This is a genomic window from Spirosoma harenae (assembly GCF_054776975.1).
On sequence record NZ_BAAHBD010000039.1, the window covers coordinates 112,307 to 169,977 of the forward strand.

Below are 57,671 nucleotides of genomic sequence, written 5' to 3' on the forward strand. Positions count from 1 at the left end.
CTGTTCGCTCACTGCTACGGCTACCGCTGGAATTTGTGCCTCGGCGACCAATACCTATGATGCAAATGTGGTGATCAGCTTAACAAATGCCAGCTCAGGGACGCTTTCAGTAAGCATTCCGGGAGCAGCGCCCGTTAGCCAAACCTTAACGACTGGCACTACTTCGCTGACAGTCTTAATCCCAGGGCTGGTTTCTGATGGCGCCAGTCATACGGCGACGGTGAGCCTGCCCGGTTGTGGTACAACTACAGAGACCTATACCGCTCCGGTTTCCTGTTCGATCGAGGCTAGACTGAGTCTTAGCGACCCACCACAATGTGTACCGGGTACTAATACGTATAATACTACGGGTATTGTAAGTTTCACGAATGCAATCGCAGGATCACTGACCATTACCGATGGTGCTAGCACAACTACGGTTACGGTCAACACCAGCACAACGTCCGTTTCCTATGCCTTCGCAGGATTACCAACCGGAACAGGCACACATACGGTGGTGGTCACGTACATGGGTCAAACGATAAGTACAACCTACGAGGCTCCAGCGGCTTGTCCTGCCGACCCTTGCTCAATGACCGTTACGGCTACCGCTGGAATCTGTTCTACCGCGACCAATGCCCACTCAGTAACGGCAATCGTAACCTTAAGCAACTCTACAACGGGTATACTAACGGTTATAAATGGACCTAGCAGTGCTACGTTCGCGATAACATCCGTCGGTAGTACTACGATTGCGGCTGTCTTCGACGATATGCCTTCTGATGGACTTACACATACCATTATTGCCTCATTACCTGGTTGTTCTACGATAACGACCGGCTATGATGCACCAGCTTCCTGCTCGGTCGTATGCAGTCTATCGGCGACAGTCAGCGCGGTACCGGTTACCTGCTCTGGTACGACAGCACAGGCTAATGGTAAACTAATTGTAAGCAGCTTTACAAATGGCGATACATATCAGTACTCGCTTGGAAGTACATTCAATCCAGCGGCCTCTTTATCAGGAGCAGTGCAGCCAATTCCTCTGGGTGGAACAATTGTTAGTAACCTAACCAATCCTGCCACAGATCAGGCTTATACGGTACGTATTTACAAAGCTGGTGCACCAGCCTGTTACAAGGATATTACCGTGTTGCTGATGCCGACAATATGTGGTTGCCCAGCGGATGTTTGTGTGCCCTTCGTGATTACACAGACTAAGCGAGCCAAGCGCATTGGCGATCCACGATAGGGATACATAGCTTAAATAATAAACCCGGCAAATTCGAATCCTGGATTTGCCGGGTTTATTATTTGAATACTGTGAAAAACTATTTAGCCAGGGGGTCAATTGGTTTCGTTGGCTGAGGATTTCTCCTTTATAACTCTTCCATGAACCTCATTGGCTACTCTTTATTTACATAAAATGATGATAAGAACGGGACAGGTCAACTTTTAAACGCCCTATTTTGTTATCCTTTCAGACCAGATACTGTTTCATCCGTTATCTTTGCGGCTTCATCAGGCCGTCTCGCGCTGTTTTTATTATGTTATCCATCAGTAATTTACAAGCCACAATTGGCAATAAGCAAATATTAAAAGGCCTTGATCTGGAAGTTAATGCCGGTGAAGTTCATGCCATTATGGGTCCGAATGGAGCTGGCAAAAGCACACTGGCCTCCGTATTGGCAGGTCGTGAAGATTATGAAGTAATCGGCGGTAGTGTTGAATTCGACGGGAAAGATTTACTGGATATGGCTCCGGAAGAACGAGCCGCCGAAGGAATCTTCCTCGCGTTTCAGTATCCGGTTGAAATTCCGGGGGTTAGCACAACTAACTTCTTAAAAACAGCCCTCAACGAAATTCGCAAGTATCGTGGGCAAGACCCACTCGATGCGGTGCAGTTTTTGAAGTTGATGAAAGAAAAAATGAAACTCGTCAACATCGACCAATCCTTGTTGAGTCGGTCGCTAAATGAGGGGTTTTCAGGAGGAGAGAAAAAACGGAACGAGATTTTTCAGATGGCTATGCTCGAACCGAAACTGGCGATTCTGGACGAAACCGATTCTGGCCTGGACATCGACGCCTTACGAATTGTAGCGGATGGCGTTAACAAACTTCGTTCGCCAGAACGGGCTACGATCGTGGTAACGCACTATCAACGACTACTGGATTATATCGTTCCTGACTACGTACACGTTCTGTATCAAGGTCGTATCGTAAAATCTGGCCCTAAAGAATTAGCCCTCGAACTCGAAGAAAAAGGCTACGACTGGATTAAGGCTGAAGCAGTATAAATTAGTGATAAGTGATGAACGATGAGAGATGAGTGGGCTGACGCCTAAGTTGTTGCTTTCGCGTTAGCGGACCGTTCATCTCTCATCGTTCATAACTTATCACTCATCACTGAAAAAAAATGACTCCCTCCTACTCGTCCTACAAGGACTTTAAAGAGCAACTGTTGGCGGCTTTTCGCGATAACGAAGAGCGCATGAACGGAGCTAGTAAAACGGCTCTGCATCAGCTTCGTCGGTCGGCTCTAAAGCAATTCGACCAACTGGGTTTTCCGACCATTCGTAATGAAGAATGGAAATATTCCAGCGTTAATGGTTTATTGAAAGAATCGTTTGAGCTTGACGATAACACAACCTTAACGGCCAGCGATCTGACTCCGCTTGAAATTCCGAACCTCGACGGTAATATTCTGTATTTCGTTAATGGTCGGTATCACGCTGAGCTTTCGCGGATTATTAGTCCGGCCGAGCAGGTTCAGATAACCAGTTTTGCAGAAGCGCTAAAAACTGACCCTGAATTTATTGGCTCGCACTTCGCTCGGTACGCAGACTATCAGGATCATGCGTTTACAGCATTGAATACGGCGCTGGCTAGTGATGGCGTTGTCGTTCGCGTACCGGCCAATACAACCGTCGAGCAGCCGATCATTCTCCGTTTTATTACCGATGCCCGCGAAAAAAATAGCGCGTCGCAGCCACGTAACCTCATTGTTGTTGGTAAAAATGCCGAAGTGATGATGGCTGAATCGTACCGAACGCTGGGTGGTGGGGCTAGTTTCGTCAATGTCGTGACCGAAATCGTGCTTGGTCGTGATGCACGGATGCAGTACTACAAAGTGCAGGACGAAACCGCGAAAGCGTATCATATTGGTACGACACAAGTCAATCAGGCAGATAATAGCCATTTCTATTCGGCAACCGTTACCCTGAATGGCAATTTCGTCCGGAACAATCTGAATATCGTGTTGAACGGCCAGAACGCCGAAGCCTTCATGTATGGTTTATACATGCCAAATGGCCGACAACACGTTGATAACCATACGCTTGTTGATCACGCAATGCCCAATTCATACAGTAATGAATTGTATAAAGGCATTCTGGACGACAACAGTACTGGTGTTTTCAACGGCAAAATTTTTGTTCGTCCAGATGCGCAGAAAACGAATGCGTATCAATCGTGTAAGAATGTAGTGCTGTCGCCGGGCGCGTCGATGAATACCAAGCCGCAATTGGAAATTTTCGCCGACGATGTAAAATGTTCACACGGTACTACGACGGGGCAATTGAACGACGAAGCGTTGTTTTATATGCGTTCGCGAGGTATTCCTAAAGATGAAGCCCGGACATTGTTGCTTTATGCGTTCTCGCAAGATGTACTGAGCCAAATCAAAATTCAGTCAATCCGGGAGTATCTGGAACGTGTCGTGACGGAGAAACTGACGAAGTAAAGAGCTAAACCTCAAAGGTTTTAGAAACCTTTGAGGTTTAAAAACAAATAATACGTAATGCAAAATGGATAATGACTACTCAGTTGTTATCCATTTTGCATTATAGATGAGTCATTTTTTAAAAACCCTATGCACTTTCTACTTGTACTTGCCTGTTTTCTACTTGTTGGAACATTATCGGGACAAAGCTTAAAATTTACCTTTGAAGGCGACTCCGCCACGATTCCGGCTATTCGAGACAGTTTACGAGGGCTTTCCGGGCTTGAAACCATATCTTCTTCAGGTGAGTGGCATTTTGTGAGTGATCGTGGCTGGCATTTCGTCTTTACCAACATTCGATCGATTCGTGATTTAGCTGATGACTCGCATCTTAAACAGGCAGAAAAAACGCCATTCTGGTTTGAGAGCGTTCGTTATCATCCTCAAACTAATACCTATTTCTGGACGGACGAACATGAATTTGTCACATCACTATGGGCTGGTAAAATGCCTGGAGATACAATGGGAAAAATCCTATTGAAAATACCGCTTCCTAGCCCTAATAAAGGATTGGAAGGTATCGCCATTACCCCGTCGGGCGCACTTTGGGTAGCTACTGAAGCGGGTTGGGAAAGTCAGGTTCGCATGGATAAGGATACCATCACGTTTTTTCGCTACCTATCCCCTCTTTCATCTGATCCTATCGTTCAGCGGTTTAGCTACCCAATCAATCGTTGTTCTTTTGCGCAGGGCGAAGAACAGCCGGGCGGCATTTCTGAAATTCTGGCCGTCGATGATCAGCGCTTACTCATTCTGGAACGGTGTTACGATGCGAGTCAAAAACGGGTAACTGCCAATATTTATCTGGCGACACTGAACGAAGCGACCAACACGCTAAAAAAAGAACTTGCCTTCGACTTCAATCGACAATTTCCGGGCAATGTCTGTAATCTGGAAGCCATGGCCTGGGCGGATGCGCAGCACCAAACACTTGTGGTTGTGGCCGATGACAACTTCCGTCGAAATCAGACATTACGCAATCAGATCATTTTCCTGAAAAGACAATAGACTCATTTACGGGCGTAAATCGTATTCCATTCATCTTGAAAAACGCGCTGGTAATTTCCGATTGTAGTAGGGGCATTAATAGGTATATCGTAACTCCCATCTAAGCGGTGATCGCTGATAACATAGGTTACATTATCCTGTTCAGCGAGTCGAAAAAAATCGTTTAGCGACAAGCCTTTCTTTTTCTCCTGCAGAAACAAAAAATAGGTCAGTCCCAGAATGGTAAAGTTTTCTACCTGTCCGAAAAAGAAATTCAGTGGGGCAATCACTTTCGTATGCTTACGAGGCATATGACTGGCTAATAGGGCATTATGCTTATCCACATCGAGCGAATCTCTATTCTCGATTAGCACAAACCGAACCTGAAAAGCAAACACAGCAGCATAGCCAAGCAGGATTACCTGCATCAGTTTTCGTTGCCAATTGGGCTGATCAGGCAAATAAGTTGCTAACCACTGAGCAGCCAGAATGCATAGCCAAGGCAGAAATAGCAAAAAATAAATATCTGTACTGCTTTTCGTCAGAATCCAGAATGAGACAATCAGAATGATGGTGTACAAAAGAACAGGGTCAGACAGCTTAACTTGTTTTCGAAAAAGAATAGCACAAAGTAGAACTAGTATGCTCAAAGCCGCTTCGTTCTCGCTATGAAAAAAGACTTTATCGTAATCAGCCATAACAGCCAGCTTCGCCATTAATCCAAAATTTTGCTGGGTGGCCGGATCGTTCCGAAACTGGTCGACAAGTTTTGTCAGATCACCAGCTAGTAATGCATCCAATCCATAGAGGCTTAACGTCAATCCGCCGACGATCATAAATAAAAGCGTAGATCGCCAATCCGTTTTTCGGAATAGCCAGACCGTTCCAGCCATCAAGTAGATGATTCCGTTCAAGTGCGTCAGAGCCGACAATCCGGCTAAAAAACCTGCTAAAGCCGGTTTAGGTCGGGCAGTACCAGAACGATCGAGTGCTGTATAGGAGGCAAATCCTAAAGCCATACACATCGTTTCGGGCCGATTTACGCACACATAGCGAAGTAATGTACCGCTCCCGAAGAAGAGTAACAGAGACAGCCAGCGCTGTTCACGGGGAACTGAGCGACCGTACACCCAAATCAGATACCCGCCAAGCAGACCAAAAAATAGGCTAACCAGTTTATTCGTTGCAACCGTAACGCCCGTGATCGACATCACAAGTGCTCCCGCATAAATAAATAATTTATGGAAAACGTAAAGTCCATTTTCCCACCCATTGTAGCCCCGAAACAATTCGGATTTCACCTGTCCGGTTTTGATCAACCAAAACGACTGTTCGGCAAACCAGGCTTCGTCAAAATACTCAGCACGATGGATGCAGGTTATAGCTATAGTTGCCAGTAGCAGAAAAAAAAGGGCAGGATAGATCCGTGACGGCAAAATCACAAATGGCATAAGATGAGGCAGTTTCCGATAAACAGGTCAATCTACATCTTTTCTGGTGTCTGTAAAAGTACCCGTTCTTTACACCTTTCTACCGAACCTAATCCCGACTATTTTGCGTTTCCTTTAACAGAAGTAAAGTTATTTTTTGCGTTCCTATGCAGCCAGCCATCGATCATACCCTCGATATACAACAAATTCGCCGGGACTTTCCCATATTGGATCAGGAGGTCAACGGGCGGCCACTGGTTTATTTCGACAATGCAGCGACAAATCAGAAACCCATACCGGTTATTCATGCATTGACCCGCTATTATGAGGGCTATAATGCTAATATTCACCGGGGTATTCACCATCTGGCCGAGCAGGCTACAGCCGCTTTTGAAGCGTCGCGTCGGGCCATTCAGGAGTTTTTGAATGCCAGACATTGGCAGGAAATCATCTTTACCTACGGCACGACGGACGGTATCAATCTGGTCGCGCAAACGTACGGTCGGAAATTTTTGAAAGAGGGTGACGAGATCATTATCTCGACCATGGAGCACCATTCCAACATTGTTCCCTGGCAAATGCTCTGTGAAGAAAAAGGATGCGTTTTGAAAGTTATTCCGATAAATGACCAGGGCGAACTACTGCTGGATGAGTACGAAAAACTGCTTTCTGAAAAGACAAAATTTGTTTCCTGCGTACACGTTTCGAACGCGCTAGGTACGATCAATCCAGTTAAAACCATCATCGAAAAAGCGCATCAGGTAGGCGCCGTTGTCCTGATCGACGGTGCCCAAGCCAGCTCGCACCTTGACCTTGATGTTCAGGCGCTTGATGCTGATTTCTACGCCCTTTCTGCCCACAAACTGTACGGCCCGACTGGTATGGGCGTACTCTATGGTAAGAAAGAAATTCTGGATTCCATGCCGCCGTATCGGGGTGGTGGTGAGATGATTAAGGAAGTCACCTTCGCCAAAACCACGTACAACGATATACCTTATAAATTCGAAGCAGGTACCCCAAATATTGCCGATGTAGTGGCGGTAAAAACGGCCCTCGAATACATGGCAGGTTTGGGTAAAGAAGCCATTGCTGCCCACGAACATGACTTGCTCATCTATGCAACGGAGCAATTAAATACCCTAGATGGCTTGCGGATTATTGGTCAGGCGAAAGAGAAAATTGGCGTAATCTCCTTTGTGATGGACGGTATTCACCATCAGGACATTGGCGTTATTCTGGACCAGCAGGGAATTGCTGTGCGTACGGGCCACCACTGCACCATGCCGCTGATGCAACGCTTCGGAATCGCCGGAACTACGCGAGCCTCCTTTGCGGTTTATAACACCAAAGAAGAAGTTGACCGACTAATTACAGGTTTGCGCCGGGTTCAGAAAATGATGTTGTGATTCGTAATCATTAAGCAAATATGCTAACCAAATCAAGGGTTATCGAAAGCCTCCAAAGTATGCCCGAACAGCTTACGATGGAAGAGATTATTGACCGACTGCAATCATTGGATGACCTCGAAACAGGCTTGGATGATATTCGCAAAGGAAATGTCCATAAGCATGACGATGTAATGACTGAGGCACGCCAATGGCTTAAAGACAAACAATGGCAACAACCTTAATCTGGACAGACCGTGCTAAAGAGCATCTAAACAAAACCCTTAATGAGCTTTACGAAATTTCGCCAGCTTTATCGGAAAATTGGACTGATGAGTTAGATAAAAGTTGGCGTTGTTAGCAGACTTTCCCGAAATGGGTAGGCTTGTGCCAAAACATGAACTTTATTTCTATCGTGAAATTCTGGTGGGTCGTTATCGAGTAAAGTATGTTTATTTGATTGACACAATTTATCTGGTATCAATACGACACCAAGCAAGTAATTCGAAAGAATGACCATTAACGAAAAGCAGGACGAAATTATAGATGAGTTTGATCTGTTTGACGATCAGCTTGATAAAACTCAGTATATCATTGACTTAGGCAAAAAATTACCACCAATGCCTGAGTCAAAGAAAACCGACGAGAACCGGATTATGGGTTGCCAGTCGAAAGTGTGGGTCGATGCTGAACTGAAAGACGACAAATTGTATTTCTATGGTGATAGCGAACCCACTGCCCAGATTTCAAAAGGGTTAGTCGGTTTACTGATCCGAGTATTATCGGGCGAGAAGCCCGAAGACATTGCCAACGCGGATTTGTATTTTATTCCACGCGTGGGAATGGGTAATCTGATTACATCGCTGCGGGCTGGTGGGCTGGCTTCGATGATTGAACGAATGAAAGCCTATGGCCGGGCGTATTCAGGTCAAACTGCTTAATCTAAGAAGTAGAGCAATGACAGACGAAGAATTAAAAGAACAGGTTGTTCTGGCGCTCAAAGGCGTATACGATCCTGAAATCCCTGTTGATGTATATGAACTCGGACTTATCTACGAGATCAAAATATTTCCGATCAACAATGTCTATATCCTGATGACGTTGACCTCCCCTTCGTGTCCGTCGGCGGGTTCTATTCCGGCTGAAATCGAAGAGAAGGTACGAGCAATTGAAGGGGTGAACGATGTTAGTGTCGAACTCACCTTCGATCCGCCTTACTCAACCGAACTTATGTCGGAAGTTGCTAAATTAGAACTGGGATTTATGTAAAAAATTAAGTCGTCAGCCATTAGTCGATAGTCAGAAGTGGCAGACGACTACTGACTGACGACTATCGACTAATAAACTAATCACTAAAAGTATGTATCCTCCTCATTTGCTTGTCCCGATGCGGGAAGACCTGACCAGCGTTGGGTTTGAAGAATTGACCACTGCCGAAGACGTGGTAAACACGATGGAAAACACCGAAGGCACTATGCTGGTCGTTGTGAATTCGGTTTGTGGATGCGCAGCTGGTGCAGCTCGTCCGGGCGTAAAAGCAGCGTTGGCCGCTAGTGCTGTAAAACCCGATAAAATGGTGACTGTATTTGCGGGTGGTGATCTGGAAGCAACCGCGCAAATGCGTGAATACCTGTTGCCTTATCCTCCATCATCACCAGCTATCGGTATTTTCAAAGATGGCGAACTGGTTCATTTTATTGAGCGGCACCACATCGAAGGTCGTTCGGCGCAGATGATCGCTCAGCACCTCGAAATGGCGCTGGAAGAATTCTGCACTCCTGCGAATGCGTAAAAACTAAGTCGAGAAGTAAAAAGTCGATAGTCGTCAGTAAGACTGTATTATACAATACAACTACTGACGACTATCGACTTTTTACTTCTCGTCTATTTTTATGTTACCGCAAATGCTTTTGCTAGAAATTGTGATAAAGGCAAAAGTAGAAAGACTAGTAACGCTAGCGGAAACGAAGCAAAAGCAGCAACCCAGGCTGCATTCATTACAATAAGCGATAAGACGCCTGCTTTCACCGCCATTCCAATATTCCGGCCTATCGGCTCTTTAACAGCTCGCCAGAGAGGAGGAAAAATGAAGTAGCCGAAAAGTACCAGAAACGGAAAAGCTGTTCCTAGATTTTGTTGCCGCTGGGCTAAGGCAGCTACGGAGCCAATCACGAGCGCATACAACAGTCCAGCCACCCGAAGCGTAACCGGGCTCCCACCGTGAACTTCTCCCCGACTAATCATGGTAATGGCGGCAATGTAAACGATCGGCACCAGACCGACCCAGGCCCAGGGTATTACCTGGTCGGGTAAAATGCTTATGCCCAACAGCAAATTGAGTCCCCGGCATAAGCCCATATTCACTGGGCCTAACCAATTGTGGTGCTTCCCAAAACGGTCATAGATAAGTGCCGCAGCGGATATACCAATCGCCAGAAAACCAGCGGTTTGATTAATCAAAAATGAAGCACCAATACCTATCGCCAGTAAAAACAGTCCTAACGAAATAGCGGCCTGTTTACTCACAATCCCACTAGGAATAGGTCGTTCCGGTCGTTCAATAGCGTCTAATTCAGCATCAAATACATCGTTGAAAACCACCCCTCCACCATACAGTCCAACCGTAGCTAAACAAAGCCAGCCAATTGGAGGCAACGCAAAATTCTCAATCGAAAAATAACCCGCAATAGCCATACCCGCCAGCACATCAGCCACCGACGTAACCAGATTCGCCGGGCGAGTAAGGGAAAGAAGCGCCTTTATCATAGTGATGAATGATGAGAGATAAACGTTTATCTCTCATCACTATTTAATTATCGTTGATTCCTTATCTACTCTCGGCGCCTGGCCACCGCGTAAGATTGAGCTGCCGTTATAACGTTGGCTTTGGTCGATTCCTAGCGGTTGCGTCAGTTCTTCCAGGCTCAGTTGACCACTTTGTGCGAACGCTGTAACGGCATTTGTGAATGTTACCAGTCGAATCGCTTCGTCCGAAATACCGTGCTGCTTCATTAACGCAGCCGTTTTGGGGACGGCTAATGGATCGCTGATTCCCCAGTCGGCCGCCGAGTTAATCATGATGTGATCCGGGCCGTATTGCTTGACAACTTCCACCATCCGCTCATTGCCCATTTTGGTAAACGGATAAATGGTGAAGCCAGCCCAGAATCCTCGGTCGAGCACTTCGCGTACCGTCTCCTCATTATTGTGATCAACAATCACCATGCCGGGATCTATGCCATGCTCAATCGCAATGTCCATACTACGGCTGGTGCCCTGTTTTTTATCACGGTGAGGGGTATGAATCTGTACAGGCAGGTTAGCTTCTTTCGCTAGTTCCAGTTGTGCCCGGTAGTATTTTTCTTCGGCCGCCGTCTGATCATCGAAACCAATTTCTCCTACTCCGACGACACCTTCTTTATAGATGAATAATGGCAGGATTTCCATAACCTGCTCGGCTAGAGCTTCCTGATTGGCTTCTTTCGAATTCAGGCCAATCGTGCAATAATGCCGAATGCCGAATTGAGAAGCCCGAAAGCGTTCCCAGCCAACCAGACTAGCGAAATAATCCCGAAAGGAATCGACTCCGGTACGTGGCTGACCCAGCCAGAAAGCGGGTTCTATTAAAGCTACTACCCCCGCATCGGCCATTGCCTGATAATCATCCGTCGTTCGGGACGTCATGTGGACGTGCATATCGAAGAACGACATGCCCCGAATAGAATCCATAAAATCCATAATACTGTCAGTGTTACCCGCCTAAGTCAACGCGGTCATTGTCGGACAAAGTTCTCTAAAATGTAGGCCATTCCCGCATCATTTTACCCACAATTTAATTCGATTATACAACCTTCAAGATTGTCTATTCGTTTTATAGATAAACAACAAATGCAACCACAGATATGCATCAACAACGCAAGTCAGAAAAAGTACGCCTTTGGGCGATACTACTGCTAGTATCAGTGAGCGGAGTGCTAACAGCCTGCCGGGAGAACGCGATAGACGATTTAAGGCCAGCCGATGCGCCGGTTTACATTACAAATTACGACCAGTCTGTCAATTTTGGTCAGTATAAAACATTTAGTCTGCCCGACTCGGTCATCCTCGAATCCAATACTGGCTATGTTACCGCACAAAACAGTGTTGGGAGTCAGTTCGTAACCAATGTAGCCAATGCGCTAACTTCCCGTGGATTCAAACGAGTAGCTAAAGGTGATACAGCCGATTTAGGTGTCGCCATAATCCGTGTTAATAACCAATATACGGGCCTCGCATCCGACCCCTATGCGTATTATTCGAATTATTGGGGATACGGTGGTTTGGGCGGCTACGGCTACATGCCTTACTATCCTAGCTATTACACCTATCAGGTTACGGATCAATATTGGGAAATTCAGATTGTTGACTTAAAAAACAGGACAACCAATGCAGCTGGCCAGCAGCAACTGAATGTTATTTATGATGCCACTATTCGTGGAACTGATATTACAGACGTACAGTCCGTCGATCTGGCAACCACGGCTATTTTTAATCAATCACCTTATTTACAGGTAACCCGCTAATACACTATGAAACGTATTATGGCATTAATCGCCCTGCTTGGCGTGACGTCAGGGGCCTGGGCGCAATATAAGAATGAGTATATGGGTGAGTCATCGATTTATGATCGGTACGTCACGTTCAATATTTCTGCCCGTTATGGAGTCGCTTTTCCGATGGGCGGTCAACAGGGGTACATTGATAAAATTTCACCAACGAATTTTGCTTTGGATGGCGAATGGTTATTCCCGCAACATTTCTCCATCGGCTTGAAAACGGGGTACCAATACAATAAACTCCGACTTCCCCGGCAGGTTTATCAGTATGATAATCAGTCGATTTCGGCTGTACAGACCCGTACGTTATCAGTCATTCCGGCGATGGTTTCGCTGTCGTATTACTTTGCGGGTAATGCAGCTGCTATTCGGCCTTATATACAAATGGCAGGTGGTGGTGCCTACATTGATTATACCAATTATTTTGGCCCATTGGTTGATCAAAAAAATGGTTTCAAAGGAGCAATTTCACCAGCCATTGGTATAAAATATTATGGACGACGTGAGCAGGGTTTAGGTGCTGAAATTCAGGCGCAGTACCAGAACGTATTTTTCAATTACGATCTCCTGAAAAACAGCAGCCCATCGCTGATGATCTCAGCCGGTATTTCATATCGCTGGTATTGATTGACTTTGAAATCCATTTGTCATGCTGACGGATGCTTTAAGATGCTTTCCTCGCCAGCACGACAAAAAGAGTCTAAATTAACTCATCAACTCTTCCAAATGAGCGGGTAAACTGCGCCCGGCAGCGCGACGTTCGGCGGCATAGTCGGCCAACGTTGCAGCGAGTCGGGCGTTTTTGCGCTCGTTCAGTCCAGTGATTTGAGTAACATCTTTGTCGGTAAAAAACGCTTTTAAAATCAACTGATTCCAGGCCGCTTCGTCGAAATAGTCGGTTGGATACGGATTGTGAAGCATGATTGCCGATTGTACATCCGCGATGTTATTTCGAATACCTTCGGTTGCCTGAAATCGCCAGGATTCGGGATAAGCCAAAACTGGCAATGCCGAATAGAGAGCCACCAATTCGTTCATTTCTGCGGCTTTGAAAAGCTCGCTGATCGTGTTCACATATGCAGTTTGATCGTCTTTGGGTAGTTGAAGGAGCCACCAGACTCGTGCCAGCCGGTCGAGCGTCCACCCTTGCACTGTAAAACCGGGTCGTATACGTTCCAATGTAAATGCCATATCCTCTGGCAACTCAATAGGCTGTTTTCCTACAAAACGCGGCAACGCCGTAAAAACACGATAGAACGACGATACCTGCGGATTGCCGTGAAACGTATCGGCCTGTTGACGAAGATACGTAACGGCTTTTTCAGAATTGGGCTGCTGTTCAATTAGATAAAACAGCGTCTGACTCATTTGAAGAATATTCATTGGACAAAAATACTTTCGTAATTCGTGCGCTTAGCTATCAAAAACACATTAGTAGAACGCTATACTCGTCTTTATTGATTCGAATAGCCAATGCATATCTACTGTCCTATTCTTTCAACAATGCATAAATCGCTACTGAGTTCCCTAGCCTTCCTTTTTTTATGTACGCTAACGGTTTTCGCCCAGCAACCAGCAGAGTATGTGTGGTGGAATCCAACGCAAGCTGATTTTTCGGTTATTGAAGGTCAGGGCTGGTCGGGAAAGGATATTCAGAATCCGTATGATCGACTGCCCGCTCGTGCTGAAAAAGCAGTTAGATCTCCCGTTTGGAATCTGTCGCACAACGCAGCTGGCTTAATGATCCGATTCCGAGCGAGTACCGATCAGGTTGTTGTTCGATATGCGGTTGGTGGGAAGCAAACGGCGCTCCCACATATGCCTGCAACGGGCGTTAGTGGTGTTGATTTGTACGCTGGGAACAGTGATGGCGACTGGCTTTGGTGTGCCGGAAAATATAGCTTCGGCGATACGATTCAATACCAGTTCATGAATCTTGAACCTAACGATCCCTATCACAAAAAAGGAAGGGAATATCGGTTGTATCTGCCCTTGTATAACTCTGTTAAATGGCTCGAAATCGGCGTTCCTAAAACAGTTACACTAACACCGTTGCCCATTAGGGCCGATAAGCCAATTGTTGTATACGGAACGTCTATCGCCCAGGGAGCCTGTGCCTCACGACCGGGAATGGCCTGGCCCGCTATTCTAGGCCGGAAATTAGATCGGCCTGTTATCAATCTGGGATTTTCAGGCAACGGACGGATGGAGAAAGAAGTCGTTGATTTACTGCCAGAAATCGACGCAAAACTATTCGTACTGGATTGTCTGCCCAATTTGGTTGCCACGGTAGGTATTAAACCCGATACCATTAAAGCGCGGATTATTCAATCGGTAAAAACGCTCCGACAACGACGCCCTTCTACGCCCATTCTGTTGGTCGAGCATGCGGGTTATACTGAAGGAGCGATTAACCCAACCCGGCGACAGCTCTATACCGACGTCAATGAACTGATGCAACAGGCTTTTACCCAATTAAAAAGTGAAGGCATTCAACAACTCGATCTGTTGACAAAATCAGCTATCAATCTGGATATTGATGCGATGGTCGATGGAACGCACCCGACTGATCTGGGCATGCAACAATATGCAGACGCTTACGAACGCATTATTCGGCCCATTCTTAACGAACCCATTGGTCAATTATCGATTACGAGACCGCGTACACAATTCCGCGATGCGTCCAAATACGATTGGGAAATCCGTCATCGTGCCATACTGGATCGCTTGAAAAATAATCCACCCAAAATTGTATTCTTCGGCAATTCTATCACGCATTTCTGGGGTGGCGAACCCAGCGATGTCAATCAGGGTGGTGCTGACAGTTGGACTAGCATCATGGCTCCATCAGGTGTTCAGAATATGGGGTATGGCTGGGATCGCATCGAAAACGTGCTCTGGCGGGTCTACCACGGCGAACTCGATGGATATTCACCGAACCAGATTGTACTGATGATTGGCACGAACAATCTGCAATTCAATACCGATGCGGAAATTGCAGAGGGAATGAGTTTTCTGATTCGTGCAATGCAAACGCGACAGCCTAATGCAGCCATTTTGATGATTGGAATTTTGCCCCGCCGACAAATGGAAGAGCGGATCGCGTCACTAAATCAACGACTAGCTCAAGTGGCCGGCAAATTAAACGCCACGTTTATACAGCCCGGAACCGTGTTTCTCAAGCCGGAAGGGAAAATTGACGAATCGTTCTTTAGCGACGGGCTCCACCCCAACGCAGACGGATATCGTCGGTTCGTAGCTAAACTTCAGCCCTACTTAAAAGGAAAGAAATAATTTTGTCATGCTTGTTGCTGCACCGGCGGACGAGTCTGCATGACAAAACGTGCCTTTCAGGGGTTCTTGAAAGATCCATCCGGTTTCTATAAATCACTTCTTCGCCTTTGGATGGGCCTGATCGTAAGTCTTTTTGAGTTGTTCTAAGCTAGTGTGTGTATAAATCTGTGTTGCCGCCAGACTGCTATGCCCCAGCAAATCTTTAATAGCATTTAAATCGGCTCCACGATTGAGCAGATGCGTAGCAAACGAGTGGCGCAAAACGTGTGGACTTTTCTTTTCAAGCGTCGTTACAAGAGCCAAGTGTCGTTTCACAATTCGCTGAATAAGAACCGGATAAGCAGCTACTCCTTTATCACTAACGATCAACACCGTTGAATCAGCCTGGCCAGAAAATTCCTGTTCTTTCAGTTGGTTATACTGCTGTATAAGATCAAACAACGGTTGTGTGAGAGGCACAAGTCGGTGTTTGTTTCGCTTGCCCAATACCGTAATAGTTTTGTTAAACAGGTTAATGTCAACCGTTTTCAGGCTTATTAATTCGCTCAATCGAACGCCGGTTCCGTACAATAATTCGAGCACTAATTTATCACGTATGCCATCAAACGTATCCGGAAAATCGACGTCGTTGAGTAGCGTTTCCATTGGCTTTTCCTCGACATATTGCGGTAATTTTTTACTCGCTTTCAGCGCCTGAATTTTTACCATCGGGTCCAGATCGATCATTTTTCGGCGCAATAGAAATCCGTAGAAACTCCGTAGCGTAGCTATCTTCCGATTCACTGACGATTTATCCAATCCACTTTCCACCAAACTCACAATCCAGGACCGGATGTGTCGGAAATCAGCGCGTTCGGGTTGATCTACATGACATTCTGTGGCCAAAAACTCCGTGAATTGCTCCAAGTCTTTTTCATAAGCAGTAAGCGTGTGGTGACTTAATCGCTTCTCGTATCGAATATGCTGAAGGAAGTCAGAGCTTACCGATTTCTCTGTCGTATTCCTGGAATCCATATAATTTCTCTGACTTTAGTTAAATATACTCAACTTCTTATCGTGTCACAAAATCAATACAATAAATTGATTATAAACAGCTTACCTCCTTTCATATCTGCAATTTGGTAACCTGCCAATCTCTAAAAAATACGATAAGAAAACTCTAAATCATAGCATTAAACGCTGTCCTCGATATAGTTAATTGCCTTCTTATGTTACCTAAATCTAACCAATCATTTCTGCTTTTTTCAGCTTCTTAACTTTGCAGAGCCATTCAACGGTTACTTATACGTGCAATTTCATGAAAAAGAGTGCTTTAAAAGACGAACAACTTATCCACCGCTTTCAGCTTACCAATGAACTTGATTGTTTTGACCAATTGTACCGACGTTACGAAAATAAAGTCTACAGTCAGTGCCTGAAAGTTACCTGCAACAGTGATGATGCTCAGGATTTTACCCAGGATATATTCATAAAAGTGTTTATGAAGCTCAAAGGCTTCGAGAACCGATCGGCCTTTTCGACCTGGCTTTACGCGATTTCTCATAATTACTGCATTGAAAAGCTCAAGGCAGCAGCAAGAATGCGAAAAGAATCCCTGGATGTCGAGACCTTATCTCTGGCAAATGACAAAGATATGGAAGCGCAGGATTCGCACTTTAACCAACTCTTGTATTTAGTGAATACATTACCTAAGGAAGAAGTTACCTTGCTGAGACTTAAATATGAACAAGGGCTTTCCATTAAAGAAATAGGTATGCGCTATAATGTTTCGGATTCTACTATAAAAATGAGACTGAAACGTTCAAGAGACCGACTACAAATTCTACGTGGACGGTTGACAGGTCGTCACTAACTACGTTCTTTTTTCGTCTACCAACCAATCATAAGGTCACTTTCTGGCAAAGGAAAGGTGACCTTATTTATTTTTCCCGTCATTACTGACCAGATTAGATAAATAGTTGACCTGATTGGCCAATCCATAAATGGTTGATGAACAACTAATCGGACAGTTTTATACTCCCAAAACCATAGTTGAAAACAAATACAATGACTAACTCCCCTATAAAAGAAAAGAGATATCTGATCGTTGATGATTCCCAAAGCGATGCAGAGCACCTCAAACAAACCTTGGCTCATTTATCCTTTCTGGAACTGGCAGGAATTTGCTCAACGATTGAGGAAACAATTCATTTACTATCATTCGAGAAAATTGATCTGATATTTCTGGATATTAATCTAACCAATCAATCGGGGCTGAATTTATTGAGGCTGAACAAAAATCTTCCTCCTGTTATTATCACCAGTTCGCATTCAAATTATGCCCTTGAAAGTTATGAAATCGGCAAAACGGTCGATTATTTGCTTAAACCTTTCACGTATGAGCGTCTGCTGGTAGCCCTTAATCGAGCCCTATCTACTCGGTTGACCGCTGATAGTGCGGCTAAAGATTCCTTCATTTTTCTGAAAATAGGCCGTAAAATTCAACGCTTCAACTTTTCCGCAATTGAGTACATTGAAGCCTATGGTATTTACTCAAAAGTAATTAGTCAGGTCCAGTTTCACGTTGTCAATGAGCGGCTGTCTACGCTGACCGATTTATTATTACCTCGTCAATTCGTTCGGGTACACAAATCTTATTTGGTCAATATCTCAAAAATTACCAGCTACGACCGCAATCATCTTTGGCTGGGACAAGCCAAAATTCCTATTGGCATTTCGTTTCGGCATAAACTAGAGGGATTATTAAGAATATTTGATCGGGCAGAATTCAGCGACTAATAAGAAGCCAAATAAATACCTAATGAACTATGGTGTAGGTATGGATACAGTCGGCCAATTGCTTTATGTCCTCCGACGTATGAAAGGCGCTGATCACAATACGCGTGTTGGCTCGGTCGGCGGCAGTTGGGTAAGCAAACGAGTAAATCAGAATACCATGGTCGAGCAATTTCTGATATAAATCATCACGTTCGGTAAAAAAAACGGGATATCCGTCGGCGTGTTGAAACAACCCGGTGGGGAGAAGCAATTTTTCGGCTAAGGCTATATTTTGCATTAGTCGGGAATATCCTTCAACGTATAAGTAACTCGCTCGCAGATAGGTTTCCAGATACACCGGTGGCATGGGGGAACAGGCCCCGAAGAAAGCCGTACGACGCAAGGCGTTTATCTGTGTAGCTTCGCCAAACACTATGCCACCGGGTAATCCCATAGCCTTGGCCAGCGAAGCGGTTACGACCAGTTGGATATTCTCCGTATCACGATCCAAGAGTTGATTGATTTGCGTCCAGATACCTCGCCCCCCGTTTAGTACGCCCAGCCCATGTGAATCATCAACAACGAGGGTAATTGGGCGATTATCTGGGAGTGCGCGAACCCAATTAAAATCATAATAGACGGAAGCGACTGCGTCAATCGAATTGACCAGAATCGCAACGGGTCCGGGTTTGGTATTTCGCAGTTGATCGGGCAATTGAGTTGGCCAATCAGTAAACGATGACGAAGGTATCGGAACAGAGGGCTCGTGCCAAAGCGCTGGATGGGCTTTGGGGGCATAGATAAATGAAAACCCCTCCCCTTTCAGCCAATTCATAACAGCCTGTCCAGCCATCATGCCCGACGATAAGGTAAGCGCCATCGCATCTGGAATATCACCCATAACCCAATCGGCTAGCTTTGCTTCAGCTGCTTCGTAGATACCTAACCGTAGATTACCATTGCGCGAGCTACCAAATACTGTTCCATACTGCGTCATCGCGTCGGACATGAGCTTCTGGAAATCAGCATTTTGCGACAATCCCAAATAAGCTGTCCCACTAAAAAATAGATAATCCTGCCCTTCGTGAGTTACTGTCCGGTTCGGCAGGTGATTTATCTCGAAAAAATCACTCATACGTTAGTCTTACACCTGTGCCGTTTTCCCGTGGATACACAACTTTACCATTATCAAATGTAACACCAGTGGCTGGATCGTTGGCAATTAACATAGCGCCATCCAGATCGGCATAGTCGAGCAATGGAAGCAACTGAGCAATGGCTGAAATCCCTACGCTCGATTCGGTCATACAGCCAACCATGACGCGCAAACCCAATTCACGAGCGCGGGCAATCATCCGCCGGGCGGGGGTAATTCCCCCACATTTGGTTAGTTTGATATTGACACCATGAAAATAACCCGCACACCGGTCAACGTCGCTCTCTACGATGCAGCTTTCATCGGCAATGATGGGTAATTCACTTTGTTCATATACTTTTTTTGCCCCTTGCCAATCATCAGCAGGAAGCGGTTGTTCAATAAACTCAACGGCCAGCGTTTTCAGAATTCTGGCTTTTTCGATGGCTTCGTCGGCCGTCCAGCCGCAATTGGCATCTACCCGAAACAGAGCGTCGGTGTGTTGACGTAACGTTTGAACCAGGGTAATATCTTCGTCAGGACGGCCTAGTTTTATTTTATACAATGGCCAGGGTCGTTCCTGCATTTTTTCAATCATCTTCGCCGGCGTATCCAACCCAATGGTATAATCCGTTATGGGAGCATTCGTTGGATCAAGTTTCCAGCGTTTATAAAGCGGCTCGCCCAGTCGCTTCGCCCATACATCCCAGGCGGCCTGATCGAGTGCACAGAGCGCGAATGGATTTTGTGTCAGGTGCGGATGCATATCGGCCCAAAACTGCTCAGGATCAGAAAAATTATATGACTCAATATGCTCTCGAATAGCTTCCAAAGCAGCTATCATCCCATCAATTGTAATACCGTAATAACGCGTTGCAGTAGCTTCGCCAAAGCCACGATATTCCCCATCCCGAAGTTCAACGATTAGCGTTGGCTGCACATCTCGGCTATCGTGGGCAATAGTAAATGTGTGATTCAGTCGTAAATCGACCGGGTGAAAAAGTAACTGCATTCGGCTTACTTATGTCTACAATTCGATTATTCCGTGGCGAATAGCTTCGATCGCCATACTCACACGGCTTCCAACTCTCATTTTTTGAAAAACACTCTCCCGATACCCATCCACTGTGCGTGGAGCAACGGACATTTCCCTAGCTACTTCGTTGTAAGTCAGATCACTACAAGCCAGTTGAACAAACGTATATTCCCGATCATTCAGGTTAAACGGCAATCCGGTTGTTTTGCCCGCTGAACTCGCAAGATTCTCCATAAGTTTCGAGGTGAGAAAATCCGAATAATAATACCCCTTCATCATGATGTCATCTAAAGCCTTCCTGAGCTCAGAGGGGCGGCAATCTTTCAATAAATATCCTCGTGCGCCATTCCTTACCATTCGAACAATCTGATCTTCGCGATCTTCCATCGATAAGGCTAAGACACGAATCGTCGGATAAAGCTGTCGAAGCTGTTTTGTCGTTTCAAACCCATTCATTTCAGGCATGTTCACATCAACCAGTGCAATGTCGGGGAGTTGCTCACTGGCTGCGAGTTGATTAAGCAAGTCTCGGCCATTTTCAGCAACTAGTAACACGTCATACTCGTCAAATTTCCGAACTAGGTCGGATAAAGCGGCAGCCATCAAACGATGGTCGTCGACAATGGCGATTGAAGCAGGCATGGGTTAGTAGAGGGATGATTATTCACCGAAAAGTAGATAGCTAAACGTATGAATACAAACGCAACAGCGTGTTTTTTGATAAACGGTGCCCGACTGGTTACTCGGTTTTGCTATGAGGCAACTGAATTTCAATACTTGTACCGGCACCAGGTTGACTCTCAATGGTACAGGAGCCACCAAGTAATTTTGCCCTATGGTAAAGATTAGTTAACCCCGCCCCCGATTGGTCGATTGTTCGGCTAGTCGCTTCGCTTACGTTAAAGCCTGCCCCATCGTCTACAATGGCTAACCGAAATGTGTCGGACGTATAGTCGGCAATTACCTGAAGCTTGCTAGCCTTCGCATGTTTAAGCGCATTGTTGAGCGATTCCTGCGTCATACGCAACAGCACCATTTCGGTTTTCTCATCCAGCGAATAGTCATCGCCTACCACCGACAATTCCGTCTCTAGTTTACCCGCCCGCTGAATACGCTCTAATTCAAGCCTTAAGCTAGGCAGCAGCCCAAACCGGCCAACGGTATCATGATCGAGGGTTTTAGAAAGCATACGCACTTCCGCAATGGTCTTTCTGACAAGATCGCGCGTTTCCTGGATCGATTCCTGACTAGAAGGAGCCTCGGTTTCATCTTCAAGTGTGTTCAAGCGCATCACAACCACTGACAGTAGTTGCCCAATATTGTCATGAAGTTCGCGGGCAATCTGCTGAAGGGTTTGATTCTGCACCTCAAGTTGCGACTGAAGGAGTTCGCGCTGAGCCGTTTCCTGAAGTGTAATTAATTCCTGTTGGTGAGCTTTGTAACGCTGTTTGTACACAAACAATAACAACGTAATAAAACCACCTAATGAAAGGAACAGTACTGTACCGAGTAAAATAATTAGAACAACATCAGTTGGGAGGGACAACATACTGCTCAACGCCTGGGGCTACTTGGCAAATATCGCAGATAGACGATTAAAGCATAGAAAAAAGTACTGAACAGAAAAAATTCCATTCCTTCATGAATTCGGTAAACGGCCAGGTCTGAGGAATCGGATTTTCGAATAAGGTAGTTCATAAGTCCATCGGCGAAAAAGTTACCCAGAGATCTAAAGAATAACCCTATAGATACCCAGAACAGTGCTTCCCGCTCCAGAGCGACAACTTTCCCGTCAACAAAAGTTTTCCACAGATAATAACCCGACAATAGGATAATTAATAGATTGAATACTGTGCCCGCATAGGAATTATATTGATTCCAGGGCTGAATAGTGAAGGATATAGCCAATGAGATAAGAGCAAATAGACCTATTGAAAGCTTAATTACCCGTTTAACAAGCGGCTGGTCATTCGCCTGAACGAATAACCAGCCGTATAAAGCATATTGTACTATGATAAGAATATGGTAGACATGTATATTGACCCCTCTTAATATTGCCCAGAGATAGATTGCGTATAATGTTGCTGCTAACGTTATGGATATGTTGATCGCTAAGATTTGAAGAGGGGGCGTAAGTATCCTATAATTCACTAAATACAACAAAGTATTTACAGCCAGTATGGCAATAGTAAGATAGGTATCCCACATACTCCTAAGAATTATTCAGCAAAGCGGTCAGTCTCAGGAGGAGGACATGGTGGACTTTGGCAACAACACAATGCCGCTGTTGTATCATTATCGTCTCGGGCCCGGCCATCTTCCCGCGTTGGCGCAATAAACAAAAAATGTTTGTCTTGTTCATCCACGCCATAATATACTTTGACGTGTTTCGACTGCGTCAGGTTGATAACTTCCTGAAGCTTATCAATATCAAAAAAGCCGGTTTTAATAAAATCTCCTGATTTGGCTGATGCCAGATTTTTCTGATGACGTTCGCAAGCTTCTTTGAGCTTTTTGGGATCTGTCGGGAAATCTTCTTTCTCTTTCGCTTCCATAATTTCTTATAGGTTTGATGGTTGTATCAAACGTAAAAGCTAACTATTTGAGAAGCAACACCGTATTTTTCCCGCTACATTGCACATAAGAACATAAATCTCTATAAATCAGCAATTTATATTCTAAATATAGAATAATACATGAAAAATACGTGAAATTTCCCGTATACGACACCGTATTTTTCCCGCTCTTAAATTGGGGGAATCTCACCTATCTATTTTCACGTTCATCCGTGATCTTTGTAGAGCTTTCCCTCTACCACGTCAGGTCTTCTGCTAAATGATTGTTGCCGGATAATATCCGGCTTTTTTTTGCTCTATACATTCCCAACAGCTTCTTACACATCAATAGACACGAGCATAACTCATTGGAAATAAGACACATATAAAATAATTCAAAAATAGTTCAATCCAAACTCACCCGTTCCTGCGTAAGTCTTCCCGTTGATCGACACACAAAATAATTCCTTCAGTACACATTTCACGTATTTCAAAAAAGACAACAATGAAGACGCTCAAATTCACATTCGCAATACTTAGTTTGCTGGCTATTAGTCAGGTTTCATTTGCTCAGGAAAAAACGGTAACGGTAGGTGGTGCACCGATGTATCCGTCTAAAAATATCATCGAGAACGCTGTAAACTCGAAAGACCATACCACGCTGGTAGCAGCCGTTAAGGCCGCTGGTCTGGTTGAAACCTTATCGGGACCTGGACCATTCACGGTGTTTGCGCCTACCAACAAAGCGTTCGATAAACTGCCTAAAGGCACCGTTGAAACGCTGGTAAAACCAGAAAACAAACAAACGCTGACAGGTATCCTGACCTACCACGTTGTACCTGGCCGTATGAGTGCCGAAGATTTGATGAAAGCAATCAAAGATGGCGGTGGAAAAGCTACGCTTAAAACCGCATCGGGTGGTACGTTGACGGCTATGCAGAAAGGCAAAAAAATCGAATTGACAGATGCTAAAGGTGGTGTATCAACCGTTACGATTCCTGACGTCTTCCAATCAAATGGCGTAATTCACGTAATCGACACGGTATTAATGCCGTAATCCATTCCTAGACATAAAAAATCCCCAGAGCCAACGCTTTGGGGATTTTTTATGTCAGTCAATCAGGCAATTACGCATCATAACTCAAGACCGGAGATAGCCATTTTTCAATGTCTTCAACGGACATATTTTTCCGTAAAGCGTAATCGTGAACCTGATCTTTGTTGATTTTACCAACGGCAAAATACTTCGATTCGGGATGCGAAAAATAGAAACCACTCACTGACGAAGCGGGATACATGGCGTAACTTTCCGTCAGTTCTATGCCGATTTTGTTAGCGTGTAATAAATCAAACAGCGTTCCTTTTTCCGTATGATCAGGGCAGGCTGGATAGCCCGGTGCCGGACGAATTCCCTGATATTCCTCTTTAATTAGCTGTTCGTTCGTGAACGTTTCGCTTGTAGCATACGGCCAGAACTCGGTTCGTACGCGCTCGTGCATGCGTTCGGCGAAGGCTTCGGCCAACCGATCGGCAATAGCTTTCACCATGATGCTGTTGTAATCGTCGTGATCACGTTCGTATTTTTCCAGCAACGCTTCAATACCAATGCCTGCCGTTACGGCAAATCCACCGATGTAATCTTCCCGACCACTTTCAAGCGGAGCAATAAAATCGGATAGGCAATAGTTAGGCAGACCGGGCGCTTTCTGATTCTGCTGACGCAGAAAATGCAGCACCGTTTTGGTATCGTACACCAACTCGCCAACGGGACTTACGGCCGTCTGCGATTGAGCGCGACTGATTTTGTATTCGATGTGTCGGTGTGAACCATGGCGCTCACAAGGAATATCCCGCACTTGTTCTTCAAAATCGTGCAGCAGTACATCATCATCGGCTGAATTGGCGGGGAAGAATCCGACTACAGCTTTTGCTTTAAGCAGTTTACCATCAATGATTTCCTGCAAAAGTTTATTGGCATCGTCGAACAGTTGACGTGCTTCTTTGCCAACTACAGCATCATCAAAAATCGCAGGATATTTGCCGTGTAATTGCCAGGTCTGAAAGAAAGGCGTCCAATCGATGTACTTAGCTAATTCGGCAATATCATAATCCTCGAAATAGCGATTTCCCAGGAAAGTTGGCTTCGTTGGCTCAAATTCCTGCCAGTTTATTTGCGTACGATTAGCACGAGCTTTATCAATCGTCAAGCTCGCTTTCTCCTTTTGCCGACGTGAATGATCATCGCGAAGTTTACTGTACTCCGCTTTAATATCAGTAAAAATTTCTTTACGGGTATTCTGCTGCTCACTCGTTAAGCGACCAGCAACGGGTACGCTTCGGCTAGCATCCAATACGTGAATAACCGGCCCCTGATAGTGAGGATCAATTTTTACAGCGGTATGCATTCGGGATGTAGTCGCACCACCAATCAATAAAGGCAGAGAAAAACCTTGGCGTTGCATCTCTTTGGCTACACCAACCATTTCGTCCAGCGATGGCGTAATAAGGCCACTCAATCCGATGATATCGACATTGTGTTCACGAGCCGCATCCAGAATTTTCTGGGTCGGCACCATCACACCAAGGTCGATAATCTCATAGTTGTTACAACCCAGCACAACGCCAACAATATTTTTACCGATGTCGTGAACGTCGCCTTTAACGGTTGCCAATAGAATTTTTCCGGCCGATGAAGAACCTTCACCTGATTTCTCTGCTTCGATAAATGGAGTCAGGTACGCTACGGCTTTTTTCATGACCCGCGCCGATTTCACAACCTGTGGCAGGAACATTTTGCCCGCGCCAAACAAATCGCCGACTACGTTCATACCGTCCATCAACGGCCCTTCGATTACGTGTAGCGGACGCTCAACCTGCTGACGAATTTCTTCAACATCCTGATCGATGTAGTCGGTAATTCCTTTGACAAGCGCATATTTCAGCCGTTCGTGAACAGGCTCATTCCGCCAACTTTCGTCTTGTACAACTGCCTTTCCTTTTGCTTTAACCGTTTCAGCAAATTCGACTAAGCGTTCGGTGGCATCATCCCGACGGTTGAGGAGTACGTCTTCGCAGTGTTCAAGCAGATCTTTCGGAATGTTGTCATATACTTCCAGCTGCCCAGCATTTACAATGCCCATATCCATACCCGCGCGAATGGCGTGGAAGAGGAAGGCCGAGTGCATGGCTTCCCGTACAACATCATTTCCCCGGAAGCTGAACGAAATGTTTGATACCCCACCGCTCACTTTCGCTAAAGGCAGGTTTTCCTTAATCCAGCGAGTTGCGTTGATAAAATCGACGGCGTAATTATTATGCTCTTCAATACCCGTAGCAACGGTTAGAATATTCGGGTCGAAAATGATGTCCTGCGCTGGGAAACCCACTTTATCAACCAAAATTCGATACGCCCGTTCGCAGATTTCAATCCGTCGCTCGTAGGAATCAGCCTGACCCGTTTCGTCAAAAGCCATCACAACCGCAGCCGCACCATAGCGTTTGACAAGTTTTGCACGTTCAATAAAGGCTTCTTCACCTTCTTTCAGTGAGATGGAATTGACGATGGCCTTCCCTTGCACGCACTTCAAACCCGCTTCGATTACCTCCCATTTCGAGGAATCGACCATAATGGGAACACGGGCAATATCGGGCTCAGAAGCAATCAGATTCAGGAACGTAGTCATGGCTTCGACCGAATCGAGCATACCTTCGTCCATGTTCACGTCGATTACCTGAGCGCCCCCTTCAACCTGACCGCGTGCAATACTCAGCGCTTCGTCGTAATTCCCTTCCTTGATCAGTCGGGCAAATTTCTTCGAGCCTGTTACGTTGGTACGTTCACCAACATTCAGAAAATTGGTCAGTTCTGTGATTTTTAACGGCTCCAGACCACTTAGTTTCTGATAAGGTTCGGGTTGCGGCAATTGACGGGGTGGGTATTTAGCCGCTACCTGCGCAATTGCCCGGATGTGATCAGGCGTAGAACCACAGCAACCACCAACAATATTCACGAAATTATCCCGAATAAAGCCCTCAATTTGAGCCGCCATCATATCGGGCGTTTCATCGTACTCGCCAAATTCATTTGGCAAACCGGCATTCGGATAAGCTGATGTAAAGAAAGGAGCTTCTTTCGCCAGTGTCTGAATATACGGGCGCATCGGTTCGGCGCCAAGTGCACAGTTCAAGCCCACGCTCAACAGCGGCAAGTGCGAAACCGAGTATAAAAACGCTTCGGTCGTTTGTCCCGAAAGTGTTCTACCACTCGCATCCGTAATCGTACCCGAGATCATGATGGGCAGAACCGGCCGCTGCGGGTTCAGATTAAAATATTTGTCAATGGCGAACATAGCCGCCTTGGCATTGAGTGTGTCGAAAATAGTTTCGACCAATAGCAAGTCGGCTCCACCTTCTACCAGTCCGCTAACCTGTTCGTAATACGCATCGACGAGATCGTCGAACGTAACAGCCCGATAAGCTGGATTATTGACATCTGGTGAAAGCGAAGCTGTACGATTGGTTGGCCCCATCGCTCCGGCTACGAAACGTGGTTTATCCGGATTCTGGCGCGTGAATTCTTCCGTAATTTCTTTTGCTATCCGGGCCGATTCGTAATTGAGTTCGTAGGCTAATTCCTCCATTCGGTAGTCAGCCATCGCGATGGTTGTACCGCTGAAGGTATTGGTTTCGATAATATCAGATCCAGCTTCCAGATACTGACGATGGATTTCCTGGATGATTTCCGGTTTGGTAATCGACAGCAGGTCGTTGTTGCCCTTAAGGTCGTGCGGCCAGTCCCGAAAGCGCTCACCCCGATAATCAGCTTCCGTAAGGTTATACTGCTGAATCATGGAGCCCATTGCGCCGTCGAGGACGAGGATTCGTTCGTGAAGGAGGTCGTATATCGTTTTCAAAGGCAATTGTGTTGTGCGGTTATTAGCTAAGCTAACAAGCTTCGTCCTTAAAAAAGTCCAAAAAGATGAAAAAGCTTAACCGCAGAAGGCTGACAGGCAGCAGCGGGTCGACTTATCTATCCCGGTTTATGACCGGGAGGAAATTGGCACCTTTCTCTGAGTATGAGGTGGTTGCCAAGACATCATCGGGTCCATTCCCTCCGTCTTTCTGGATAAGCTTTGAACAAAAATAACCAAAAATAGGGTACGCTGCTTGTCAACGTACCCTAAATAATACAGTTTTAGTCTGTTTACCAGGTCTGATCTAAATCATCCTTTGTGTACAGATGATTTCGCTCCGTATAAAATGACTTATCATCTGTCCGCTTAATCGCTAATGGATTCTTTGCCGATAGTCGATAGAGCAGGGCGATAGGCCATAAAAACACGAAAAACAGGATGGAAAGAATGATTTTGCCGTTGATATTGCCTAACACTTCGGCCAACTTAAACCAACCTTTCACAATGAGATCCCCAACAACGGGAACCGCTATACTTAACAGACCAACGGCAGCTGCGGCATAAAGCCACCAGGGAGATTTGAAGACAAAATAAAGTACAACCAGTCCAGTGACGATCACCAACTGGGCTTTTACTTTTTCAGTAACGTCCATGCTAGAACAACGTGTAAATAAACGGAGCAACGGCCGAACCGCCACCGATAACGATCAGAATACCAATGAGTAACAATAAAATGATCATGGGAGCCAGCCACCATTTTTTGCGCTGCTTCATGAATTTGAAAATGTCCTGCAAAAATTCCATGTTGTAATTTGAGTTTACTTCTAATGTTACAAACCTACGATCTAAATCCTTAAGGTTCAGTCTTTTTTTCCGCAGCTACAGGCTGCATTATTCCTGGATTCGATTCCATGAGCTTGAATAAAGCTTCACCCGCACGCTGATTAACCAACGCACTCGCATGTCCATCGTTCCGGCCGACTACCCGATCATTCGGTGGAATGTCGCCCATGAGTTTACCAACCTCCAGAACTGGAACATTATTTTGTTGAAAAAACGACACGACTGGTTTAACGTATTCCACTGTTTTTTCCAGATTGTGCGAAAACGGAAACAAAACAACGTAGAATCGAGCGTTATGCTCCCGAGCGTAGGTTACGAATTTATTAAGATCGCTTAAGTGATCGTTAATGATCGCAGGTGTACCGTAGGCTGTTCGGGCGTAGGTATCAAATGGGGCAAAGTTACCGTGCGGGAACTGCCAGTATAAATAATTGAGCAGATACGACTTGATAAACAACGACTGCAATGCGCGCGGTAAATCCGAATACGGCTCAAAGCCAGCAGGTACTAAGCCATGATCGCGGGCAACTTTTTCAATATCGTTCGGAAAGTATTGAAGGATCAGAACATCAGGTTTTTTGCCAAATTTCTCGAGTCGTTCATACTCATTGCGGGTATCAGAACCCGAAATTCCCAGGTTATAGGTCACGTACTGACTACCTAATTTTTCAGCCAGGACATTTCCATAACGCTCTTCCGCTTTTTTCAGACCGTGACCCGATGTGAAGGAATCACCCACGATCAGCACTTTCTTTTTGCCCAACGTATCCGTTTTAGGTGTATCGCGATAATCGCCAACCATGGGTGGCCAATAGCGTTCAAACCAAATGTGAGAAGCTAACGTAAGACCTCCTTCCTGGCTTTGGGCGATAAACATAAAACCTATTTCCAACAACGCGCCCAGCAAAACAATGGGAACGATTAAGGTTGCCAGATTGCTGATTAGTTTGGGCGTTTTGGAATTCTTGACAATTCCGTAATAGTACATCCGCACGACTTCCATCAGCAGCAAAAGCATGATGCAGATTTTAGCCAGTCGAACATATATATTGTCAAATAATCCGCGATGCGGATAATCGAGAACAATGTGAAATCGATCTCCGTAGTATAAAATAAACGCTAGAAATCCCAGAAACAGTAATCGGACAGCACTGGATACAAGTTTTGATCCCATCAGGACAGGTAGCTTGGCGAGTAGGTTTGATTAATCTAAAACAAATTCTTCTTTCCAGTTGTCTGTATCCTGCCATTCAGGCTGCTGGCGCTTATCGAACAGGTAGTTTCCAACGACCAGGTAATCCATTTCCGTACGCATAAAGCATCGATACGCATCATCGGGTGTCGAGACGATGGGTTCGCCACGTACATTGAAACTCGTGTTCACGATAACACCGTAGCCCGTCAACTGCTTAAACGAATCGATCAGTTGGTAATAACGCGGGTTCGTATCCTTATGGACCGTCTGAATCCGGGCTGAATAATCGATGTGGGTAATCGACGGGAGATCAGAACGTTGGTAATACAGTTTTTCGCGAAGTGGAAAACTAGCGTAATCGGCTGGCACAGGTGTACGGCGGCTTTCCGCTACCGGATGCACCAGAAGCATGTACGGCGAAATACCATCGTAATCGAAATATTCAGCGCAATCTTCAGCCAGTACAGACGGCGCAAAAGGCCGGAACGATTCGCGATATTTGATTTTCAGGTTAAGCTTTTTCTGCATCTCGGCATTACGTGGATCGCCCAGAATGCTTCGGCCACCTAATGCTCGCGGACCAAACTCCATCCGTCCCTGCACCCAACCGACTACATTTCCTTCGGCCAGCAAACGAGCGGCTTCACGGCTTAATTCAGTAAAATCGGTAAAATGCTTCGCAACCCCTTTGTATTTCAGGGCCATCAGTTCTACGTCAAGATCGGAGAAGGTAGGCCCTAAATACGAACCGCGCATGGCATCGCGTTCGGTCGTTACTTCACGCTCTTTTCCAAAATAAATATGGTACGCAGCTAACGCAGCGCCTAAAGCACCACCCGCATCACCAGCCGCCGGTTGAATAAAAATATCTTTGAAAATACCCGCCGATTGAAGTTTCCCGTTCGACACGCAGTTCAGAGCCACACCACCCGCCATCACTAATGCATCGGCATTCGTCAGGCGTTTGGCCTCGCGAGCCATATTCAGGACAATTTCTTCGGTCAGGTATTGAATCGCAAGTCCCAGATTACAATGCTGTGGCTGCAACTCATCTTCGGGCTGGCGTTTCGGGAAACCAAACAGTTCGGCCCATTTAGCTTCTTTCACCATCGTCAGGCCTGTAGCATAGTCGAAATAGTCCTGATCCAACCAAATGGAACCGTCAGGGCGAACGTCAACCAGTTTGTCTTTGATGATCGAAATGTATCGCGCTACATCGGGCGAATTTGGATCGCCGTAAGGGGCCAATCCCATCAATTTATACTCACCAGAATTTACCCGAAAGCCGAGGAAATAAGTAAACGCAGAATATAAAAGACCCAGTGAGTGCGGAAACCGCATCTCTTTCAGGATTGAAATATTTTTGCCTTCGCCTAATCCGATGGACGCCGTTGCCCACTCACCTACTCCATCGATTGTCAGAATAGCAGCCCGCTCAAACGGAGATGGATAAAACGCACTGGCGCCGTGCGAAAGGTGATGTTCCGGAAAAAGAATTTTTATCTTCTTAGACGAATCATACCCTATTTTTTCTAACTCTTCCCGAATCAGTCGCTTCAGAAATAGTTTTTCTTTCAGCCACACCGGAATCGACATTAGAAACGAGCGTATTCCTTTCGGAGCAAACGCGTAGTACGTTTCGAGCAGCCGCTCAAATTTGAGCAGCGGTTTATCATAAAAAACGATGGCATCTAATTTATTCAGGTCTGTGCCGCCATATTGGAGACAGTATTTGATGGCCTGAGCGGGAAAACCTGGATCATGCTTTTTACGAGTAAACCGCTCTTCCTGGGCTGCGGCCACAATCCGACCGTCTTCAATTAATGCGGCTGCCGAATCGTGATAAAAAGCAGAAATGCCTAATATAGTCATGAAGCTAATACTGGTCAAACGGCGTCAAAAGTAAGGCTTTTTTTTGGCAAACGTAGCATCGCATCTTGCGCGACTTACTCAGTGGTCAACCAATGCAATAGGCGAGCCAAACTACAGGCCAGCAAAAATGAGTATCTTTGGGCTATCTTAATGATTGAATAATTGAGTTATTGAATGATTGAATAGTCGCTGTTAAACATTCATCAATTCAATCATTCAATCATTCACTAATTGATACAAATGAAACTGGCAGCTATTGATATCGGTTCCAACGCGGCTCGTCTGCAAATTTCTACAGTATTATACAACGACGATCAGGTTAGTTTTAAGAAGGTTGAATATGTACGTTTTCCGCTTCGACTAGGCCACGACGTTTTTAACTATGGCGAGTTAACGCCTGAAAGCGAGGCTCGTACCACTAAACTCATGCAGGCCTATAAGCTGCTGATGGAACTGCACGAGGTTGAAGATTACATGGCCTGCGCTACATCGGCCATGCGTGAATCAACAAACGGCCATGATGTTGCCCGGCGAATTGAAGCGTCTACGGGCATTAAAATTCACATTATCGACGGGCGTAAAGAAGCCGAATTGATTAATAATGTTGTTGTTCAGGCCTTGGACGACAAACAGTATTTACACATCGATGTAGGCGGTGGAAGTACCGAATTGAACGTCTACGAGAACCGCCAAAAAATCAATTCCAAGTCATTCAAAATTGGCTCTGTTCGCTTGTTGGAGGGGAAAGAAACAAAAGGTGCCTGGCGAAAAATGGAAGATTGGGTTGACGATAATATCGATTCCTCGAAGGAAGTAATTGCGGTGGGAACTGGGGGAAATATTAGTAAACTGTTCAATCTGGCGTCTAAAATATCGGAATTAGAAACGACTAAAGAGGAAATCGACCGGATTCGCACCTACATTTCAGGATTTAGCCTGGAAGATCGTATCAACAAACTTCGCCTGAATGCCGACCGCGCTGATGTAATTGTACCAGCGTCCAGTATTTACATTTCGGTTATGGAATGGGCAGGAGCGACAAAAATTATCGTGCCGGATTTGGGCCTAAAAGATGGCATTATGCAATTGGTCTACTCGCAATTAGGGAAGCGAAAATCGATATGCTAACCGTCAGAAGCCATCTGCCCGAATGAAATGAGAGTAACGGTGTTGTAGAAATCTTTAAAAGTCTGCCTAATTAATGTTACCTAGTTATAATCTACCGAAACTAGCAATACATATTTAACTGAATATAGGCACAATATTTGTTTACCATCTTGGATCAGATTATTTTGCACCAAAGGTAACCACTCCACCGTAATACTTATATGGATGTTCTGACAGATGCGCACTTACAGCAGCGAATCGTTGCATTGGCCCTGGAAAACAGTCGACTACAATCTCAGCTTGAGCAAAACACACTTGATCAACGCTTTCTCCTGGAGTTTTCCGATCGATTTGCTACCTATAAAGTAGGTGATGAATTTTTCCACTCGCTGGTTCACTACATTACGGAGCAAACCAAACTCGATTATGTTTTTCTGGGCGAGTTGATTGAACCATCGCCTGATGCGTTTGCCATTCGTACAATTGCCATTACTGCGTACGGAAACACCGTCGACAATATCCAATATGATTTACCTGACGGCCCTTGTGAGCAGGTTATTCAAGGCAAAATGTCGACGTATCCCAGCCAATGCCGACGATTATTTCCTAAAAACCAAACGCTGGTTCAATTCAATGTTGAAGGCTACATCGGTTATCCTTTATACGATACAAAAGGCAAGGCTTTTGGCATATTAGCCGTTATGCATCAGGAAGCTATCAACGAACCAGAATACATTTCGTCGCTCCTGAAAATTGTCGCCAAACGTGCTGAATTTGAGCTAGATCGGATACGATACGAAACAGATCTGAAAGGTATTAATCAGGAGTTGGTCAATCGGAATACGGAGCTGGTTAATCGCAACGCGGAATTAGCTGCATTTAATTATGTTGTCTCTCACGACCTTCAGGAGCCGCTTCGGAAAATTCAGGCGTTTGGCGATAAACTCAGAACAACCTACGAGCCTACGTTAGATGTCGAAGGAACGGAGATTGTCGATCGAATGGTACAGTCGGCCAATCGAATGTCAATGCTCATCAAAGATCTCCTCAACTATTCCCGACTTTCGCACCGGCCCGAAGTCTGGCGGCCACAGCCCTTGGCAGATTTACTTAAAACCGTGATAAGCGAGTTGGAAATTACGATCCAGGAGGCTGAGGCTCAAATACATGTTGGCGAATTGGATATGATACCTGGCGACGCTAGTCAGCTTCGGCAGTTGCTCCAGAATCTGCTTTCCAATGCGATCAAATTTAGAAATCCGAACCGAGCTCCTCAAATCACCATTGAGTCTAAACGCGTATGTAAAGATGGGCTGCCGGCTGATTTCTTACCCCTAGCCGTTCAAGCAGAGTATTGCCAACTGGATATTACGGATAATGGGATTGGCTTCGGTTCGCAATACGCCGAGAGTATATTTGGTACGTTCCAGCGACTCCACAGTCAGAACAAGTACCCTGGAACGGGTATCGGCCTGGCGATTGCGAAAAAGATTGCCGAAAATCACCGGGGTTACATTATCGCGAAGAGTCAGTTGGGGCATGGCTCTACGTTCAGCGTATTCCTGCCAACTAAAAACGCTACGAATTAATCATAAAAAGTGACGGGAGAGATGGTCGACGGTCGAAGCAGGAAAAAATTTTCTTCTTCGACCGTTTTTCGTTTCCATGTACCCCTATACAATTCAATTACAGCAAAATCCCCACCCGCACGAAACGCCGAAATTCTGTCAGGATGGCTTTTTATTTAACGAAGCCGAGCATCTTCGACAACAGAACAACGGTCAATTTTATCTCTTAACGGCCCTCAATCAGGATACGCAACAAACCGAAGCCCGATGCGCTTTTTTCGTTCAGTCCGATCAGGCGATGAGCCCACTGGCAGCTCCTTTTGGCTCGATTGAGTTTGCGCAGAAATTGCCAGAATCCATTCTGAGTAGTCTTATCCATACGCTCGTCGAAACGACTCGTATGGCCAATGTGCGTCGGTTACGCATTGTCAATTACCCATATTGTTATGCGCCCGAACAGGTCCAGCGATTAGAAAATCAGTTAAAACAACACGGTTTTGGGTTAACCGAGGCCAATCCAAATTCCTTTTTGTCGATTACCAATCAACAGTTTACGGATGTAATTGCACCCGCCGAACGTCGGCGACTTCGTAAATGCCAGGAAGTTGGATTCCAATTTAAACAATGGGAATCACCTGAGGTCGGGCCTATCATCACATTTCTACAGAAGAATCGACAAGTGAAAGGGTATCAACTTACGATTTCTCCCGAACGATTGGTAAACCTATTCCATGATTTTCCCGCTCAATTTATCGTTTTCACGCTCCAAGATGGGGATAAACTTATCGCACTGACCATTACGGTTCGAGTACGTGAGGATATTTTGTATAGCTTTCTACCCGCTTCTTGTCCAGATTATAATTCCTATAGCCCAATGGTAATGTTAACCGATGGAATTTTTAGCTATTGCCAAAACCAATCCATTCGATTGCTCGATTTGGGTGTTTCGCTCGATGCGAATCGTCGGCAAAAGCCAAATTTGATGCGTTTCAAGCGGAACTTAGGTGCACAGGAATCGCCAAAGCAAGTTTTCGAAAAGGTTCTATAGCTCAGTCGAGAGGCAGTCTGTCTGCTATTTTCTTCGTTATTTTGCCTGAAAAAGAGCTCGGTTTAAGGAGCCAACAGCATGATTGAAGCTGGATTTAATTCGGTTACCCGATTTCTGACTGAGTTGATGGCCTCATTGGTTTCACTACTAAAAGTAATGATTCGTGGACGCCATACAACTCGATTGCCCGCCCGACAGTTGCCGATTTGTTCGGTATTGGGAAATGGACCTTCCCTGAATGAATCGTTGGCTACTCAATTTGATTTCATTCGACAAACCGAAATTGTCTGTGTCAATAACTTCGCCCACGCCGATATTTTTACTCGTTTGCGCCCACAAAACTACGTCATCTCCGATCCAAACTACTTCGTTTTCACTGAACAAACCACCGATCGGGACGACATTCGACAAACCTTATCCGTTTTCATAGAAAAGGTAGATTGGCCAATGACTTTGTACGTGCCGCATTTCGCTAAAGGTTCGTATGTGATTAATCAAATTGATCGTGGGAATCCCCAGATCCATATCATATACTTTAATTACACAGTTGTACGTGGATTCCGCTGGTTGGTTTATCGATTGTATGCCTGTGGGTTTGGCATGCCTCAAGCACAAACAGTCATTATCACAGCATTAGCATTGATGATTAACCGAAAATTTAACCAGATCTATTTGTTTGGTGCCGATACATCCTGGCATGAACAAATTCGCCTGAATGATCAGAATCAATTACTTATCAAGCAAATACACTTCTACGATAAGCCGAAAGACGTAACCCACCAGCCAGTATATTCCGATGTACAGCGTCAACGCACATTTTCGATGGCATCGCAATTTTTATCCTTTCACAAAGTATTTCGAGGTTACGAAGTCCTGCGCGATTACGCTGACTACCAGGGAGTTAAAATTCTGAATGCCAGCGCCAAAAGCTACATCGACGCCTTTGATCGAGCCACTTTGACAGAGTCAGTCGACCGTACATAATCCCTTTTGCTATTTAGTTAAAAGTTTTCTTTTCGGTTTATTTTCTATCTATTCCAGTGCCAACTCATAAGTTGAAGAGCAAAGACAGGGTATAAACTTATTTTTCTTCTTTCTTCGTTACTTATTCAGGGTCAATAACCTAATGGTTTCCGTGTACCTTTGGGGCATCATTACTCTTTTTCGTTTAGAAGCCTTTCAGCAGCTTCATTTTCATTTTGCATAACTTTTTACAGTTCAGATGATTACTAATTCTGGCCTTGATTTAACAAATAAATCTCTTTTGATTACAGGTGGTACGGGTTCTTTCGGCAAAAAGTTTGTCGAAATGGTTTACCAACGCTACCCCGATATTAAACGAGTAGTCATTTACTCGCGCGACGAGCTGAAACAGTTCGAGATGTCGCAACATTACCCACAGTCGAAGTACAAATCCATCCGGTTTTTTATTGGCGATGTACGTGATAGCGAGCGACTTAAGCGAGCCTGCGAAGGTATCGATATTATTATTCATGCAGCTGCACTGAAACAGGTGCCGGCCGCTGAATATAACCCAATGGAATGCATTAAAACCAATGTATTCGGTGCCGAAAATGTAATCAATGCCGCTTTAGACAATGGCGTACAGCGCGTTGTGGCCCTTTCGACAGATAAAGCAGCGGCACCCATTAACCTCTACGGAGCTACGAAACTCTGCTCGGATAAGTTGTTTGTAGCGGCCAACAACATGAAAGGTAAGCGCGATTTACGATTTTCAGTAGTTCGCTACGGAAACGTGATTGGCTCGCGGGGATCAGTTGTTCCGTTCTTTTTGGATAAACGAAAAGAAGGCGTTTTGCCGATTACGCACCCCGATATGACTCGTTTCAATATCTCGCTCGAAGAAGGGGTTGAGATGGTTTTTCATGCGCTGGAACACGCCTGGGGTGGTGAAATTTTTGTACCGAAGATTCCTTCGTATCGAATCACCGACGTAGCCACTGCCATCGGCCCCAACTGCGAACAGAAGCTGGTCGGCATCCGTCCCGGTGAAAAGCTGCACGAGGAAATGATTACCGAAACCGATTCGCTCAACACCGTCGAAACGGCTAAGTATTATGTCATTACGCCCTCTACACCAACCTGGAACATCGACGATTACATGAAAGCCTTCGACGGAAAACTGGTTGAAATGGGTTTCAAATACAATTCCGGCACCAACACCGACTGGCTCAACGTCGATCAACTACGCGAGCAAATCCGGGAACACGTCGATCCTACTTTTTCGGTGTAAAATGGTCAGCCTATCTGCATGAATTAAGTATGAATCAACCCATTCCATACGGTCGTCAGCATATTACCGACGAAGATATTGCTGCTGTAGCCGAGGTATTACGCGGACCATTCCTGACTCAGGGGCCACATATCGCTGAATTCGAGAAAGCCTTTGCTGCCTATATTGGTTGTCAATACGCCATAGCCGTGGCCAACGGAACAGCCGCGCTTCATCTGGCCTGTATGGCACTCGGCGTTACCGAAGGTACTCGCGTTATTACGACGCCCATTACCTTTTCGGCATCGGCTAATTGTGTTCGCTATTGCGGTGGAGAAGTCCATTTCGCAGATGTCGATCCGGGTACGGCATTACTGGATAGTAACGCTGTTCGGGCGTTGCTGGAACAGCATCCAAAGGGCTATTTTTCTGGAATCATTCCAGTCGATTTCGCCGGTTACCCGGTTGACCTAAGCAGTTTTCGGAAATTGGCTGATGAGTACGATTTGTGGATTCTGGAAGATGCCTGTCATGCGCCGGGCGGTTCGTTTACAGATAGTCAGGAAATTGAACACCGCTGTGGTGACGGATCACTGGCGGAATTAGCCATTTTCAGTTTTCATCCGGTAAAGCATATCGCAGCTGGCGAAGGTGGCATGATTACTACGAACGACGAAGCTCTTTACAAACACTTGCTTCGGCTTAGAACCCACGGAATTACGAACAAGCCAGCCGAATTTACAGATCCTTATCTGGGTGAACCTGAACGTGGTGGCTGGTATATGCAATTGCAGGAGTTAGGCTATAACTACCGGCTAACCGATATGCAGGCCGCGCTGGGAACGAGCCAGTTACTGCGTGTCGATAGTATGTTTGCCCGACGCCAGGAAATTGCCCGACGTTATGACGATGCCTTTGCCGGAACCGTTATTACAACGATAATTCCAGCAGCCAGCGAGCTTCATGCATACCATCTATACGTCATTCAGGTTGATGATCGAAAAGGGTTATACGATTTCCTGCGGACGAAAAATATCATGGCGCAGGTGCATTACATTCCGGTTCATCTAATGCCTTATTATCAGCAGTTTGGTTGGAAACCCGGCGATTTTCCTCACGCTGAACATTACTACGCCCGCTGCCTGAGCCTGCCGATGTTTCCAACGTTGACAGATGCCGAACAGGAATACGTAATAAATTCGATTAACGAGTTTTTCGCCTTATGAGTGCTGTCGCCATCATCACGGCAAGAGGTGGCAGTAAACGGATTCCTCGTAAGAACATCCGCCCTTTTCTGGGGAAACCAATTATTGCTTACGTGATTAAGGCTGCGCTGGCATCTGGCTTATTCGACGAGGTAATGGTCTCTACGGATGACGAAGAAATTGCCGCTATTTCCAGGCAATATGGCGCTTTAGTACCCTTTCTACGACAGCCCCAAACGTCCGACGATTATGCCATAACTGCCGATGTTTTGCAAGAAGTACTGGATCAGTACGGACAACAGGGACGTTTTTTTGAGTATGCATGCTGCCTCTACCCCACTGCGCCATTTATCAAACCTGATTTGCTTAAACGCGCCTTTTCGACGCTGAATCAAAAGTCATTCGATACTGTGTATCCAGCTCAACCGTTTAGTTTTCCAATTCAGCGGGCAATCCGATTACGGGACTCCAGTGTAGAGTGGTTCCAGCCTGAACACGCATTGACACGCTCGCAGGATTTGGAACCGGCGTACCACGATGCCGGTCAGTTTTATTTCTTTCGGGTGGCAAACTTCCAGCAGAAACGTCGGTTAATCACTGACAATTCGGGAGCTATTGTTATTTCTGAAATGGACGCCCACGACATTGATAATGAGATTGATTGGCAAGTTGCCGAACTTAAATATAAAGTGATGAGTGATGAACGATAAGTGATAAATCCCCAATTCGCACTCATCATCCATCATTCATCCTTCATCACTACTTATGAGTCGACTTGTTTTTCGGGCTGACGGAACTGCACAAATTGGTCTGGGTCACGTGATGCGCTGCCTGGCGCTGGCCCAGATGCTAAAGAGTGATTTCGAGCTCTATTTTGCCATTATTGAGCCGCCACTAGCTGTTCGTACAGTGCTTGAAAATGTAGAATTGACCGTTATTCCACTTCCAAATACTGATTCTCAAAGCGCATTTTTAGAGCAAATCGAGTCGGATGACATTGTCGTGTTGGATGGTTATTCGTTTGACGAATCATTTCAGCAATCCGTCCGCACCCGTGCTAAAAAGCTGGTATTTATTGACGATTTAGTTACAGGTCATCAGGTTGCGGATGTAGTCATCAATCATGCAGGTGGAGTTGAAAAATCAGATTACGATGCAGAGCTGTATACACAGTTTTATCTAGGCCCACATTACGCACTACTACGGCCGGAATTTCTAAAGCCTGAAGGCTTCGGCCAAACACCGTCCAATGGACCTATTTTCGTCAGTCTAGGCGGCACCGATCCGAATAACCTGTCCTTGGCCGTTCTGGAAGCAATTCGAAAAGTCGACGCTACCTTATCGGTACATCTTGTTTTGGGTCCTTTACAGGCTCATCGAAAGACAATCGAAGCCTTCCAGGATCAGCTTCCGAATCTGATTATTATGGATAGTCTGAATGCTAGTCAGATGGTTGCTTTACTCCAACAATGTAGCCTGGCGATTACGGCTTGCAGTACAATCAGCTATGAAGTTTGTGCTATCAATCGCCCGTTGATTGCCGTCGTTACCGCCGATAATCAGACGCGATTAGCGAAATTCTTATCGGAAGACAAACTGGCCATTTTGGTCAATTTTCCGACTATGCTGACGCGCCTAACACCCATTCTGACTTTAGATAATATGGTAAAATCAGCCATTCAGGTAGCTCAGTCGTCGCCAGAAATCGTTGCTAATTCACTCAGAAACCAGCGTCGCTTTTTCGATGGTCGCTCTCCGGAGCGGCTTCGTGCACTTTTTCAAAAATTAAGTGCTTACTTGTGAATGACGTTTGCGCTACGCCTATGCTTACCTACCGAACCGCTCAACTTTCTGATACTCGACTTTATTTCGACTGGACGAATGATCCGGCTACCCGACAGCAATCGTTCAATTCAGCGCCTATTTCGTTGGAAACGCATACGGCTTGGTTTACGCGTAAGTTAACTGATCCGAATGCGCTGCTGCTCGTTTTTTCAGACGAAGCTAATCAGCCTGTTGGACAAGTACGCTTCGAACGAATGCCCGTTGCCGATATGCCAGACGAAATTATTATCAGCGTTTCGGTTGATGCTAAACAGCGCGGGAAAGGGCTGGCTTCACAACTCATTCAGCAGGGATGCGCTATTTGCCAGAAACGCTGGGAGGCCGTAGCCATTCATGCGTACATCAAACCTGAGAATCAGGCTTCCATCAACGCCTTCCAACGGGCAGGTTTCAGATTGTCGGGTGAAAGCGGTAAATTTGGGGGTTCTGCTTTGCTTTACCTTAAAACCTTTTAGGTATAAGTGCGCTAAAAGGTTTACTGATTATGAGACAAGATCAACCGATTCAGGTTGCCCATTATACCATTAGTCCGACGCATCGTCCGTTTGTTATTGCTGAGATGTCGGGCAATCACAACCAATCGCTGGAACGTGCTCTGGAAATTGTGGATGCCGTAGCGGATGCGGGTGCTCACGCGCTCAAACTCCAAACGTATACGCCCGATACCATTACGTTCAATGGAGCATCCGAAGAGTTTTACATTCGGGATACCAAGTCGCTCTGGGCCGACAAGAATCTATACAAACTCTACGCTGAAGCGTATACGCCCTGGGAATGGCACCAGCCGATTTTTGAACATGCTCAAAAGCGGGGCATGATTGCCTTTAGTTCACCATTCGATACAACTGCCGTCGATTTTCTGGAATCGCTCGATGTGCCTTTGTATAAGATTGCGTCGTTTGAAAACACTGATCATATTCTGCTAAAAAAAGTAGCGCAAACGGGCAAACCCGTCATTATGAGTACGGGCGTCGCTTCCGTAGCCGACCTCTACGAATCGGTAAAAGTACTCCGGGCGAATGGCTGTAAAGACCTTATCCTACTAAAATGTACCAGTACGTATCCCGCAACGCCCGAAACAACGAATCTGCTCACAATCCCGCACATGCGTCAGTTATTTGACGTACCTGTCGGTCTTTCAGATCATACGATGGGCATTGGGGCCGCTGTGGCTGCCGTAGCATTAGGAGCCGTTGTATTAGAAAAACACGTTACGCTTCGCCGGGCTGATGGCGGTGTTGATTCAGCCTTTTCGCTGGAACCGGATGAATTGAAGAAGCTAGTTATCGAAACTGAGCGAGCGCAGTTAGCGATGGGCCAGGTGAGTTATACGCTAACGCCGAAAGAAGAAAAAAGTCTGCAATTTAAGCGGTCGCTTTATGTGGTGCGCGACATGAACGAAGGTGACGAATTTACTTCCCACAATGTTCGTAGTATCCGCCCAGCCAACGGATTGCACACCCGTTACTACGACACCATCATCGGCAAAACCGCTTCAACCAACATTCCAGCCGGTACTGCGCTGGGGTGGCATTTAATTTCGAATGACTGAATTGTTGAATGATTGAATGAAAACTGTGCGTCAGCTATTCAATCATTCAACCACTCAATCATTCAATCATTGTTAAAATGGGTATTATTAAGCGCCAGGCTATAGCTGGTTCACTTGTTTCTTACATCGGCGTAGCGATTGGGTTTGTAACCCAGAGCCTGCTCGTTCCTCACCTGCTTACGAAGGATCAAGTTGGGCTGCTTGGGCTATTGTCGAGTCTGGCACTGGTGCTGGCTCAGTTTGCCAATCTGGGTATTAATGGGGCAGGTGGACGATATTTTCCTTATTTCCGAGACACCAAACGTCAGCATAATGGCTACCTGCTACTAGCCTGTAGTCTCTCGGCTATTGGTCTGATATTAGCCGCCAACCTATTGTTCTGGCTGCGTCCGTGGGTAGTAGAGCAAAACAGCGCGAAATCAGCGCTGTTCGTCGATTATTATTATTGGCTCCTGCCACTCACCTTCTTCATCGTTTATTTCTACATTTTCGACATCTACGCTAAGCTTCTGTATGCGACCGTTTTAGGAACATTTCTACTAAACGTCGTGCAGCGATTGGGCGTCCTGGCCGCCGTTATTGTTTACGGACTTAAACTGGTCGATTTTCAGACATTCATGGTCGTCTGGCTGCTGTCATACGCGTTACCGATGGTACTGATGATGTTTGAAGTTTGGCGAAAACATGGTCTGTGGCTTCGTCCGCGTTTCCTGTCCGTCACGAAAGAGCTTCGTCGGAACTTAGCCCGCTATGCGCTGCTGACACTAGCAACCGGCTTATCTTCCCAAATCATCTGGACAATCGACCGGGTGATGCTCAATAACGACCGAGGGTTGGAGGATACTGGCGTTTACAATATTGCTTCCTATTTTGCTTCCGTCATTATGCTTCCAGCAACGGCATTATATAAAGTAGCAGGTACCGTTATTGCCGACTCCTGGAAAACGAACGATCTACAAAACATTGAAACCATATACCGAAAAAGCTGCCTTAATCAATTGATTATCGGCGGATTAGTCTTTGTCGGAATAGCCGCAAATATTCCAAACGTATTCCAGTTTCTTCCCAAAGGCTACGAATCCGGTACGACGGTTATTTTATGGCTCGGATTGGGGAAATTAATCGATATGTCGACCGGTACGAATGGCTTGATTCTGACAACTTCGCGTTATTATGCCTACGATTCTGTGTTTTTTGTGGTATTGATTTTCATTACAATCGGCCTGAATAAATACCTGATTCCGCTTTATGGGATGGAAGGAGCAGCAATTGGCGCGGCTATTTCCACTTTACTATATAATGGTGCCCGGACGCTGTTTGTCTGGTATAAATTTAACTTACAGCCGTTTACCTGGCATAACATAGCCATTCTTGCGCTTATAGGCGGTGTATGGTGGCTGGCAACGTTAGCTCCTTATCATACAGGACTTTGGCCTGCCGGAATCGACATTGCTATCCGATCTACAGCGATAACCGTTGTATTTTTGGGCGTAATTTATGGTCTACGACTGTCACCGGATATGAATGATCTTTTTGACGGTGCTCGTCGACGGGTTCGGACATTCTTCTAATGCGTTGGGAAATTAACTCCCTGCATTAATTCACAGCATAATGATTACTTACCAGCTATGAAACAGACCCTTATAAAGATTTTTGGTCGAGATACGCTTTTCAATATCCGTAAATCGCGGGTTGTCAATTTCTTCCCACGGGTTAAACGGGCAGCGAGTTTGTATAACTACCGCTATGGCCAGATTCTTCGCTGGGGATTCACATCGCGTGAGGATACGAATTATACGTACGAACTCACCGAAATAAGCATGCTGAATCTGATTCATACCATAGCGGTTGTAGCCGATGTTACCCCACAAACCGTACAGGCGCTCATCGAAGAAGTGCAATCCGATGAGGTTCTGCGCCAGCATGTGTTGACCAAAACGAGAAATTCACAGTATCGGCGCATTGCCGATGAGCGGGTTGAGTTTGGCCGCCGATTGGGTTGGTATGCAATGGTTCGTATTATGAAGCCAGCCGTCGTCATAGAAACCGGTGTTGACAAAGGATTAGGTGCGGTTTTGCTATGCTCGGCACTTCTTCGCAATCGAGCTGAAGGGCATCCGGGTCGTTATTATGGTACTGACATTGCCGTTCGGGCTGGGTATCTGCTGGATGGACCTTATAAAGAAGTTGGCGAAGTACTGTATGGCGATTCGCTTGAAAGTTTGCGCGCCTTCAAACAGCCAATTGATCTGTTCATCAACGACAGCGATCATTCGGATCGATACGAACACGATGAATACCAGGTCGTTTTACCAAAGCTGAGTCCGAAAGGTGTAATTCTGAGCGACAATGCGCACTTAACCAGCGCCATAGCTAAGCTCTCGCTTGACGCAGGCCGTAAATATATTTTCTACCCTGAAGTCTCGAAAGATCACTGGTATCCGGGGGCTGGCATTGGATTTTCTTACACGTAGTGGTCCACTTGAAGTTTTTTGTTCTGCTGACCGGTCCGCCGGACAAAAAGTTTCTTACAAAGAACTTAATAATTGTTTCTATCACTGAGGCCAATCACTATCCGAATTATCACCTACAACAATGTGGTTTTTTCGATTTTTATTTACAGAAACGGCTCGACTGTTACGTTCGGTAGAAGGTCGGCGATTGCTGTGGCTGGCGCTTCGGTACGGCGATCTGCCGCGTAGTCAGCCGACCGATATTACGTTTGGATCGTACCGATTTCGAGTGCCTGATGCCCTGTCGTTCGTTTGGCAATACCGGGAAATTTTTGTGGATGAATTTTACAAATTCACTACCACTAATACTGCGCCCGTCATTTTCGATTGTGGAACAAACGTTGGCACTAGTGTGCTCTACTTTCACCAGCAGTATCCGAGCGCTAAAATTGTTGCTTTTGAAGCCGACGAGCAAATCAGTGCCATCTTACAGGAAAACCTACGTCAGAATCGCATTTCTAACGTTGAGGTGATTACAAAAGCGGTCTGGACCAGTGAGGAAGGAATTTGGTTCGGGAGTGACCAAGCCGATTCAGCGTCGATTTTCTCAAAAACAGACCGGAAGCTAGTCCCTTCTCTTCGCTTGCGGGATAAGTTATTGCAGGAAACCCGAATCGATATGCTCAAAATGGATATCGAAGGTGCTGAAACGAGTGTGCTTACTGATTGTCACGATGCATTGGCACATGTGCAAAATCTGTTCGTTGAATTTCATGCCTACCTTGGTCATTCACAAACCTTGGCCGACGTAATAAAAATCCTGGAAGACAGCGGCTTTCGATATTACATTAACACCAGTCAGTACCGCCATGCACCCTTAGTTAATCACCGCTACAAAGGCAACGACAGCATGGATTTACAATTGAATATCTTTGCGTATAGGAAATAGTCAATAGTCACGACTATCGGCTGACGACTCTTTTTATGATCGATAAAATTCTTTCTCGCCCTGAGTTTCAAACTGAACCGCCTATTTTGGTGGATATTGGCGCATCAGGGCAATTACATACACGCTGGAAAGCATTTGCCAAATACGCAGTGTGCATTGCCTTCGATGCCGACGATCGCGATTTTGGCTATGTCGAGAGCGAGTCGAGTCATTTTCGAAAGCTTTACACCTTCAATCATATTGTTACAGAGACAGATACGGAAACGGCTGACTTCTACCTGACCGAATCGCCCCACTGTTCCAGTCTGCTCAAGCCACGGCCTGATCTGATTCAGGAATATGCGTTTGCGCCAAAATTTGAACCGACCAAAGTTGTTCAGCTCAAAACGCGTAGTCTTCGATCAACACTCGATAGTCTGAATATTGGGCAAGTTGACTGGTTTAAAACCGACTCACAGGGGACTGATCTTCGGTTGTTTCGTAATCTCGGCGACGACCGCGCCCGGCACGTTTTGACAGCTGAATTTGAACCGGGAATCGCTTCGATCTATGATGGCGAAGACAAGCTATATAAAGTGTTGCAGTTTATGGAAGAAACGGGTAGCCATTGGCTCGCTGAACTCATTCCGAAAGGTTCGCCCCGGATTACCCCTGCCCTACTGGATAGTTTTTCGAGTAACTCGCTCGTGAAAAAGTTTGTCTTGTTTTCGCTGAAAAACAGTGCTGTTTGGGGCGAAATGACCTACCTGAATCGGTTCGCCGATGACGCTACGCTTACCCAACGGAACCTGCTTTTAGGCTGGGTATTTGCTACGACGCTCAAGCAACATGGCTTTGCGCTGATTTTGACGCAAAAAGCGAAAAGCCGGTTTACTGACCCAATCTTCTCCGAGATGGAATCCTATTCTCGTCGGCGAATCTGGGGACGAGTTTTTGGTATTGGTTTCTGGCCTGAAGTCGTTAAAAAATTCGATAAATTTCTGGGGCGTTGAGAGTTACGCATCTAAGTACCTACCATCTGTTTGGCGGTGCGGCCGTAGCCGCAAACCGACTTCATCGGGCTTTGCAAAAACAAATCTGGTCGGGCGTTCCCGTCGAAAGTACGATGCTGGTTGGTACGGCAAATCGGCTGGAAAAACATAAACCCGATCCTGGCGTCTCGTACTTAGCCAATAATTTTCTAGCTGAGCAAACGGCGTTTGGGCGGTTCGTTGCCGAACGACTTTACTTTCTCCCTCACGAACGCGACAATTCCGTACGTTTTCAATTTTCACCTGCCAGATTTGGTGCAAATCTCAACTTTCATCCGGCGATTCAGCAGGCTGATATACTGCATTTGCACTGGATCAATTTTGGGTTTTTATCCATCGATGGTTTACAATCACTGTTCAACTTAGGGAAGCCAATCGTCTGGACGTTACATGACCAATGGGCGTTTACAGGTGGATGCCATTATTCGCGCGGCTGCGATCATTTTTTAAGCTATTGCCATCAATGCCCGTATCTGAAAAAACCGGCTGAGTACGATTTATCCAATCGGGTATTTGAACATAAAAAGCGAGTTTTTGGTACCGCTAAGGTGCATTTTACTCCTCCTAGCCAATGGTTGGCAACCGAGGCTCAGCGAAGTACACTTTTGCGTGAGTTTCCTTTTAGCGTGATTCCATACGCCATCGATCAACGTATTTTCAGACCAATTGAACAAGCGGAAGCTAATACGCGCCTTAGCCTTCCCGACTCGGATCGATTAACTAGTGGACCACTTCGTTTGCTATTCGGTAGCGCTAACGTGACTGATTCTCGAAAAGGTTTCAAGTATTTCGCAGAAGCCTTACAACTTCTACATCAGCAATTTCCTGATCTGAGGCCCGAAATTCTGGTGTTTGGCAAAGGAAGGTCTTATTTATTCAATGAATTACCTTATCCCATAAGACACCTCGGCCTTTTAACTTCTGAAGATGATATTGTAGCCGCTTACAATGCTGCGGATGCAATGATTGTACCTTCATTAGAAGATAACTTACCGAACACAGTCATCGAAGCCTTAGCCTGCGGAACGCCAGTCGTTGGATTCCGGACAGGCGGCATCCCCGAAATGATTGATCACGAGGAAAACGGCTATCTGGCTGATATCGGTTCAGCGCAACAATTGGCTGATGGAATCGCCTTCATCCTAACGCACGAGAATCCCGAAACCCTGCGAAAGAACGCACGCCAATCCGCCGAAAATCGTTTCTCCGAAGAAGTCGTTGCCAGACAACATATTGAACTGTACCAAAAACTAATGAGCGAACGAGTAATTGAGTAAAACATGCCCACTGTATCCATCATTACGATAACATACAACGCTGAGCGGTTTTTAGAACGCACGATTCGGAGTGTTTTGGCTCAGCAAGCGACTGATTTTGAATATATTGTGATCGATGGAGGCTCAAAAGATGGAACACTGGCGATTATTAAGCAGTACGAAAAGGCTATTACTGACTGGATTTCGGAGCCTGATAAAGGATTGTACGATGCCATGAACAAAGGCTTACATCGAGCCAAAGGTGACTATGTCTGGTTTATGAATGCGGGGGATGAACTCTATGATTCAACTACACTCGCGAATCTCCTGAATCGAATAAAAACAACCCATGCGGATGTGTATTATAGCGATGCGCTGTTCGTTCAGGACGATGGAACTCCGATCGGATTACGAAGCCAGGTGACTCCGCATACGTTACCTCGTCAATTGACCTGGCGCGATATGGCTCTCGGCATGAAGGTATGCCATCAGGCATTTGTCGCTAAACGGAGTATTGCGCCAGATTATCCGATTTATAACTTGAGCGCTGATCTGGATTGGGAAATTCGTTGCCTGAAGAATGCCCGGAAAATCGAATTGCTGCCGTTTGTTCTGTGTAAATACCTTGTAGGTGGTTTATCCGTTCAAAAACATCGTCAATCCTTACTTGACCGATTTAAGGTATTAGTCAACCACTTTGGTTTGCTAACAACACTATATAATCATGTTCGAATTTTGGCCAGAGCCCGTCGATTTCAAAACCAGAATTCGCCGAAGGTTTTGATTGAGGGAAATAAGCATTCGTAAACCATACCCCCGGAAATCTTACAAACAGGAAAGTGCCAATTATACTATTTTGTGAAATTTAATTGAAACAAAGGGATAATTGCCAACGGAATGCCTTTAGATTGTGAAATGAGGATAAATTTGCGGGGTTTATTGTGATACCACCTGACCTTTTTGTGAAATTCCGTTAAAAAATTGTTCTAACCTATGAAACGAATAGCTGTTTTTACCTCGGGTGGCGACGCACCGGGTATGAACGCCTGTATCCGGGCCGTTGTCCGGGGGGCGGTCTATCACGGAATCGAAGTGTTCGGTATCCGCCGGGGGTACAGCGGAATGATAAACGGCGATATTTTTCAGATGACTTCGCACTCGGTAAGTAATATCGTACAGCGTGGAGGTACGATTCTGAAATCGGCTCGCAGTAAAGAATTCATGACGCCTGAAGGACGTGCTAAAGCTTACGAGCAACTCAAAAAATTCGACATCGAAGGACTGGTTGCGATCGGCGGTAATGGTACGTTTACGGGCGCAACGCTTTTCTACGATGAGTATGGCATCCCAACCGTTGGCGCACCGGGAACCATCGACAATGATTTGTACGGCACTGACTATACGATTGGGTTCGACACAGCCGTAAATACCGCGCTGGAAGCCATTGATAAAATTCGCGATACAGCCGACTCCCACGACCGAATTTTCTTTATTGAAGTGATGGGCCGCGATTCGGGTTATATCGCTATTCAATCGGGGATTGCCGGTGGTGCTGAAATGGTAATGGTGCCCGAAGTACTCACTCCAATTTCAGAAGTGGTCGAAACGCTTCGATCGGGCTGGAGCCGCCAGAAATCATCCTCTATCGTTGTGATTGCTGAAGGCGAAGAAGCAGGAAATGCAACCGAGATTGCGGAGAAAATTCGACAACAGGTAGCTTCTGACATCGACATGCGGGTGACAACGCTAGGCCATATTCAGCGGGGCGGTATTCCAACTGCCTACGACCGGATTTTGGCTAGTCGTCTGGGCCTGGGAGCTCTGGAAGGATTAATGAATGGCGAGAAAAACGTGATGGCCGGCATCGTTAATAACGAGCTGGTTTATACGGCATTCCGTGATACGATACGACTTCCTAAGCCGATTAATGAGGATTTACTTCGGATGGTAAAGATTCTATCTGTTTAATGCTGAATGGTTGAATGATAGAATTTTAGTGATTCAATCATTCAACCATTAAATATACCCCATCACACTATAGGTCGTGTAACCAATTAGTTCACGAACCAGGAAATACGCGTTGAACATGGCTTCTTCGCGGGGTAACAACCACTCTCCCGGCAAAAACGATCGTTTGGTGCTTAAAAAACTGGTTGGAAATGGGCTTACGGTAATACCTTCCTTCTGAAAACAGGCAATCGCTCTGCGCATATGCCAGCCAGAGGTAATCAATACACAGTGTTGCAGATGGAATTGTTGCTGAAGCATACGTGCTGTAAATTGTGCATTTTCATGCGTATTCCTGGCTTTGTTTTCCAACACAATATCCTCTGGCCGAACGCCTGATATACGTAGATACTGAGCAATCTCCTGGCCCTCATCACGAACATTTTCAGGACGAAATGGTAGATTACCCGGTCCGCCACTAATCAGGATCTTCTGCACGCTACCGATTTTATAAAGGTAGACTGCCTGAGCAGCTCTGTCCGCTTCCCGACTCAACAGGAACCGTTTGTTTGATTTCTGATCTTGTGTTGACGCTGGAATTTCTAGCTGCCCATTAATCATTCCGCCAGTTAGCAAAACGGCAACTTGTGCTGTCGAATCCGAACGAACCGGCACTGGCTGAATCGGATATTCCCACCACAAAGCCAATTCGTTGGTCAGAAACGAGTTGCCGATCAGCCAGAAAAGAATCAATGCGCTCCCGACTAATCGACGACGATATTGGGCATTTTTGGTAAAAAACGCCAGTGATAACACCAACAGCAGCCATCCCGCAGGTGTAAAAAAGTAAGTAATCGTTTTGGAAAAGAAATAAAACATAGACTACAACAGGTGTGGCAAGCGTTTTGTAAGGAATAAGATTGTTTCCGCTTCTTACCGTAAATTTGTCTTTATTCATCTGCGAAGATACGCACCTGTTTGTATGAAAAACCCTCTTCTAACCGCATTGCTTGGCCTGCTTTTATCGCCTGTTGCGTGGGCACAATCAACCGCTGAAAAACCCTCCGACGGTTTCAAAATCACGGGCCGCATCAACGGTTTAAAGGATACGACCTGCATATTAGCTCACTATTTTGGCGCTACGCAGTATATTCCTAAAGACACTGCTCGTGTCGATAAAGCAGGTAATATGGTGTTTGAAGGTAAAAAAAGCCTTCCGCAAGGATTGTATATGGTGGTGGCTCCTACCAAAAATCCATATATCCAGTTTCTGGTAACCGACGATCAGCAATTTTCTTTTGAAACCGATACGGCCAATATCGTTAAAGGAATGAAAGTGACCGACTCAAAAGAAAACGAAGCATTTTATGCGTATCAACAGCAACTTGCCGGTTTTTCGGATGAAGCGCAGGCCATCAATATGCAGAAAAAAATACGTAACGACGCGGTTTCGGTTGCCATGTTCAACAAACAATTAGGGGAACTGCAAAAGAAGGCAAACGACTATCGCAATCAGTTTTTGAAAGACAATAATGGCACATTTGCGGTTAAACTTTTCAAAGCAACTGCTGAACCGGATGTACCAACTGCTCCGAAAGCACCGAATGGCCGACCCGATTCAACCTGGGTGTTTAATTACTTCAAAAGCCACTTCTGGAACGATTTCGATTTCGCCGATGAGCGATTTGTCAGAACACCTATTTTGCAACAAAAAATTGAGCGATATATCAAAGAATTGACCGTTCAGAATCCCGATTCGCTCATTAAAGAAGCCGATTTTCTGGTGAACAAAGCCATCGCAGGAAAAAACAGTGAAGTGAAATATTATACGATCTACTACATCACCAAAGAATACGAACAACCTAAAGTGATGGGTACAGATGGGCTGTTTGTTCACATGTTTGAGAAGTATTACAAAACCGGCATTATGACCGTATCCGATTCGTCGACGCTGAAAAGCATTGGCGAGCGGGTAGCCACATTGAAACCCAATCTGGTTGGTAAAGTACTGGTTCCGCCAGTGGTGAGTGATACCCTCAAACGGCCCATTAATTTCTCAGCCATTAAAGCAGACTATACGGTCGTCTTTTTCTATTCACCAACCTGCGGGCACTGCCGCGAAAGCGCACCAAAAGTGCAGAAATTTGTCGATACGTATAAAGGAAAAGGCATTGAGGTCGTCGCCATCGCTATTGATCAAAGTCCTGAAGAATGGAAGAAATTCATTCGGGAGTTCAAACTGAAGAATGCCATCAACGGCTACGATTTTACCTATCGTACCGATTTCCGACATCAATACGACGTTTGGACGACGCCAACGATCTATGTTCTTGACAAGAACAGAAAAATTATTGCCCGCAAGCTTCCCGTCGAGCAAATGGAAGATTTTATCCTCTTCCACAAACGCCAGCAGGCGAGTGCACAAGCGCCTAAAGGACCAGCCGTTGCCCCAGCCAATGCCAAAGCAAGTGTAAAAAAATAGAAGATTTATAGTATTAGAAATAAGAAGGCCGACGTAGACAATAGTTTGCGTCGGCCTTCTTATTTCTAACAGGGTTCAATCACTTCATTTTCGTTCGTTTGACTAGATACGAAGTCAGAATCTGATCAAAGCCGTTGGCGATGTCGGCTTCAATAAAATCGATTTTATATTGGCCGCAACGCATTTTCAATTCCTGAAAATACGATTTGACAGCTTGTTGGTACGTCTCACGTACCTGTCCTGGCTGGAGTTTTACTTTCTCGCCCGTTTCGAGGTCAATGAATTCGTAGGGCCGCTCATCGAAGGCGAACTCCTCCTCGGTCTTTTTATCGGTGACGTGAAAAACCAATACTTCATGCAGGTTATGGCGTAGGTGCTGAAGTGCAGAAAAGAGTACATCCGCTTTATCTGCATTCTCAAACATATCACTGAAAATAACCACCAGCGACCGTTTATTTATCTTTTCAGCAACCTGATGAATCACATCGGCCGCCGAGGTTCTACGCAACGGTTTTGGTTGCTGCATCAGCAGGTCTAACTGGGTAAACAGCTTATGTACGTGCGACGGAGTTGATTTGGTCGGCGTCTGCAAATCGATCTGATCAGCAAATGTCGTCAGGCTAACTGCATCCTTCTGACGCTGAAGCATATACGCCAGACAAGCAGCCGCCATGACACTGAATGTTATCTTACCGTAATTAGCCTCGGGATAATACATCGAAGAGGACGTATCGACCAATAAATGACACCGTAAATTAGTTTCCTCTTCGTAGCGTTTGACAAACAGCTTTTCCGTTTTTCCAAACACTTTCCAATCAATATGACGGGTCGTCTCGCCTGTATTGTATAACCGATGCTCGGCAAATTCTACGGAGAAGCCGTGAAAAGGCGATTTATGAAGTCCGGTAATAAATCCTTCGACCAACTGCCGGGCCAGAAATTCGACATTACCAAAGGAGCGTACCTGACTGAGGTTGAGAGGCTGTTTCATGTACTCTAAAGAACGAAAGAATGAAATCGGGCGCAAGAATTTATACTCTTTCGCTCTTTGAATATAACGCAAAAACCGAACCGTTCGACATCTCCCACAGGAATTGCACAGGGAGAGGCCGAACGGTTTAGCTAGTAGTATCTAAATCAGTAGATTAGAATGCAGGCTCCAGCATGGGTTGATCATCTACGGGCGCACTGAAGGCCGTAGGAAATAAAGCAATGGGTCGGCCTTTTCCGACAACCCGAAGCGATACATTAGCGATTCCTTTCGACACCATGCCAAGTGCGCGGGCCGCTGCATGAGTCAAATCAATAACACGACCTTTTGAAAAAGGACCCCGATCATTGATTCGTACAATTACGGATCGGTTGTTATCCAGATTGGTAACTTCAACCAATGTGTTGAGTGGAAAGTGGCGATGAGCTCCTTCGAGTGCTTCGGCACTCACTCGCTCACCGTATGCAGTCTTGCGACCATTAAACTTCTTGGAATAAAAAGACGCTTTGCCTTTCTGTATGAGGCTCGGAAGAGCCTCCGCCGATTTCATGTTGCTAAAAAACAACATAAGGGACACGATTAAACTCATACAGCTATTGGTTACGTGAACAAAAAAATAGACGGTCGACGATGCATATATACGTTACGCAGGGTCTCCGTCCCCAAAAAGTGCAATTCCTATTTAACAAATATAGATTAAATGGCCCTATCTACCAAGCATTTACTAAAAAAACTGTAGAATGGCCTCCACACTCTTACTTTATTTTGTGGTTATTATACCCCAAAATATATTTACATACTTTGCTTTTGTTCTTACCTGAATGCCCGTACTTTAGTGGTTGTGAACTGACTAAACCTAACTGATTGTGGACGACAGAGATCGAGAGAAAATCTATTCAAGGCGAGTTCGGGCGGGAAAGCGAACGTATTTTTTTGACGTTAAATCGACCCGTACCAATGATTATTATCTAACTATTACCGAAAGCCGTCGGCATCCGCAGGGCGAAGGTTTCATTTACGAAAAGCACAAAATGTTTCTCTACAAAGAGGATTTCGACAAATTCGTGGAAGCCTTACAGGAAACCGTGGAACATGTGAAAACTGAACTGATGCCTGAAGTCGATTTTGCCCAATTCACACAACGCGAACGCGATGAACAGGACGACTTCGCCAGCGAATTAAAGTGGGAATAACTAGAATTTACACCTGTCAATGTACTGTATGATTTAGACTTTACGCTCGTAAATCCTTCAACATTCGCCCAACCCACCGTTAGCCCTCGGCATCGCGCCGAAGGCTTTTTTTGCGGTCCGCCGTTGGGGATGTATTTTTGCAGAAATCAATGATTGAATTTTGGATAATAGAATGATTGAATAGCTACTGAAAACAAATTATTCAATCATTCTATTATTCGCTCATTCAAAATTATTTATGGGTCTTCAATGTGGAATTGTGGGTTTGCCGAACGTCGGTAAATCCACACTGTTTAATGCGATTTCGAGTGGGAAAGCCGAAGCGGCTAATTACCCATTCTGTACAATAGAACCAAACGTAGGGGTAGTTACTGTGCCTGATGAGCGGTTAGATATCCTCGAGGGACTGGTCAATCCACAAAAAGTGGTCCCGACTATTATCGAGTTTGTGGATATTGCTGGGCTTGTCAAAGGAGCTAGTCAGGGAGCGGGTTTGGGCAATAAATTTCTGGCGAATATCCGGGAAGTAGACGCCATTGTGCACGTCATCCGATGTTTTGAAGATGATAACATCGTGCACGTAGAAGGCAAAGTCAATCCGATTGCGGATAAAGAAATCATTGATGCGGAATTACAACTCAAAGATTTAGAGTCGGTTGACAAGAAAATTCAGAAGATTGCGAAAGCAGCCCAAGTTGGTGATGCCAAAGCCAAAGCCGATCTGGAAATCCTGAAGCAATATAAAACGGCACTGGAAGCCGGAAAGAGCGCCCGAACGGTACAATTGTCTCCCGAAGAACGCGAAGCAGCTATTGGCGATATTTCGCTACTGACTATCAAGCCAGTTATTTACGTAGCGAACGTTGACGAAGGGTCGTTGCCTAACGGAAACACTTATTCAGATACCTTGCGGGATGCGGTAAAAGACGAAGGTGCTGATGTAGTGATTATTAGCGCCGGAATTGAGTCACAGATTGCCGAAATGGAAGACCCAGACGAACGGGAAATGTTCTTGGGCGAATACGGTCTGACCGAATCTGGATTGAGCAAGCTCATCAAAGCTTCGTACAAATTATTGGGCTTAATTACGTATTTCACCGCCGGTGTTAAAGAAGTTCGTGCCTGGACCATCCATCGGGGCTGGAAGGCTCCCCAAGCAGCTGGTGTTATTCACTCTGATTTTGAGAAGAAATTCATCCGGGCGCAGGTCATGAAACTACCCGATTTTCAACAATTTAAAACAGAATCGGGTGTCCGGGAAGCGGGTAAATTAGCCGTTGAAGGGAAAGAGTACGTCGTACAGGATGGCGACATTATGGAATTCCTGCACGGGGCTTAACACTGCGCTGTTTCAGGTTAGTTAGCGCGAATTTTTGTCATGCTGAGGAACGAAGCATCTTAAAACATCCAAACGGATAGATAAGGAAACGTTAAGATGCTTCGTGCCTCAGCATGACAAAAACAACTACTTCCTTTTATTTACCCCCACCCGTCGATAGGCAATCAACTGATCGGCGCGGGATGCGGGTGGGCGGTGATAAACCAGAATCTCGTAGTCATTTTCGGTCGATGAAAAGGCACCTTCAATTAAGTGTTCATCGCTTCGAGGTTGTGCGCCGGTCGTTTTTACGGCGTAATCATAATTGTATACGCCCTGTTTCAACAGGATTGACGCTCGGTACGCACCCAGCAATGCATCGAATTCCATCCGATTGCGATCGTTCAGTTGCCAGAAATTAAACGCGCCGTTTACGTACATCTCTACTCCTGGAATTTCTGGCGTTTTCAAGGTAAAAACCGTTTCAACGTAATCGGCATTAGTAGCTCCATTGCCCGTTTCGCGATGGTCAATGACGAACATACCGTTGAAATCGTCGCTCTGGATATAGACACCCCGATTTCGTGGCTGATCGACCTGTACGTAAACAATATTGCGGTCAGCCGGGCGGTCAATTCGATCAATATAGTTGGCACGCGATAGAATCGTTCGTGTATCGAAAAATCGAAATTCATTTCCTCCTGGCATTGTGTTGCTGAGGTCAATCAGCCTGTATTCGAGCACCTGATCAAATGCCTGTACATTAGTAGGCCGAAGTCCTTGAAGGATCCGATCATCGCGGTAATTCTGCCGGATTACTACTTTGAAATCATCCTGCGGTGAAATCACCTGATAGCCACGATAATTAATCGAAAAGTCAATCTGCTGATCGGTAAACTGACGAGATGGATCACTCGAAAAATGGGCACTAGCCGATACGTTTACCCGATTCTGATACGTCATAAATCGACGCGTTAGAATGATATTATTTCGATTCCGTTCGTCGTAGACGACCAAAATATAATTGCCGGGTAATTTCACTTTAGGAAGCGTGAACTGATAGTGAAAATATGGAACCTTGGTATTTACGGAAATCTGATATTCGGTTATCGGATTGTCGTTGTATTCGTAAGTAAATTCGATATCGTTTAAAATCGATCGCTGCCAATCGGCGTTACAATGCACCAGCCGCGCCCGAAACGAACGATATGTACCGATCAAATCATCAAATTCCAGTACTAAAGGAGTTTGTTCATCCAGCGAAATAATAGGCGGATTTAGCGTCAGCGAGGGATCAAGCAGATTGTTGCTGACTTGCGGAAATAGTAGTACCGTTTGCACCTTCGGGTCATAAATATGATCGATTGTCTGGAGCTGTTGGCCACGTAATGGAAATACAGCTATCCAGCAGAGCGACAGGATCAAAAAGCAAACAGGGTTACGCATAATTGACTTTATTACAAAGAAATTTGGCAAATAACGTTGTGATCGTTAACAAAATCACGTATGATTATGGTCGACTCAACCAAAAACGTACATGGTTAACTACAATACTAAAGAATGGGGTAGATTTCTGATCACCTTTAACCGAGCCGATACAGCCCGCAAGCTACTACCCGTTTTGATAGGAATCGGTTTGTATTCATTTATCGTTGTTCACCTTATCGAGTTATTTGATCTAAGTAGTAACCCACATCTGAAAAACTTTTCGCTCATGCATACGCTGCTGAGCTTTG

Annotated in this window: 55 protein-coding genes, 1 pseudogene and 1 riboswitch (1 of these 57 cut by a window edge); of the genes and pseudogenes, 37 read left to right on the plus strand and 19 right to left on the minus strand. The window is 45.5% G+C overall.

Going from position 1 to position 57,671, the window contains the following annotated elements; translation table 11 throughout:
* The 4 genes and pseudogenes from ACYVE4_RS30280 to ACYVE4_RS30295 form a co-directional block, all read left to right on the plus strand.
* Positions 1 to 1,231: pseudogene (locus tag ACYVE4_RS30280) on the plus strand (hypothetical protein); the annotation flags it as partial.
* A gap of 295 nt (positions 1,232 to 1,526) precedes the next feature.
* Complete coding sequence (gene sufC, locus ACYVE4_RS30285) at positions 1,527 to 2,276, plus strand: Fe-S cluster assembly ATPase SufC (protein WP_461044164.1); 750 nt, start codon at positions 1,527 to 1,529, stop codon at positions 2,274 to 2,276.
* A 119-nt stretch (positions 2,277 to 2,395) separates the two neighbouring features.
* Positions 2,396 to 3,721, plus strand: coding sequence for a Fe-S cluster assembly protein SufD (gene sufD / locus ACYVE4_RS30290; RefSeq protein WP_461044165.1), 1,326 nt, complete (start codon positions 2,396 to 2,398; stop codon positions 3,719 to 3,721).
* Between the two features lie 129 nt (positions 3,722 to 3,850).
* Complete coding sequence (locus ACYVE4_RS30295; protein WP_461044166.1) at positions 3,851 to 4,768, plus strand: esterase-like activity of phytase family protein; 918 nt, start codon at positions 3,851 to 3,853, stop codon at positions 4,766 to 4,768.
* A gap of 2 nt (positions 4,769 to 4,770) precedes the next feature.
* On the opposite strand, the gene ACYVE4_RS30300 is transcribed toward ACYVE4_RS30295, so the two are convergent.
* Positions 4,771 to 6,198 carry an ArnT family glycosyltransferase gene (locus ACYVE4_RS30300; RefSeq protein ID WP_461044167.1) on the minus strand — a complete coding sequence of 476 codons (1,428 nt, stop codon included), beginning with the start codon at positions 6,196 to 6,198 and terminating at the stop codon, positions 4,771 to 4,773.
* 146 nt (positions 6,199 to 6,344) lie between these two features.
* On the opposite strand from ACYVE4_RS30300, the gene ACYVE4_RS30305 reads away from it, so the two are divergent.
* The 6 genes from ACYVE4_RS30305 (at position 6,345) to ACYVE4_RS30330 (ending at position 9,354) form a co-directional block, all read left to right on the plus strand.
* Positions 6,345 to 7,583: a SufS family cysteine desulfurase gene (locus tag ACYVE4_RS30305; RefSeq protein ID WP_461044168.1), complete on the plus strand. Its 1,239-nt coding sequence runs from the start codon at positions 6,345 to 6,347 to the stop codon at positions 7,581 to 7,583.
* A gap of 59 nt (positions 7,584 to 7,642) precedes the next feature.
* Entirely contained in the window at positions 7,643 to 7,807 is a 165-nt protein-coding gene (locus ACYVE4_RS30310; RefSeq protein WP_461044169.1) for a hypothetical protein, read from the plus strand.
* Between the two features lie 109 nt (positions 7,808 to 7,916).
* Entirely contained in the window at positions 7,917 to 8,078 is a 162-nt protein-coding gene (locus tag ACYVE4_RS30315) for a type II toxin-antitoxin system RelE/ParE family toxin (protein ID WP_461044291.1), read from the plus strand.
* Positions 8,075 to 8,503, plus strand: coding sequence for a SufE family protein (locus ACYVE4_RS30320; RefSeq protein ID WP_461044170.1), 429 nt, complete (start codon positions 8,075 to 8,077; stop codon positions 8,501 to 8,503). Before ACYVE4_RS30315 ends, ACYVE4_RS30320 begins: the two co-directional genes overlap by 4 nt.
* A 16-nt stretch (positions 8,504 to 8,519) precedes the next feature.
* On the plus strand, positions 8,520 to 8,831 hold the full coding sequence (locus ACYVE4_RS30325) for a DUF59 domain-containing protein (RefSeq protein WP_460950650.1): 312 nt from the start codon (positions 8,520 to 8,522) through the stop codon (positions 8,829 to 8,831).
* A 91-nt stretch (positions 8,832 to 8,922) separates the two neighbouring features.
* Positions 8,923 to 9,354 carry a BrxA/BrxB family bacilliredoxin gene (locus ACYVE4_RS30330; RefSeq protein ID WP_461044171.1) on the plus strand — a complete coding sequence of 144 codons (432 nt, stop codon included), beginning with the start codon at positions 8,923 to 8,925 and terminating at the stop codon, positions 9,352 to 9,354.
* 98 nt (positions 9,355 to 9,452) lie between these two features.
* Here the strand turns inward: ACYVE4_RS30330 and eboC are convergent, their stop codons facing one another.
* Both eboC and ACYVE4_RS30340 read right to left on the minus strand, forming a co-directional pair.
* Complete coding sequence (gene eboC / locus ACYVE4_RS30335; RefSeq protein WP_461044172.1) at positions 9,453 to 10,328, minus strand: UbiA-like protein EboC; 876 nt, start codon at positions 10,326 to 10,328, stop codon at positions 9,453 to 9,455.
* A 39-nt stretch (positions 10,329 to 10,367) separates the two neighbouring features.
* Positions 10,368 to 11,300, minus strand: a complete 933-nt coding sequence (locus tag ACYVE4_RS30340) for a TatD family hydrolase (RefSeq protein WP_461044173.1) — start codon at positions 11,298 to 11,300, stop codon at positions 10,368 to 10,370.
* Positions 11,301 to 11,464: 164 nt separating this feature from the next.
* Here ACYVE4_RS30340 and ACYVE4_RS30345 point away from each other — a divergent pair, with 164 nt between their 5' ends.
* Positions 11,465 to 12,124 (plus strand): DUF4136 domain-containing protein, encoded by a 660-nt coding sequence (locus ACYVE4_RS30345; protein WP_461044174.1) that lies wholly within the window; start codon positions 11,465 to 11,467, stop codon positions 12,122 to 12,124.
* A gap of 6 nt (positions 12,125 to 12,130) precedes the next feature.
* The gene (locus ACYVE4_RS30350) at positions 12,131 to 12,784 is read left to right on the plus strand and encodes a hypothetical protein (RefSeq protein ID WP_461044175.1); all 654 of its coding nucleotides are present in this window, start codon (positions 12,131 to 12,133) and stop codon (positions 12,782 to 12,784) included.
* 78 nt (positions 12,785 to 12,862) lie between these two features.
* Here the strand turns inward: ACYVE4_RS30350 and ACYVE4_RS30355 are convergent, their stop codons facing one another.
* Positions 12,863 to 13,540 (minus strand): EboA domain-containing protein, encoded by a 678-nt coding sequence (locus ACYVE4_RS30355; protein WP_461044176.1) that lies wholly within the window; start codon positions 13,538 to 13,540, stop codon positions 12,863 to 12,865.
* Between the two features lie 120 nt (positions 13,541 to 13,660).
* Between ACYVE4_RS30355 and ACYVE4_RS30360 the strand changes: the two genes are divergently transcribed.
* Positions 13,661 to 15,451, plus strand: coding sequence for an SGNH/GDSL hydrolase family protein (locus tag ACYVE4_RS30360; RefSeq protein WP_461044177.1), 1,791 nt, complete (start codon positions 13,661 to 13,663; stop codon positions 15,449 to 15,451).
* Positions 15,452 to 15,544: 93 nt separating this feature from the next.
* Here ACYVE4_RS30360 and ACYVE4_RS30365 read toward each other — a convergent pair whose 3' ends face one another.
* The gene (locus ACYVE4_RS30365) at positions 15,545 to 16,465 is read right to left on the minus strand and encodes a tyrosine-type recombinase/integrase (RefSeq protein ID WP_461044178.1); all 921 of its coding nucleotides are present in this window, start codon (positions 16,463 to 16,465) and stop codon (positions 15,545 to 15,547) included.
* 283 nt (positions 16,466 to 16,748) lie between these two features.
* Here ACYVE4_RS30365 and ACYVE4_RS30370 point away from each other — a divergent pair, with 283 nt between their 5' ends.
* Both ACYVE4_RS30370 and ACYVE4_RS30375 read left to right on the plus strand, forming a co-directional pair.
* Positions 16,749 to 17,303 (plus strand): RNA polymerase sigma factor, encoded by a 555-nt coding sequence (locus ACYVE4_RS30370; protein WP_461044179.1) that lies wholly within the window; start codon positions 16,749 to 16,751, stop codon positions 17,301 to 17,303.
* Between the two features lie 194 nt (positions 17,304 to 17,497).
* Positions 17,498 to 18,229: a LytR/AlgR family response regulator transcription factor gene (locus ACYVE4_RS30375; RefSeq protein ID WP_461044180.1), complete on the plus strand. Its 732-nt coding sequence runs from the start codon at positions 17,498 to 17,500 to the stop codon at positions 18,227 to 18,229.
* 19 nt (positions 18,230 to 18,248) lie between these two features.
* Here ACYVE4_RS30375 and ACYVE4_RS30380 read toward each other — a convergent pair whose 3' ends face one another.
* The 5 genes from ACYVE4_RS30380 to ACYVE4_RS30400 form a co-directional block, all read right to left on the minus strand.
* Positions 18,249 to 19,343: an aminotransferase class I/II-fold pyridoxal phosphate-dependent enzyme gene (locus ACYVE4_RS30380; protein WP_461044181.1), complete on the minus strand. Its 1,095-nt coding sequence runs from the start codon at positions 19,341 to 19,343 to the stop codon at positions 18,249 to 18,251.
* Positions 19,336 to 20,355: a dipeptide epimerase gene (locus tag ACYVE4_RS30385; RefSeq protein ID WP_461044182.1), complete on the minus strand. Its 1,020-nt coding sequence runs from the start codon at positions 20,353 to 20,355 to the stop codon at positions 19,336 to 19,338. Before ACYVE4_RS30385 ends, ACYVE4_RS30380 begins: the two co-directional genes overlap by 8 nt.
* A gap of 15 nt (positions 20,356 to 20,370) precedes the next feature.
* Positions 20,371 to 21,021, minus strand: a complete 651-nt coding sequence (locus tag ACYVE4_RS30390; RefSeq protein ID WP_461044183.1) for a response regulator — start codon at positions 21,019 to 21,021, stop codon at positions 20,371 to 20,373.
* A gap of 97 nt (positions 21,022 to 21,118) precedes the next feature.
* Positions 21,119 to 21,928, minus strand: coding sequence for a sensor histidine kinase (locus ACYVE4_RS30395; protein ID WP_461044184.1), 810 nt, complete (start codon positions 21,926 to 21,928; stop codon positions 21,119 to 21,121).
* Positions 21,929 to 22,598: 670 nt separating this feature from the next.
* Positions 22,599 to 22,934, minus strand: a complete 336-nt coding sequence (locus ACYVE4_RS30400) for a hypothetical protein (protein ID WP_461044185.1) — start codon at positions 22,932 to 22,934, stop codon at positions 22,599 to 22,601.
* A gap of 505 nt (positions 22,935 to 23,439) precedes the next feature.
* Between ACYVE4_RS30400 and ACYVE4_RS30405 the strand changes: the two genes are divergently transcribed.
* On the plus strand, positions 23,440 to 23,991 hold the full coding sequence (locus ACYVE4_RS30405) for a fasciclin domain-containing protein (protein ID WP_461044186.1): 552 nt from the start codon (positions 23,440 to 23,442) through the stop codon (positions 23,989 to 23,991).
* A 70-nt stretch (positions 23,992 to 24,061) separates the two neighbouring features.
* Here the strand turns inward: ACYVE4_RS30405 and metH are convergent, their stop codons facing one another.
* The 5 genes from metH to ACYVE4_RS30430 form a co-directional block, all read right to left on the minus strand.
* Positions 24,062 to 27,847, minus strand: a complete 3,786-nt coding sequence (gene metH / locus ACYVE4_RS30410; RefSeq protein WP_461044187.1) for a methionine synthase — start codon at positions 27,845 to 27,847, stop codon at positions 24,062 to 24,064.
* Between the two features lie 109 nt (positions 27,848 to 27,956).
* Positions 27,957 to 28,066: riboswitch (SAM riboswitch) on the minus strand.
* Between the two features lie 71 nt (positions 28,067 to 28,137).
* Positions 28,138 to 28,500: an SxtJ family membrane protein gene (locus ACYVE4_RS30415; RefSeq protein ID WP_461044188.1), complete on the minus strand. Its 363-nt coding sequence runs from the start codon at positions 28,498 to 28,500 to the stop codon at positions 28,138 to 28,140.
* Position 28,501: 1 nt separating this feature from the next.
* Entirely contained in the window at positions 28,502 to 28,651 is a 150-nt protein-coding gene (locus tag ACYVE4_RS30420; protein WP_461044189.1) for a DUF5989 family protein, read from the minus strand.
* 49 nt (positions 28,652 to 28,700) lie between these two features.
* Positions 28,701 to 29,864, minus strand: a complete 1,164-nt coding sequence (locus tag ACYVE4_RS30425) for an SGNH/GDSL hydrolase family protein (RefSeq protein WP_461044190.1) — start codon at positions 29,862 to 29,864, stop codon at positions 28,701 to 28,703.
* A 30-nt stretch (positions 29,865 to 29,894) separates the two neighbouring features.
* A complete protein-coding gene (locus ACYVE4_RS30430) occupies positions 29,895 to 31,757 on the minus strand; it encodes a carbamoyltransferase family protein (protein ID WP_461044191.1) in 1,863 nt (620 codons plus the stop codon).
* Between the two features lie 240 nt (positions 31,758 to 31,997).
* Here ACYVE4_RS30430 and ACYVE4_RS30435 point away from each other — a divergent pair, with 240 nt between their 5' ends.
* From ACYVE4_RS30435 to pfkA, 17 genes are all read left to right on the plus strand, one after another.
* The gene (locus tag ACYVE4_RS30435; RefSeq protein WP_461044192.1) at positions 31,998 to 32,885 is read left to right on the plus strand and encodes a Ppx/GppA phosphatase family protein; all 888 of its coding nucleotides are present in this window, start codon (positions 31,998 to 32,000) and stop codon (positions 32,883 to 32,885) included.
* A 200-nt stretch (positions 32,886 to 33,085) separates the two neighbouring features.
* Positions 33,086 to 34,453, plus strand: coding sequence for a sensor histidine kinase (locus tag ACYVE4_RS30440; protein WP_461044193.1), 1,368 nt, complete (start codon positions 33,086 to 33,088; stop codon positions 34,451 to 34,453).
* Positions 34,454 to 34,529: 76 nt separating this feature from the next.
* On the plus strand, positions 34,530 to 35,480 hold the full coding sequence (locus ACYVE4_RS30445) for a GNAT family N-acetyltransferase (protein ID WP_461044194.1): 951 nt from the start codon (positions 34,530 to 34,532) through the stop codon (positions 35,478 to 35,480).
* 78 nt (positions 35,481 to 35,558) lie between these two features.
* Complete coding sequence (locus ACYVE4_RS30450; RefSeq protein WP_461044195.1) at positions 35,559 to 36,464, plus strand: hypothetical protein; 906 nt, start codon at positions 35,559 to 35,561, stop codon at positions 36,462 to 36,464.
* Between the two features lie 238 nt (positions 36,465 to 36,702).
* Complete coding sequence (gene pseB / locus ACYVE4_RS30455) at positions 36,703 to 37,734, plus strand: UDP-N-acetylglucosamine 4,6-dehydratase (inverting) (RefSeq protein WP_461044196.1); 1,032 nt, start codon at positions 36,703 to 36,705, stop codon at positions 37,732 to 37,734.
* A 29-nt stretch (positions 37,735 to 37,763) separates the two neighbouring features.
* Positions 37,764 to 38,939 (plus strand): UDP-4-amino-4,6-dideoxy-N-acetyl-beta-L-altrosamine transaminase, encoded by a 1,176-nt coding sequence (pseC, locus tag ACYVE4_RS30460; RefSeq protein ID WP_461044197.1) that lies wholly within the window; start codon positions 37,764 to 37,766, stop codon positions 38,937 to 38,939.
* Positions 38,936 to 39,628 (plus strand): pseudaminic acid cytidylyltransferase, encoded by a 693-nt coding sequence (gene pseF, locus ACYVE4_RS30465; protein WP_461044198.1) that lies wholly within the window; start codon positions 38,936 to 38,938, stop codon positions 39,626 to 39,628. Before pseC ends, pseF begins: the two co-directional genes overlap by 4 nt.
* Positions 39,629 to 39,683: 55 nt before the next feature.
* Positions 39,684 to 40,721, plus strand: coding sequence for a UDP-2,4-diacetamido-2,4,6-trideoxy-beta-L-altropyranose hydrolase (pseG, locus tag ACYVE4_RS30470; protein WP_461044199.1), 1,038 nt, complete (start codon positions 39,684 to 39,686; stop codon positions 40,719 to 40,721).
* On the plus strand, positions 40,718 to 41,218 hold the full coding sequence (locus ACYVE4_RS30475) for a GNAT family N-acetyltransferase (RefSeq protein WP_461044200.1): 501 nt from the start codon (positions 40,718 to 40,720) through the stop codon (positions 41,216 to 41,218). The genes pseG and ACYVE4_RS30475 overlap by 4 nt, the downstream gene beginning before the upstream one ends.
* Positions 41,219 to 41,247: 29 nt before the next feature.
* Positions 41,248 to 42,315, plus strand: a complete 1,068-nt coding sequence (pseI, locus tag ACYVE4_RS30480) for a pseudaminic acid synthase (protein WP_461044201.1) — start codon at positions 41,248 to 41,250, stop codon at positions 42,313 to 42,315.
* A 77-nt stretch (positions 42,316 to 42,392) separates the two neighbouring features.
* The gene (locus tag ACYVE4_RS30485) at positions 42,393 to 43,886 is read left to right on the plus strand and encodes a lipopolysaccharide biosynthesis protein (protein WP_461044202.1); all 1,494 of its coding nucleotides are present in this window, start codon (positions 42,393 to 42,395) and stop codon (positions 43,884 to 43,886) included.
* A 57-nt stretch (positions 43,887 to 43,943) separates the two neighbouring features.
* Complete coding sequence (locus ACYVE4_RS30490; protein ID WP_461044203.1) at positions 43,944 to 44,789, plus strand: class I SAM-dependent methyltransferase; 846 nt, start codon at positions 43,944 to 43,946, stop codon at positions 44,787 to 44,789.
* Positions 44,790 to 44,910: 121 nt separating this feature from the next.
* The gene (locus tag ACYVE4_RS30495; protein ID WP_461044204.1) at positions 44,911 to 45,717 is read left to right on the plus strand and encodes an FkbM family methyltransferase; all 807 of its coding nucleotides are present in this window, start codon (positions 44,911 to 44,913) and stop codon (positions 45,715 to 45,717) included.
* Positions 45,718 to 45,752: 35 nt separating this feature from the next.
* The gene (locus ACYVE4_RS30500; RefSeq protein WP_461044205.1) at positions 45,753 to 46,709 is read left to right on the plus strand and encodes a hypothetical protein; all 957 of its coding nucleotides are present in this window, start codon (positions 45,753 to 45,755) and stop codon (positions 46,707 to 46,709) included.
* A complete protein-coding gene (locus tag ACYVE4_RS30505) occupies positions 46,706 to 48,025 on the plus strand; it encodes a glycosyltransferase family 4 protein (RefSeq protein ID WP_461044206.1) in 1,320 nt (439 codons plus the stop codon). Before ACYVE4_RS30500 ends, ACYVE4_RS30505 begins: the two co-directional genes overlap by 4 nt.
* A 3-nt stretch (positions 48,026 to 48,028) precedes the next feature.
* The gene (locus tag ACYVE4_RS30510; protein WP_461044207.1) at positions 48,029 to 48,811 is read left to right on the plus strand and encodes a glycosyltransferase family 2 protein; all 783 of its coding nucleotides are present in this window, start codon (positions 48,029 to 48,031) and stop codon (positions 48,809 to 48,811) included.
* Between the two features lie 186 nt (positions 48,812 to 48,997).
* Positions 48,998 to 49,972, plus strand: coding sequence for a 6-phosphofructokinase (pfkA, locus tag ACYVE4_RS30515; protein ID WP_461044208.1), 975 nt, complete (start codon positions 48,998 to 49,000; stop codon positions 49,970 to 49,972).
* Between the two features lie 48 nt (positions 49,973 to 50,020).
* Here pfkA and ACYVE4_RS30520 read toward each other — a convergent pair whose 3' ends face one another.
* Complete coding sequence (locus tag ACYVE4_RS30520; protein WP_461044209.1) at positions 50,021 to 50,830, minus strand: YdcF family protein; 810 nt, start codon at positions 50,828 to 50,830, stop codon at positions 50,021 to 50,023.
* Between the two features lie 103 nt (positions 50,831 to 50,933).
* On the opposite strand from ACYVE4_RS30520, the gene ACYVE4_RS30525 reads away from it, so the two are divergent.
* Entirely contained in the window at positions 50,934 to 52,433 is a 1,500-nt protein-coding gene (locus ACYVE4_RS30525; protein ID WP_461044210.1) for a thioredoxin-like domain-containing protein, read from the plus strand.
* Positions 52,434 to 52,512: 79 nt separating this feature from the next.
* On the opposite strand, the gene ACYVE4_RS30530 is transcribed toward ACYVE4_RS30525, so the two are convergent.
* Positions 52,513 to 53,424, minus strand: coding sequence for a DUF58 domain-containing protein (locus ACYVE4_RS30530; RefSeq protein WP_461044211.1), 912 nt, complete (start codon positions 53,422 to 53,424; stop codon positions 52,513 to 52,515).
* 154 nt (positions 53,425 to 53,578) lie between these two features.
* Positions 53,579 to 54,013: a septal ring lytic transglycosylase RlpA family protein gene (locus ACYVE4_RS30535; protein WP_461044212.1), complete on the minus strand. Its 435-nt coding sequence runs from the start codon at positions 54,011 to 54,013 to the stop codon at positions 53,579 to 53,581.
* A 277-nt stretch (positions 54,014 to 54,290) separates the two neighbouring features.
* On the opposite strand from ACYVE4_RS30535, the gene ACYVE4_RS30540 reads away from it, so the two are divergent.
* Together ACYVE4_RS30540 and ychF are read left to right on the plus strand one after the other, a co-directional pair.
* Positions 54,291 to 54,617: a DUF3276 family protein gene (locus ACYVE4_RS30540; RefSeq protein ID WP_461044213.1), complete on the plus strand. Its 327-nt coding sequence runs from the start codon at positions 54,291 to 54,293 to the stop codon at positions 54,615 to 54,617.
* 238 nt (positions 54,618 to 54,855) lie between these two features.
* Positions 54,856 to 55,956, plus strand: coding sequence for a redox-regulated ATPase YchF (gene ychF, locus ACYVE4_RS30545; protein ID WP_461044214.1), 1,101 nt, complete (start codon positions 54,856 to 54,858; stop codon positions 55,954 to 55,956).
* A 126-nt stretch (positions 55,957 to 56,082) separates the two neighbouring features.
* Here ychF and ACYVE4_RS30550 read toward each other — a convergent pair whose 3' ends face one another.
* Entirely contained in the window at positions 56,083 to 57,381 is a 1,299-nt protein-coding gene (locus tag ACYVE4_RS30550) for a type IX secretion system plug protein (RefSeq protein WP_461044215.1), read from the minus strand.
* Between the two features lie 91 nt (positions 57,382 to 57,472).
* Between ACYVE4_RS30550 and ACYVE4_RS30555 the strand changes: the two genes are divergently transcribed.
* Positions 57,473 to 57,671 carry the start of a bestrophin family protein gene (locus ACYVE4_RS30555; RefSeq protein WP_461044216.1) on the plus strand. Its footprint extends 746 nt past the window's final position, so the window shows 199 of its 945 coding nt (coding positions 1-199); its start codon is at positions 57,473 to 57,475; its stop codon lies off the right edge, out of view.

Coding starts and splice junctions, on each gene's coding strand:
- ACYVE4_RS30530 (WP_461044211.1), bottom strand. CDS start 53,424: ATGAAACAGCCTCTCAACCTCAGTCAGGTACGCTCCTTTGGTAATGTC.
- ACYVE4_RS30510 (WP_461044207.1), top strand. CDS start 48,029: ATGCCCACTGTATCCATCATTACGATAACATACAACGCTGAGCGGTTT.
- pseI (WP_461044201.1), top strand. CDS start 41,248: ATGAGACAAGATCAACCGATTCAGGTTGCCCATTATACCATTAGTCCG.
- ACYVE4_RS30445 (WP_461044194.1), top strand. CDS start 34,530: ATGTACCCCTATACAATTCAATTACAGCAAAATCCCCACCCGCACGAA.
- ACYVE4_RS30435 (WP_461044192.1), top strand. CDS start 31,998: ATGAAACTGGCAGCTATTGATATCGGTTCCAACGCGGCTCGTCTGCAA.
- ACYVE4_RS30535 (WP_461044212.1), bottom strand. CDS start 54,013: ATGAGTTTAATCGTGTCCCTTATGTTGTTTTTTAGCAACATGAAATCG.
- ACYVE4_RS30390 (WP_461044183.1), bottom strand. CDS start 21,021: ATGCCTGCTTCAATCGCCATTGTCGACGACCATCGTTTGATGGCTGCC.
- ACYVE4_RS30330 (WP_461044171.1), top strand. CDS start 8,923: ATGTATCCTCCTCATTTGCTTGTCCCGATGCGGGAAGACCTGACCAGC.
- ACYVE4_RS30375 (WP_461044180.1), top strand. CDS start 17,498: ATGACTAACTCCCCTATAAAAGAAAAGAGATATCTGATCGTTGATGAT.
- ACYVE4_RS30525 (WP_461044210.1), top strand. CDS start 50,934: ATGAAAAACCCTCTTCTAACCGCATTGCTTGGCCTGCTTTTATCGCCT.
- ACYVE4_RS30520 (WP_461044209.1), bottom strand. CDS start 50,830: ATGTTTTATTTCTTTTCCAAAACGATTACTTACTTTTTTACACCTGCG.
- ACYVE4_RS30365 (WP_461044178.1), bottom strand. CDS start 16,465: ATGGATTCCAGGAATACGACAGAGAAATCGGTAAGCTCTGACTTCCTT.
- ACYVE4_RS30495 (WP_461044204.1), top strand. CDS start 44,911: ATGTGGTTTTTTCGATTTTTATTTACAGAAACGGCTCGACTGTTACGT.
- ACYVE4_RS30405 (WP_461044186.1), top strand. CDS start 23,440: ATGAAGACGCTCAAATTCACATTCGCAATACTTAGTTTGCTGGCTATT.
- ACYVE4_RS30430 (WP_461044191.1), bottom strand. CDS start 31,757: ATGACTATATTAGGCATTTCTGCTTTTTATCACGATTCGGCAGCCGCA.
- ACYVE4_RS30350 (WP_461044175.1), top strand. CDS start 12,131: ATGAAACGTATTATGGCATTAATCGCCCTGCTTGGCGTGACGTCAGGG.
- ACYVE4_RS30550 (WP_461044215.1), bottom strand. CDS start 57,381: ATGCGTAACCCTGTTTGCTTTTTGATCCTGTCGCTCTGCTGGATAGCT.
- ACYVE4_RS30320 (WP_461044170.1), top strand. CDS start 8,075: ATGACCATTAACGAAAAGCAGGACGAAATTATAGATGAGTTTGATCTG.
- ACYVE4_RS30440 (WP_461044193.1), top strand. CDS start 33,086: ATGGATGTTCTGACAGATGCGCACTTACAGCAGCGAATCGTTGCATTG.
- ACYVE4_RS30490 (WP_461044203.1), top strand. CDS start 43,944: ATGAAACAGACCCTTATAAAGATTTTTGGTCGAGATACGCTTTTCAAT.
- ACYVE4_RS30400 (WP_461044185.1), bottom strand. CDS start 22,934: ATGGAAGCGAAAGAGAAAGAAGATTTCCCGACAGATCCCAAAAAGCTC.
- ychF (WP_461044214.1), top strand. CDS start 54,856: ATGGGTCTTCAATGTGGAATTGTGGGTTTGCCGAACGTCGGTAAATCC.
- ACYVE4_RS30325 (WP_460950650.1), top strand. CDS start 8,520: ATGACAGACGAAGAATTAAAAGAACAGGTTGTTCTGGCGCTCAAAGGC.
- ACYVE4_RS30340 (WP_461044173.1), bottom strand. CDS start 11,300: ATGGATTTTATGGATTCTATTCGGGGCATGTCGTTCTTCGATATGCAC.
- ACYVE4_RS30395 (WP_461044184.1), bottom strand. CDS start 21,928: ATGTTGTCCCTCCCAACTGATGTTGTTCTAATTATTTTACTCGGTACA.
- ACYVE4_RS30500 (WP_461044205.1), top strand. CDS start 45,753: ATGATCGATAAAATTCTTTCTCGCCCTGAGTTTCAAACTGAACCGCCT.
- ACYVE4_RS30420 (WP_461044189.1), bottom strand. CDS start 28,651: ATGGAATTTTTGCAGGACATTTTCAAATTCATGAAGCAGCGCAAAAAA.
- ACYVE4_RS30360 (WP_461044177.1), top strand. CDS start 13,661: ATGCATAAATCGCTACTGAGTTCCCTAGCCTTCCTTTTTTTATGTACG.
- sufC (WP_461044164.1), top strand. CDS start 1,527: ATGTTATCCATCAGTAATTTACAAGCCACAATTGGCAATAAGCAAATA.
- ACYVE4_RS30415 (WP_461044188.1), bottom strand. CDS start 28,500: ATGGACGTTACTGAAAAAGTAAAAGCCCAGTTGGTGATCGTCACTGGA.
- ACYVE4_RS30380 (WP_461044181.1), bottom strand. CDS start 19,343: ATGAGTGATTTTTTCGAGATAAATCACCTGCCGAACCGGACAGTAACT.
- sufD (WP_461044165.1), top strand. CDS start 2,396: ATGACTCCCTCCTACTCGTCCTACAAGGACTTTAAAGAGCAACTGTTG.
- pseC (WP_461044197.1), top strand. CDS start 37,764: ATGAATCAACCCATTCCATACGGTCGTCAGCATATTACCGACGAAGAT.
- ACYVE4_RS30425 (WP_461044190.1), bottom strand. CDS start 29,864: ATGGGATCAAAACTTGTATCCAGTGCTGTCCGATTACTGTTTCTGGGA.
- ACYVE4_RS30345 (WP_461044174.1), top strand. CDS start 11,465: ATGCATCAACAACGCAAGTCAGAAAAAGTACGCCTTTGGGCGATACTA.
- ACYVE4_RS30370 (WP_461044179.1), top strand. CDS start 16,749: ATGAAAAAGAGTGCTTTAAAAGACGAACAACTTATCCACCGCTTTCAG.
- ACYVE4_RS30305 (WP_461044168.1), top strand. CDS start 6,345: ATGCAGCCAGCCATCGATCATACCCTCGATATACAACAAATTCGCCGG.
- eboC (WP_461044172.1), bottom strand. CDS start 10,328: ATGATAAAGGCGCTTCTTTCCCTTACTCGCCCGGCGAATCTGGTTACG.
- ACYVE4_RS30355 (WP_461044176.1), bottom strand. CDS start 13,540: ATGAATATTCTTCAAATGAGTCAGACGCTGTTTTATCTAATTGAACAG.
- ACYVE4_RS30450 (WP_461044195.1), top strand. CDS start 35,559: ATGATTGAAGCTGGATTTAATTCGGTTACCCGATTTCTGACTGAGTTG.
- ACYVE4_RS30310 (WP_461044169.1), top strand. CDS start 7,643: ATGCCCGAACAGCTTACGATGGAAGAGATTATTGACCGACTGCAATCA.
- ACYVE4_RS30300 (WP_461044167.1), bottom strand. CDS start 6,198: ATGCCATTTGTGATTTTGCCGTCACGGATCTATCCTGCCCTTTTTTTT.
- pseG (WP_461044199.1), top strand. CDS start 39,684: ATGAGTCGACTTGTTTTTCGGGCTGACGGAACTGCACAAATTGGTCTG.
- pseB (WP_461044196.1), top strand. CDS start 36,703: ATGATTACTAATTCTGGCCTTGATTTAACAAATAAATCTCTTTTGATT.
- ACYVE4_RS30295 (WP_461044166.1), top strand. CDS start 3,851: ATGCACTTTCTACTTGTACTTGCCTGTTTTCTACTTGTTGGAACATTA.
- pfkA (WP_461044208.1), top strand. CDS start 48,998: ATGAAACGAATAGCTGTTTTTACCTCGGGTGGCGACGCACCGGGTATG.
- pseF (WP_461044198.1), top strand. CDS start 38,936: ATGAGTGCTGTCGCCATCATCACGGCAAGAGGTGGCAGTAAACGGATT.
- ACYVE4_RS30385 (WP_461044182.1), bottom strand. CDS start 20,355: ATGCAGTTACTTTTTCACCCGGTCGATTTACGACTGAATCACACATTT.
- ACYVE4_RS30485 (WP_461044202.1), top strand. CDS start 42,393: ATGGGTATTATTAAGCGCCAGGCTATAGCTGGTTCACTTGTTTCTTAC.